54 protein-coding genes (1 of these 54 running past the window's edge) are annotated in these 57671 nt (G+C 42.2%); 28 read left to right on the top strand and 26 right to left on the bottom strand.

The features are described 5' to 3' along the window. Nucleotides 1–750, bottom strand: partial view of a helix-turn-helix transcriptional regulator gene (locus ACM0OX_RS14325; protein ID WP_414515601.1) — the 5' portion only. Its footprint begins 162 nt before the window's first position; only the first 750 of its 912 coding nucleotides appear in the window; the start codon lies at nucleotides 748–750; the stop codon falls past the left edge of the window. Between the two features lie 150 nt (nucleotides 751–900). Beyond that, nucleotides 901–1995, bottom strand: a complete 1095-nt coding sequence (locus ACM0OX_RS14320; RefSeq protein WP_414515600.1) for a phosphotransacetylase family protein — start codon at nucleotides 1993–1995, stop codon at nucleotides 901–903. Nucleotides 1996–2209: 214 nt separating this feature from the next. On the opposite strand from ACM0OX_RS14320, the gene ACM0OX_RS14315 reads away from it, so the two are divergent. Further along, the gene (locus ACM0OX_RS14315; protein ID WP_414515599.1) at nucleotides 2210–2416 is read left to right on the top strand and encodes a pentapeptide repeat-containing protein; all 207 of its coding nucleotides are present in this window, start codon (nucleotides 2210–2212) and stop codon (nucleotides 2414–2416) included. After that, complete coding sequence (locus ACM0OX_RS14310) at nucleotides 2410–2577, top strand: hypothetical protein (protein ID WP_414515598.1); 168 nt, start codon at nucleotides 2410–2412, stop codon at nucleotides 2575–2577. The genes ACM0OX_RS14315 and ACM0OX_RS14310 overlap by 7 nt, the downstream gene beginning before the upstream one ends. Before the next feature lie 79 nt (nucleotides 2578–2656). Here ACM0OX_RS14310 and ACM0OX_RS14305 read toward each other — a convergent pair whose 3' ends face one another. The 5 genes from ACM0OX_RS14305 to ACM0OX_RS14285 form a co-directional block, all read right to left on the bottom strand. Continuing rightward, nucleotides 2657–3034: a response regulator gene (locus ACM0OX_RS14305; RefSeq protein WP_322712093.1), complete on the bottom strand. Its 378-nt coding sequence runs from the start codon at nucleotides 3032–3034 to the stop codon at nucleotides 2657–2659. Between the two features lie 160 nt (nucleotides 3035–3194). After that, complete coding sequence (locus ACM0OX_RS14300) at nucleotides 3195–6566, bottom strand: PAS domain S-box protein (RefSeq protein WP_414515597.1); 3372 nt, start codon at nucleotides 6564–6566, stop codon at nucleotides 3195–3197. Nucleotides 6567–6579: 13 nt separating this feature from the next. Further along, a complete protein-coding gene (locus ACM0OX_RS14295; RefSeq protein WP_414515596.1) occupies nucleotides 6580–8559 on the bottom strand; it encodes a sensor histidine kinase in 1980 nt (659 codons plus the stop codon). Continuing rightward, the gene (locus ACM0OX_RS14290) at nucleotides 8546–8740 is read right to left on the bottom strand and encodes a hypothetical protein (protein WP_414515594.1); all 195 of its coding nucleotides are present in this window, start codon (nucleotides 8738–8740) and stop codon (nucleotides 8546–8548) included. Before ACM0OX_RS14290 ends, ACM0OX_RS14295 begins: the two co-directional genes overlap by 14 nt. Before the next feature lie 382 nt (nucleotides 8741–9122). After that, entirely contained in the window at nucleotides 9123–9623 is a 501-nt protein-coding gene (locus ACM0OX_RS14285) for a fatty acid hydroxylase (RefSeq protein ID WP_414515592.1), read from the bottom strand. A 1024-nt stretch (nucleotides 9624–10647) separates the two neighbouring features. On the opposite strand from ACM0OX_RS14285, the gene ACM0OX_RS14280 reads away from it, so the two are divergent. Then, on the top strand, nucleotides 10648–10794 hold the full coding sequence (locus ACM0OX_RS14280; protein ID WP_094348756.1) for a ribbon-helix-helix protein, CopG family: 147 nt from the start codon (nucleotides 10648–10650) through the stop codon (nucleotides 10792–10794). 564 nt (nucleotides 10795–11358) lie between these two features. On the opposite strand, the gene ACM0OX_RS14275 is transcribed toward ACM0OX_RS14280, so the two are convergent. Continuing rightward, entirely contained in the window at nucleotides 11359–11538 is a 180-nt protein-coding gene (locus ACM0OX_RS14275) for a CopG family transcriptional regulator (RefSeq protein WP_289796777.1), read from the bottom strand. A 561-nt stretch (nucleotides 11539–12099) separates the two neighbouring features. On the opposite strand from ACM0OX_RS14275, the gene ACM0OX_RS14270 reads away from it, so the two are divergent. Continuing rightward, nucleotides 12100–15696, top strand: coding sequence for an NB-ARC domain-containing protein (locus tag ACM0OX_RS14270; RefSeq protein ID WP_414515590.1), 3597 nt, complete (start codon nucleotides 12100–12102; stop codon nucleotides 15694–15696). A 153-nt stretch (nucleotides 15697–15849) separates the two neighbouring features. On the opposite strand, the gene ACM0OX_RS14265 is transcribed toward ACM0OX_RS14270, so the two are convergent. Genes ACM0OX_RS14265 through ACM0OX_RS14245 form a run of 5 tightly spaced genes read right to left on the bottom strand, consistent with a single transcriptional unit; the run spans nucleotide 15850 to nucleotide 20888 of the window. Further along, nucleotides 15850–16605, bottom strand: coding sequence for an SDR family oxidoreductase (locus ACM0OX_RS14265; RefSeq protein WP_414515589.1), 756 nt, complete (start codon nucleotides 16603–16605; stop codon nucleotides 15850–15852). Continuing rightward, entirely contained in the window at nucleotides 16602–17606 is a 1005-nt protein-coding gene (locus tag ACM0OX_RS14260; RefSeq protein WP_414515587.1) for an SGNH/GDSL hydrolase family protein, read from the bottom strand. Before ACM0OX_RS14260 ends, ACM0OX_RS14265 begins: the two co-directional genes overlap by 4 nt. A 40-nt stretch (nucleotides 17607–17646) precedes the next feature. Continuing rightward, entirely contained in the window at nucleotides 17647–18789 is a 1143-nt protein-coding gene (locus ACM0OX_RS14255; protein ID WP_414515585.1) for a 3-oxoacyl-ACP synthase III family protein, read from the bottom strand. Nucleotides 18790–18801: 12 nt separating this feature from the next. Continuing rightward, on the bottom strand, nucleotides 18802–20559 hold the full coding sequence (locus ACM0OX_RS14250; protein ID WP_414515584.1) for a ScyA-related TPP-binding enzyme: 1758 nt from the start codon (nucleotides 20557–20559) through the stop codon (nucleotides 18802–18804). A 41-nt stretch (nucleotides 20560–20600) separates the two neighbouring features. Continuing rightward, nucleotides 20601–20888, bottom strand: a complete 288-nt coding sequence (locus ACM0OX_RS14245) for a hypothetical protein (protein WP_414515583.1) — start codon at nucleotides 20886–20888, stop codon at nucleotides 20601–20603. An 18-nt stretch (nucleotides 20889–20906) separates the two neighbouring features. Between ACM0OX_RS14245 and ACM0OX_RS14240 the strand changes: the two genes are divergently transcribed. Further along, nucleotides 20907–21599 (top strand): haloacid dehalogenase type II, encoded by a 693-nt coding sequence (locus tag ACM0OX_RS14240; RefSeq protein WP_414515581.1) that lies wholly within the window; start codon nucleotides 20907–20909, stop codon nucleotides 21597–21599. A 255-nt stretch (nucleotides 21600–21854) separates the two neighbouring features. After that, on the top strand, nucleotides 21855–22724 hold the full coding sequence (locus ACM0OX_RS14235; RefSeq protein ID WP_414515579.1) for a DUF5895 domain-containing protein: 870 nt from the start codon (nucleotides 21855–21857) through the stop codon (nucleotides 22722–22724). A 78-nt stretch (nucleotides 22725–22802) separates the two neighbouring features. Here the strand turns inward: ACM0OX_RS14235 and ACM0OX_RS14230 are convergent, their stop codons facing one another. Together ACM0OX_RS14230 and ACM0OX_RS14225 are read right to left on the bottom strand one after the other, a co-directional pair. Beyond that, a complete protein-coding gene (locus tag ACM0OX_RS14230) occupies nucleotides 22803–24062 on the bottom strand; it encodes a murein transglycosylase A (protein WP_414515619.1) in 1260 nt (419 codons plus the stop codon). A gap of 3 nt (nucleotides 24063–24065) precedes the next feature. Then, nucleotides 24066–24320 carry a hypothetical protein gene (locus ACM0OX_RS14225; RefSeq protein ID WP_094348386.1) on the bottom strand — a complete coding sequence of 85 codons (255 nt, stop codon included), beginning with the start codon at nucleotides 24318–24320 and terminating at the stop codon, nucleotides 24066–24068. A 358-nt stretch (nucleotides 24321–24678) separates the two neighbouring features. Between ACM0OX_RS14225 and ACM0OX_RS14220 the strand changes: the two genes are divergently transcribed. Further along, nucleotides 24679–25005: a DUF4278 domain-containing protein gene (locus tag ACM0OX_RS14220; RefSeq protein ID WP_414515578.1), complete on the top strand. Its 327-nt coding sequence runs from the start codon at nucleotides 24679–24681 to the stop codon at nucleotides 25003–25005. A gap of 165 nt (nucleotides 25006–25170) precedes the next feature. Continuing rightward, a complete protein-coding gene (locus tag ACM0OX_RS14215) occupies nucleotides 25171–26631 on the top strand; it encodes a protein kinase domain-containing protein (RefSeq protein WP_414515576.1) in 1461 nt (486 codons plus the stop codon). A 48-nt stretch (nucleotides 26632–26679) separates the two neighbouring features. On the opposite strand, the gene ACM0OX_RS14210 is transcribed toward ACM0OX_RS14215, so the two are convergent. Continuing rightward, entirely contained in the window at nucleotides 26680–27588 is a 909-nt protein-coding gene (locus tag ACM0OX_RS14210) for a c-type heme family protein (RefSeq protein WP_414515574.1), read from the bottom strand. Between the two features lie 182 nt (nucleotides 27589–27770). On the opposite strand from ACM0OX_RS14210, the gene ACM0OX_RS14205 reads away from it, so the two are divergent. Beyond that, the gene (locus tag ACM0OX_RS14205) at nucleotides 27771–28631 is read left to right on the top strand and encodes a phosphate/phosphite/phosphonate ABC transporter substrate-binding protein (RefSeq protein WP_414515572.1); all 861 of its coding nucleotides are present in this window, start codon (nucleotides 27771–27773) and stop codon (nucleotides 28629–28631) included. 213 nt (nucleotides 28632–28844) lie between these two features. Here the strand turns inward: ACM0OX_RS14205 and ACM0OX_RS14200 are convergent, their stop codons facing one another. The 3 genes from ACM0OX_RS14200 to ACM0OX_RS14190 all read right to left on the bottom strand — a co-directional run bounded on the left by ACM0OX_RS14200 (nucleotide 28845) and on the right by ACM0OX_RS14190 (nucleotide 34009). Further along, complete coding sequence (locus ACM0OX_RS14200) at nucleotides 28845–29615, bottom strand: hypothetical protein (protein WP_414515570.1); 771 nt, start codon at nucleotides 29613–29615, stop codon at nucleotides 28845–28847. Between the two features lie 628 nt (nucleotides 29616–30243). Further along, nucleotides 30244–32985: a GAF domain-containing protein gene (locus tag ACM0OX_RS14195; protein ID WP_414515569.1), complete on the bottom strand. Its 2742-nt coding sequence runs from the start codon at nucleotides 32983–32985 to the stop codon at nucleotides 30244–30246. A gap of 553 nt (nucleotides 32986–33538) precedes the next feature. Then, nucleotides 33539–34009: an NADAR family protein gene (locus ACM0OX_RS14190; RefSeq protein ID WP_335159472.1), complete on the bottom strand. Its 471-nt coding sequence runs from the start codon at nucleotides 34007–34009 to the stop codon at nucleotides 33539–33541. 367 nt (nucleotides 34010–34376) lie between these two features. Between ACM0OX_RS14190 and ACM0OX_RS14185 the strand changes: the two genes are divergently transcribed. After that, entirely contained in the window at nucleotides 34377–34547 is a 171-nt protein-coding gene (locus ACM0OX_RS14185) for a hypothetical protein (RefSeq protein ID WP_414515568.1), read from the top strand. A 113-nt stretch (nucleotides 34548–34660) separates the two neighbouring features. Here the strand turns inward: ACM0OX_RS14185 and ACM0OX_RS14180 are convergent, their stop codons facing one another. Beyond that, entirely contained in the window at nucleotides 34661–34876 is a 216-nt protein-coding gene (locus ACM0OX_RS14180; RefSeq protein WP_335195003.1) for a chlorophyll a/b-binding protein, read from the bottom strand. 248 nt (nucleotides 34877–35124) lie between these two features. On the opposite strand from ACM0OX_RS14180, the gene thyX reads away from it, so the two are divergent. The 5 genes from thyX to ACM0OX_RS14155 all read left to right on the top strand — a co-directional run bounded on the left by thyX (nucleotide 35125) and on the right by ACM0OX_RS14155 (nucleotide 38432). Then, nucleotides 35125–35847 carry an FAD-dependent thymidylate synthase gene (gene thyX / locus ACM0OX_RS14175; protein ID WP_414515618.1) on the top strand — a complete coding sequence of 241 codons (723 nt, stop codon included), beginning with the start codon at nucleotides 35125–35127 and terminating at the stop codon, nucleotides 35845–35847. A 100-nt stretch (nucleotides 35848–35947) separates the two neighbouring features. Continuing rightward, a complete protein-coding gene (locus ACM0OX_RS14170) occupies nucleotides 35948–36829 on the top strand; it encodes an Rpn family recombination-promoting nuclease/putative transposase (protein WP_414515566.1) in 882 nt (293 codons plus the stop codon). Between the two features lie 83 nt (nucleotides 36830–36912). Beyond that, nucleotides 36913–37167, top strand: a complete 255-nt coding sequence (locus tag ACM0OX_RS14165; RefSeq protein WP_292726485.1) for a DUF433 domain-containing protein — start codon at nucleotides 36913–36915, stop codon at nucleotides 37165–37167. After that, nucleotides 37148–37519 (top strand): DUF5615 family PIN-like protein, encoded by a 372-nt coding sequence (locus ACM0OX_RS14160; RefSeq protein WP_292726487.1) that lies wholly within the window; start codon nucleotides 37148–37150, stop codon nucleotides 37517–37519. The genes ACM0OX_RS14165 and ACM0OX_RS14160 overlap by 20 nt, the downstream gene beginning before the upstream one ends. 214 nt (nucleotides 37520–37733) lie before the next feature. After that, entirely contained in the window at nucleotides 37734–38432 is a 699-nt protein-coding gene (locus tag ACM0OX_RS14155) for a dCTP deaminase domain-containing protein (RefSeq protein WP_414515564.1), read from the top strand. Nucleotides 38433–38444: 12 nt separating this feature from the next. Here the strand turns inward: ACM0OX_RS14155 and dcd are convergent, their stop codons facing one another. Together dcd and ACM0OX_RS14145 are read right to left on the bottom strand one after the other, a co-directional pair. Beyond that, nucleotides 38445–39026 carry a dCTP deaminase gene (dcd, locus tag ACM0OX_RS14150; protein ID WP_196515520.1) on the bottom strand — a complete coding sequence of 194 codons (582 nt, stop codon included), beginning with the start codon at nucleotides 39024–39026 and terminating at the stop codon, nucleotides 38445–38447. A gap of 62 nt (nucleotides 39027–39088) precedes the next feature. Further along, complete coding sequence (locus ACM0OX_RS14145) at nucleotides 39089–39625, bottom strand: P-loop NTPase family protein (RefSeq protein WP_414515617.1); 537 nt, start codon at nucleotides 39623–39625, stop codon at nucleotides 39089–39091. A gap of 449 nt (nucleotides 39626–40074) precedes the next feature. Here ACM0OX_RS14145 and ACM0OX_RS14140 point away from each other — a divergent pair, with 449 nt between their 5' ends. From ACM0OX_RS14140 to rnhA, 8 genes are all read left to right on the top strand, one after another. Then, on the top strand, nucleotides 40075–40698 hold the full coding sequence (locus ACM0OX_RS14140) for a nucleoside monophosphate kinase (protein ID WP_335010443.1): 624 nt from the start codon (nucleotides 40075–40077) through the stop codon (nucleotides 40696–40698). 156 nt (nucleotides 40699–40854) lie between these two features. Further along, complete coding sequence (gene rph, locus ACM0OX_RS14135) at nucleotides 40855–41598, top strand: ribonuclease PH (RefSeq protein ID WP_414515561.1); 744 nt, start codon at nucleotides 40855–40857, stop codon at nucleotides 41596–41598. Between the two features lie 272 nt (nucleotides 41599–41870). Next, a complete protein-coding gene (gene pgl / locus ACM0OX_RS14130) occupies nucleotides 41871–42593 on the top strand; it encodes a 6-phosphogluconolactonase (protein WP_414515560.1) in 723 nt (240 codons plus the stop codon). A 256-nt stretch (nucleotides 42594–42849) separates the two neighbouring features. Next, entirely contained in the window at nucleotides 42850–43731 is an 882-nt protein-coding gene (locus ACM0OX_RS14125; RefSeq protein WP_414515558.1) for an FHA domain-containing protein, read from the top strand. A gap of 237 nt (nucleotides 43732–43968) precedes the next feature. Continuing rightward, nucleotides 43969–44712, top strand: coding sequence for a M50 family metallopeptidase (locus ACM0OX_RS14120; RefSeq protein ID WP_414515556.1), 744 nt, complete (start codon nucleotides 43969–43971; stop codon nucleotides 44710–44712). Next, a complete protein-coding gene (locus ACM0OX_RS14115; protein ID WP_229488400.1) occupies nucleotides 44712–44897 on the top strand; it encodes a hypothetical protein in 186 nt (61 codons plus the stop codon). The genes ACM0OX_RS14120 and ACM0OX_RS14115 overlap by 1 nt, the downstream gene beginning before the upstream one ends. Before the next feature lie 7 nt (nucleotides 44898–44904). Beyond that, a complete protein-coding gene (locus ACM0OX_RS14110) occupies nucleotides 44905–45159 on the top strand; it encodes a hypothetical protein (protein ID WP_292854786.1) in 255 nt (84 codons plus the stop codon). Nucleotides 45160–45275: 116 nt separating this feature from the next. Further along, nucleotides 45276–46184, top strand: coding sequence for a ribonuclease HI (gene rnhA, locus ACM0OX_RS14105; protein WP_414515554.1), 909 nt, complete (start codon nucleotides 45276–45278; stop codon nucleotides 46182–46184). 90 nt (nucleotides 46185–46274) lie between these two features. Here the strand turns inward: rnhA and cruG are convergent, their stop codons facing one another. Beyond that, nucleotides 46275–47483, bottom strand: a complete 1209-nt coding sequence (gene cruG, locus ACM0OX_RS14100) for a 2'-O-glycosyltransferase CruG (protein WP_414515552.1) — start codon at nucleotides 47481–47483, stop codon at nucleotides 46275–46277. A 202-nt stretch (nucleotides 47484–47685) separates the two neighbouring features. Next, a complete protein-coding gene (gene cruF, locus ACM0OX_RS14095; protein ID WP_414515551.1) occupies nucleotides 47686–48594 on the bottom strand; it encodes a gamma-carotene 1'-hydroxylase CruF in 909 nt (302 codons plus the stop codon). 385 nt (nucleotides 48595–48979) lie between these two features. On the opposite strand from cruF, the gene ACM0OX_RS14090 reads away from it, so the two are divergent. Next, nucleotides 48980–49426 carry a hypothetical protein gene (locus ACM0OX_RS14090; protein ID WP_292733172.1) on the top strand — a complete coding sequence of 149 codons (447 nt, stop codon included), beginning with the start codon at nucleotides 48980–48982 and terminating at the stop codon, nucleotides 49424–49426. Between the two features lie 149 nt (nucleotides 49427–49575). Here ACM0OX_RS14090 and ACM0OX_RS14085 read toward each other — a convergent pair whose 3' ends face one another. Further along, a complete protein-coding gene (locus tag ACM0OX_RS14085) occupies nucleotides 49576–50349 on the bottom strand; it encodes an MlaE family ABC transporter permease (protein ID WP_414515548.1) in 774 nt (257 codons plus the stop codon). A gap of 241 nt (nucleotides 50350–50590) precedes the next feature. Between ACM0OX_RS14085 and ACM0OX_RS14080 the strand changes: the two genes are divergently transcribed. The 3 genes from ACM0OX_RS14080 to ACM0OX_RS14070 all read left to right on the top strand — a co-directional run bounded on the left by ACM0OX_RS14080 (nucleotide 50591) and on the right by ACM0OX_RS14070 (nucleotide 53580). Continuing rightward, complete coding sequence (locus ACM0OX_RS14080; protein WP_414515547.1) at nucleotides 50591–50914, top strand: hypothetical protein; 324 nt, start codon at nucleotides 50591–50593, stop codon at nucleotides 50912–50914. Nucleotides 50915–51404: 490 nt separating this feature from the next. Continuing rightward, entirely contained in the window at nucleotides 51405–52832 is a 1428-nt protein-coding gene (locus ACM0OX_RS14075) for a hypothetical protein (RefSeq protein ID WP_414515545.1), read from the top strand. Nucleotides 52833–53046: 214 nt separating this feature from the next. Continuing rightward, nucleotides 53047–53580 carry a DUF4231 domain-containing protein gene (locus ACM0OX_RS14070; protein ID WP_414515543.1) on the top strand — a complete coding sequence of 178 codons (534 nt, stop codon included), beginning with the start codon at nucleotides 53047–53049 and terminating at the stop codon, nucleotides 53578–53580. A 117-nt stretch (nucleotides 53581–53697) separates the two neighbouring features. On the opposite strand, the gene ACM0OX_RS14065 is transcribed toward ACM0OX_RS14070, so the two are convergent. Beyond that, nucleotides 53698–54846, bottom strand: coding sequence for an alanine--glyoxylate aminotransferase family protein (locus ACM0OX_RS14065; protein ID WP_414515541.1), 1149 nt, complete (start codon nucleotides 54844–54846; stop codon nucleotides 53698–53700). 401 nt (nucleotides 54847–55247) lie between these two features. Here ACM0OX_RS14065 and ACM0OX_RS14060 point away from each other — a divergent pair. Further along, nucleotides 55248–57671: DUF4347 domain-containing protein (locus ACM0OX_RS14060; RefSeq protein WP_414515539.1), on the top strand; the 2424-nt coding region annotated here is incomplete at its 3' end.

Here is a 57671-nt window from a genome sequence, read left to right as displayed (position 1 = left end):
CGTAGACAATTTTTTTTGATGGGCTTTTTGGTGATTTTCTAGCTCTGCCAAGATAATTTCCTTAGGAACAATATTGCCAGCAAAAATTTTAACCAGTAAATCATCTTTTATTGGCGTGGGTTCACAAGGTTGAGCAATCCACTCTTTGAGGTGCTGTTCTCCCAAGTCTGTAACGCTGTAGAGCCTTTTATCTGGCCGTCCTGCTTGAAGAATCGACTCGGAACTGATCCAGCCTCGATCTTCTAGCTTCGCCAACTCCTGATAAATCTGCTGGTGACTTGCTGACCAGAAAAAGCCTACAGAGCCATCGAATCGTTTTGCTAAATCATACCCACTACATAGTGCGTCAACCAGAGCCGCTAATATTGCGTGCGCTAATTTGCTACCTTGTATTTTTATCGAGCTTGTACTTTGGTTGGCTTTGTGAAGATAAGAAAAAAGTGTATGGCTTGATGGCAGTTGTTCGTTTAGCTTTGGCTTGAGTGCATAAATCAACTTGGCCTCAAGAGTTTTCAAAATGAAAGGATCTACGCATTGTAGCCAAGCTAACTTGACATTTCCCAAATCAATGAGTTCTTTAAATCTATGATGTGATATCCAACGACGTGCAAGATCAGCAGTTCTGCCTATGTAGAGAATTTCCCCAGAACCAGAAATCGCAAAATAGATGGCTGGACAGTCAGGGAGATCAGTTTTTTTCTCCAATGGAAGCGAGGGTAGTTTCAGGGGATCAATTGCCGTTAAATCCATTTACTCCTAGTTCTAGTGACTTCTATAGCCATCACTAATAAGATTCCACTGAATTCTTACTTCACTAGCTTCAAATCATCCGGGATTCGATCCCGGATGATTTACTCCTTCTGTCTCCTGCCTCCTGCCTCCTTTAATACACTCATGAATCTAAGACAATGCCGCTGCGGGAGTTAAACCTAATTTGGATAACAAGCGGTCAATGTCAAAATGCTCGGACATCAACTGACGAATATACTGAACCTTAATCGGCTCGTGGACACGGACTTGCCCAAAAGTGCGGTCAACAATTCCGACAGTAGTGAGGGTATCTAAGTCAACAGACAAAATGGGGATTTCTAGTTCTTCAGCGCGACTGAGAATGAACGGTGGGGGTGGTAGTTGCCCAGTGAGAATTAAACATTGGGTAGAAGTTTCTAAAGCCGCTTGCTGAATTTCCACCCGATCGCCTCCTGTCACCACTGCCATATTCCGGCGTTTGCGGAAATATTTCACAGCTGAATTGACATTCATCGCTCCAATTGCCAGACTTTCTACCAACAAATCCATGCGATCGTTGCGACAGAGAACATCAGCCTTTAACTGTTTGACTAGTTCGCCAACACTCACACTGCGGAGCAAATCGCTGTTTGGCAGCATTGCTAGCACCGGAATACCCTGCTGTTCCAAAAATGGTAGTATGAGAGTCTCAACCGCTTCTAGTTGGGTGACAGGGATATCATTGATAACAACTCCAATCAAGCGATCGCCTAGACGCTGTTTTGCAGCCAATAGCGCCTCAACCGAAAGCAACGATTTATAGCGGGCTACTAACAGCACACCAGCATCCAATACTTCAGCCATTTGTAGCAAAGACAAGTCAAACAAATTGCCTTCAGACAAATCACCAGGCCCTTCCAGTAACACCAAATCTCCTTGAGACTTATGTAAATATTGCTGTATTAGGGACTGCTGATAATCGGTTTTGTCTTCCCCTCGCAAGCGCTTTTGCACATTTGGTTCATCCAAAGCCAGCATTGTAGGTGCAACGCGGTTTTCCGGCAAATTGAGGCTAAGAGCGATGAACTGGACATCTTCCTCAATTACGGTTCCACCAGACGAATTGAAAGACGTACCGAGTGGTTTACCGTAGGTAATATCCAGACCTTTTTGCTGTAGCTGATGAGACAAACCCAGAACAGTTGCAGATTTACCGCTGTAATTCTCGGTCGATCCAATCAGCAAATATTTAGGGGATTTTGGCACACATGCACTCCTAATTTCAAAAGTCAGAAGAACCCAGCTAGGTGTTTCCTAATTCTAGTTCCTTCTGGCAAAAGCCTCTCGCTCTCACAAATTAAGCTTTCCCAGAATTACCTTCTGAATCAGCAGGGGCAGAAGAAAGGTTTTCTTTCCTTGTGTCGGCTCTGCTAACCTGTACGCCTACTCTTGAAGATTTGTAATTACGGTTTGTGCTAATTTGAGTGGTTCTGAATTTTTCACTGCCATTTTGCGGAAAGGCAATCTCAAGAATGTGGGTTTGAATCATGCCGATTTGGCTGGCGCTGATTTGAGCGGAGCTTCTCTCAACAGGGGCAACCTCACTGATGCTAATTTGGCTGGTGTTAAAAATGCCAACATCAGTGGGGCTTGTTATGTACACCACTACCACTATGCCGGATGGTAGTGTTGTTCGCAGTCGCTAAATTTGTGAATGCAGATCGCAATTCAGATGCGATCGCAGCTACTTTTAATAATTTTAAAAAGTATTTAATTCTATCTAAAAAACTGATGATTAAAAGTCAAAATAGCCTAGTTGCAGAAGCAAGCTACGCCCATTGCGGATGAATTAGCAAAACAAAGAAAATACTGCGATCGTCTACGTTAAATTGGAAGCGATCGCAGGCAAAATCATTCAATAATTTCCTTACAAGCCCAACACCTGCATTGATTTTTCAAGAACTTCTTTGGGACGAAATGGTTTAGTTAGATATAAATCTGCACCAACCTCAATTCCTTTTTGTTTATCAAATTCCTGTCCCTTCGCTGTCAAAATTATAATGTAGATATCAGTCATTTGTAGGTCGTGTTTTACAATATGGCAGACTTGTAGACCATTCATTTTTGGCATCATCACATCAAGAAAAACCAGGTTTGGTTTTTCAGTTTTGATAGTTTCGAGAGCTTCTTCTCCATTTCTAGCAGTTAGAAGTTCAACACCCTCATCTTCTAATGCTTCTAAGGCTTGTTCCATCAAAATTAAGATATTGGGTTCATCATCAACAATTAGAATTTTCTGGTTCATAGGGATTGGGGATTGGGAATTAAGCATTTGTACTGAGCGTAGTCGAAGTAGCGCAGTAGAAGGGAGTCGAAGTATTGGGCATTGGGCATTAAAAAGAGGCGGAGGGGAAAATTCTGCTCCCTTGCTTTTTGCAAAGTTCCCAGTCCCCACTCCCTAGCAATTACTGTTCAGACAACATAATAAAAAATACATTTTCCAACTCCTTCTCAAAGCGTAGGGTTTTCACCAAATCGGCTTCTTGAGAGAATATAGAGTCGATGATGATCATGTCAGGTTTGGCTGACAGGGCTTTATAAATGCATTCTTGCGGATCGGAAGCTTCAATCACGCTGTATCCCTGAGTTTGCAGTACATCTGATAGGGTTTTTAAGGCTGATGCATTTTTATCTACAACCAATACCTTTTTACTAGAAGTGCCTTGGTAAAGCAGTGAGCCAATTTCGTTGAGGAGTTTTTCTGTATCAATGGGCTTGGTAAGATAGCGATCGATGCCAATGTGGTAGCCCCGTTCTTTGTTTTCAATAATTGACAAAATGATGATCGGAATATCTGCGGTCTGAGGATCGTTTTTGAGAACGGCTGCCACATCGAAGCCGTTGATTTGCGGCATCATCACGTCCAAAAGAATCAGATCGGGACGGGCTGTTTTGATTTGATGAATTGCATCCATGCCGTCTTTAGCTTCTCGAACATTGTAGCCTTCGTTTTCCAGTTGTTGACGGAGCAGTTCCCGAATGTTGGCGTCATCATCTACAACCAAAATGGTTTTACAATTTTGGTTCAGCACAGCGTTTTTGGTGATGACGTGTTCTTTGAGTTGTTTGACTAGCGTATCCAAATTCAGATTAGCAGTGGTTTGTCGATCGCTGGCGTAGGTGGGAATGATGAACGAGAATATGCTGCCGTTACCTGGTTGACTCTCAACCCAGATTCTACCGCCGTGATGATCGACGATTTGTTTACAGATGGGCAGTCCTAACCCTGTGCCTTTGGGTTTGTCGGTGAGAGTGTCGCCAACTTGGCGGAATTTCTCGAATACTTTCGGCTGATCTTCAGGTGCAATCCCAATGCCTGTGTCGATGACGCTAATGCAAACACCGTCGTTTCCTTCTTTGACACGGCAGGTGACACAACCAGATTCGGTAAACTTAACGGCATTGGAAATTAGGTTGATTAAAACTTGCAGCAGACGGTTGCGATCGCCTACTATTTGAGGCAGTCCAGGTTCAATCTCGCTGACCAACTGCAAGCCATTGCTTTCAAATAACCCGGCAGTAGAATTGGTTGCCCAATCCAGTAATTCACTGGGATCGATCGGCTGCATGTGCCATTCCACCTTACCCGCTTCCATTTTGGCGATGTCCAGGACATCGTTAATCAAAGACGTGAGCCGTTCTGCTTCCGACACAATAATGTTGAGATTATCAGCCACCCGCTTAATCGTTTTCTGAAGCTTGCGGTCTTCGGTAGAAATCATGGGGAACACATCGGTTTCCAGTTTTTCTTGAATGATGGATGCAAAACCGAGGACAGAAGTCAGTGGCGTCCGTAGCTCATGGGAAACTGTTGAGATAAAGTCGGTTTTCATCTGGTCGATTTCCTTTTCTGCCGTCACATCCCGAATCAGCAATGCCGAACCGAAGCAGGCAGCGGGTTCTGAATCTGTCGTTTTTTTGAAAATGGCGGTTGCCACTGCCTGACCAATGCGTTCCTTGGTCAGTGCAACTTCGGCAGAGAACACCTCACTGGGATGGGACTGAGTTCGTGCAACCAGGTCTGCTAAACCAGATATCGGCAGTTCTCGGTAGTGACCGTTGAGGGCGGTAGCTGTCAATTCATACATAGCTAGAAAGGCAGGATTGAAATGGGTGATTTGTCCTGCGGTGTCTGCCACTAACAAACCATCAGCTAAGTTATCTAAAATGGCATTTAATCCCTGCGCTTCTGCTAAGGTATTTTGCAAGGCAGCCGTCCGCTCGACAACTCTCGCTTCCAGTTCTTGATTCAGTTGCCGCAGAGCAATTTCTGCTTGTTTGCGGGCAGTAATGTCAGTATTGATTTCTAGCATGGCGCAGGGTTGACCGGATAAATCTCGTTGCAAAGTCCAGCGGCTCTGAACGGTGATCGGTCTGCCATCGCGCGTGATGTGTTCCAGTTCTCCTTCCCAAGTGCCCTCCCGTAGAAACTCTGATAGAATTTCTTCTAAAGGTTTTGGAAAGGTTGATTTTAGAAATGCGTGAATGCATTGGTCTTTCACTTCCTCACGCGTCCAACCGTAGAGCCTTTCGGCACCCTGATTCCAGTGAGAGATTGTGTCGCTCATGTCGCGGACGATGATGGCATCGCTGGAATGATTTAACATATCCAATAAACGTTGATTTTCAGCTTCTGCCAGTTTGCGATCGTGGATATCAGTACATGTACCAATCCATTCCCGAATACTGCCGTCTTCTTCCAGGACGGGGGCACCACAGACCCAAAAGTAGCGGTATGTGCCATCTTTACCATGCAGCCGATATTCGGTTTGGTAGATACCTCGATTTGCCACAGCAGCATTCCAAACTTCTGTAGAGTTGGCACGGTCATCGGGGTGAATTGGATCGATCCAGCCCCAACCTTCTACTTCAGCTTCGCTCTGCCCCGTATAGTCCATCCATGTAAGCATTTCACTACTTATTCCCAGCCCTTCCGGGGTAGCTCCCCAGACGATCTGTGAAGTAGCGGTTACTAACGAGCGATATCGTTCTTTAAGACGCTGATTTTCGGCTTCTGCCAGCTTGCGCTCATGAATATCGGTGCAAGTGCCAATCCACTCCCGGACGCTGCCATCTTCTTCTATAACGGGCGCACCCCAGACCCAAAAGTAGCGATAGTTGCCATCTTTGCCACGAATTCGGTATTCAATTTGATACATACTTAGGTTTGCCACGGCAGCACTCCAGACTTCTCCGGTGTAGGCGCGATCGTCAGGATGAACGGCATCAATCCAGCCCCCATTTTCCGCTTCAGCTATACTTTGACCTGTATAGGCTATCCAGCTTGCCAGTTCAAAGCAAATTCCATCTGGTGTGCTTACCCAGACAATTTGTGTATTAGCAGTTACTAGAGAACGGTATCGGGCTTCACTCTGTTTCAAGATTTGTTCAGTATGTTGCCCTTCCTGCTGAACGCGTCGAAGGTTGCTGATATCCTCCACACTAGACCAGATCAGTTGCTCCCCATCTTTATCAATCATCAGTCCAGATAACCTTACCGGAACCAGATGCCCGCCTTTGTGGATGTACTCCTTCTCATAAGGCCCATAGCGACCAGTTCGTTCCAAGTCTTCTAGGCAAGATTGCTCCGTAGCAGCATATTTTTCTGGGGTAATCTGCCAGTAGGTGAGATTCAGGGTTTCTGAAACAGTTCGCCCCAAAATGGCAGCATAGGCGGGATTGATGCTAATTAGCGTCCCATCTGTTCGACATAGTGCTAGCCCAACAGGACATTTTTCAAATAGCTGACTATTGTATTCATCAAGTTGGTTAAACATGGTTGAGGTTTCTTTAATGGCGTATTTGGGTAGGGTTAGAACAACAGAACCAAGACAACAAAGTGGCGTAAAGCCTTAATGAAATTGGGTGGCGTTGGAACATCTGGTAAATTTGATCGGGTGATGCACCTTCCACATTTGGACTATGCTTTGAAAGCCGCTGGATCAGTTGAGTATGGCGGATCAACAAATCCGTCGGTTTGAGCATTGGAGCTGTTGATGGAATGAAGCCGTCGGTATCGGAAGTATGGGATAATTCTGTGGTTCGAGTTGGCGAGGTAGAAGTGTAATTCTGTTCTTCAGTCGCTTCTGCAAATGCACAATTTAACGGAATCTGAATCCAGAATTCTGTCCCTTCACCTGGTTGAGAACGACATTTGAGCATTCCCCCATGTTTGTCTACAACAATCTGGTAGCTGATTGCCATGCCTAACCCAGTTCCCTTACCAATATCTTTCGTAGTGAAGAAGGGATCGTAAATGTGGCGAATTACTTCCTCCTTCATTCCTGTACCGTTGTCAGCAATGCGAATCACAACCCATTGTTGGTCAAGAACTTTGGTACGAATAGTGATTTGGGAATTGGGGATTGATGATTGGGAACTACTCCTGACTCCCGAATTTTCTATACCTTCTTCCAAAGCATCAATGGCATTTGCCAGGATATTCATAAATACCTGATTCAACTGTCCGGGGTAGCATTCAATCAGAGGAAGTGTTGCATAGTCTTTAACGATTTCAATTGCTGGACGATGAACATCTGCTTTCAGGCGATGGTGAAGAATCATTAAGGTTCCATCGATGCCATCGTGGATGTTAACGGCTTTCATTTCTGCTTCGTCATGGCGGGAGAAGTTTTTCAAGGATTGGACAATTTCAACAATGCGACTTGTGCCCAGTTTCATTGAATCTAGCAGTTTGGGGAGATCCTGTATAATAAATTCCAGGTCTATGTTGTCTAACTCTGATTCCAGTTCTGGAGGAGCAACAGGTAGGAATTTCTGATACTTTTCCAACAGATACAACAAGTCTTGAGCATATTCGGCAACATACTTTAAATTGCCGTAAATAAAGTTAACCGGATTGTTGATTTCGTGGGCAACTCCGGCAATAAGTTGCCCTAAACTGGACATTTTTTCGCTTTGGATTAACTTAGTTTGGGCCAATTGCAACTCATGGAGAGCTTGCTGAAGCTTCTGTGTTTGGGCTTTTGCCTGGAGGGCTGCTTGAGTGCTTTGCTCGTAAAGCACAGCTTTGTCAATAGCGATCGCTGTTTGAGAGGCAAAGATACTTACCAGTTTCAGGTGTTCAGCTTTGTATGAGTCAGTTTTAGTCGTTCCAATGGCGATCGCTCCCAGTACCCGCTCTTTGGCTCGTAACGGTACGCAAATCATTGCAGCAACGTTTTTTTGCCCTTCTAATCGAGGATCGGCTTGCACATCATTGACAAGTTCTGCTCGGTTGGATTGCACAATGTTGCCGATAATTCCCTTACCCGGTTCCGGCTGATTATGGTCAAAAAACACTCCAAATTCGGCAATGATTTCAAACGCAGTTGCATCTGGACTCAAAAGCAGAATCATCCCCGCAGATGATTCAATTAATTGACTCAATTCTTGCAGCACAAGTTGGCCGATCTGTCGCGTATCTAAACTTGTTGTCAGTTGAGTCGAGATATCGTCAAACAAATCAATTTCCTGATATCGCTCTAGCAATTCTTTGGCAAGTACTTTCTTTTCAGCTTCCTGCTTTGCCAGAAATGAGAGCAAATTTGCAAGTATAATTGCCTGTTCTTCCCCAACAACCCAACCGATGATTTCTCCTGAAACCTCGATTGGATAACGGTTTTCTACAGTTTGCTCCCCAATGCTAATCAGTTTCGTGCCGTCTACCTGTTCAACATCAATCGCGATGTTGAATTGGTAGACTAAGTTATGAATAAGAGATGGCAACTCTTTTTTGTTGAGCATCTTTCTGAGGCTAACTGCGGGCATGAAACACCTCATCTAGAGCAGGTTGCAAATTTCTAGCAATCAGTGTTGATTTGTTGGCGTAGTGTCTCAAACAGAAACTTACACTGTATTGCAACCTCCTGCCACCTTCATCGTAGCTATCTGTACCCCTTTGTATAAGCAAGCTACGCCTAGCATCTCCCGAAAAGAGAGGAATTGTCATAAAAATCTAGAGATATAATAATTTACTAATTAAGACTAGTTTTCCCAAAAACCTTAGCTATATAACAGCGAAGTCGAGCGTTAGCAAATACCTTTAAACTCTGTACCAGAGGTATTTTTCCGTCCTTGTAACTCGCTTACTGTTCGATCGCTTAGAATAACTATAAATTAAAAAAAAATAATTAGATAAAAGCATAGATATAAATCTATGTTAGATTTATATCTTTTGTTGCTACTCCTCATAAATTAGGAATTAGCTTTTTGAGTATATGGGTGAGCGTATTTCTGAGAGTATAATAATCGCCTTTAGTGTACCAAAAGAAGCTGCGATCGCAGCTTCTTTTGGTAATTTTAAAAAGTATTTAGGTAAGCGCTAGTTTTAGTTAGATCCGAGAATCGCGAAAACGAAGTCTGAGTAATCGCAGCCAGCGCAACCACATTTGTGCAGGTTGTTCAAAGAAGGTGAAAATATCGCCGAAACCTAAATTGGTTTTGTGATGATGCAACCAGTGTCTCTCAGGAGTGGTAATAAATAGAATTTGACATAAGATATTTACAAGCTTTGGAGTTTGCCAACCTAGTACACTTATGTGTCTCCACCATACATGAAACTGACCAAACAGTAATCCAGAGATAACGCCAATGGGAGAGAAAGACCACAAGACTACTGCTACAAGTACATAAGGTAAAGCTCCCAAGATACCATCTAAAAGAACCTGGGGATTAAAAGTCAAAATAGCATAGTGGCGGAAGTCCTTCTTCCAGGAGTGGTGCGTTTTTAAATGAAGGCTACCAAAAACGTGCTCGGGTACGTGATAAAAGAATGTAGATAGAAAATCGCCAACAAACAGTAATAACCAAGCAACAGCAATAGCCTCAAGCATTTGTACTCCTCAAGAATAGTTAAGAAAACTCCACAGAAAATATGCAAATGTCATGCTGTGGGCGTAGACACCTAGTTTTCCGCCACTAAAGCAGCATCTGTGCGTCTTATGTGTCTACGCTCTAGCTAATTTGGCTCAGAGTATATGTAATTGCTTTAGTTGCAGTTTCTATGAATCTCCAATCCTTAATGCAGTAATCAGCAACTCGTAAGAACCTCCAATTTGACTTTTAACTCTGGGTTAATGGTATCAATACATCTAAAACCCGATGGAAATACAGTATTTTGCCATAGTTACTACACAATCTTCTTACTAAGGCATACAGCGTAAGCAAAGGTTGAGTTAAACTTAGTACAAATTTAGGTTAAGGCTTTCTACAATATTGTTAATTCTAAATTAATTGCAATTAATCTTCAATTATGACTAGATTTAGAATGATAGAAATAGATATTCTGCCAATATTAATTGAGTTGTTGCGGTGAATAAAGTAGATTTATAATTTAATTGAAACGCTGTAAAATTTTGAGCGTCTAGAATTAACTAGATGCCAGATATATGTTCTGTAAATCGAGTAATAATATTACTCTCAACCTGCACTTTCAATGATGAATTAACATTGAAAAGACAGGGATAATTTTAGAATTTATCTTTATTTGCCAAGTGCGTTTGGATTCTCTTACTCTAGATCATTAGCTCACTCTTGTTGTAGACACTCACAACTTTATGTGTCATTCTTGTCCTGTAGTTGCTGTTGCGCATAGCTTGCTACGCGCAGCGAACGGGTAGGCATTAGACTACAGCCTAAACTAAAAGGGATAAAAATTAAATGATAGAGTACCAAATATTGATTCTTCCTTTATCATTTATAGACAAGTTAGTAAATTAGTAAAGCACACCTGTAATATTTATTTACAACGTGTCCTATTGAAAGGGTATCTCAGTATATCCAATATTTAGGTTACTTTCCATTTGGAAGGTAAAATCAGGATTTGAAGTTATGATTACACGATTTATCTATTTCAGTATGAACAAAAAATGGGCAGTCAAGCGAATCACTATAAACCTGGCATCAAATGAAGCCAAAAACCTTGAAAAATATTGTGAACAGACAGGCAGACCAGCAACAGATGTAATTAGAGAACTTATTCGAGCCTTGCCACTGACAAAATAAAAGTAGATTTGCGAACAATTTTACCTTGGTTTATTTTCAAGATATAAGCATTAGAATTTGGTTTAATTGGAGGTCTTAAAGTAAGAGGTAGTAATTTTTTATAATGATTGAGAGGAACATAAAAATTTAGTTTATGGCGTGCTGCGCTTATTTACGGTGGGCGCGCCGAAAAGAAGATGACACGATCGCTATTATTGAGTTGCATAATGAGGAGTGAGAGAATATTTTTTTGGTTCGGTGACTATCCTTATTCTGTCGTAATCTTCGTTAGAAAATAATCTCTAACCCATGTTGTTTAAAATTTTTGCAACAAACAACAGCATTGAAGTAGCAAATATACAGTCGTGAGGATCTAATTTATAGACATCTCCAGAAATTAGGTTTTCACCTAGACAGGATAAGGATTTGAGATTCTTTTTCGGAGATGTCTTATGATTACTGCTCTTGCAATTACTCACGTCAGAATCAAATTGGAAACCTTTGTCCAAATCTGCAACACCTTCTACTTCAGCTAGAACTCTTCTGGACTGGCGCTTTTCAGACTTGGCATCAACGTTCAGTAGGTCAAGGCAAAGCTTGAATGAGTTCTCGAATCACGTCTATTGCTAGTTTGCCTGCCTGTTCACAATACTTTTCAAGGTTTTGGGCTTCATCTGATGTCAAATTGATAGTGATTCGCTTAATCGCTCTTTTTTGACTGGAGGTTGTCAAACGGGGAAATTTAAGTGCAGCAGTTTTATTCATTGATTGATAAGCTAGATATACACAAACTTTCCTTATCAAGATTGCCAATTCTGAGCTGTCTTTACCAGTGAAAATCGAGATTTTGAGATTGAACTTAAGCTTTACGCCCCAAAAATATTACGGAGAATACGAAGTATTAAATAACTAATGCATACGGAATAGTTCTCCCGTTAGCAAGTGCAATAAAAAAACTTTCGGCTGAAGAAATGATGTTAGCAATGCCCTAGAGTCTAGATAGTCTGTTGAGCAAGCGGCGTTGAATTACCGAGATGAGTGGATGCCAAAGGTAGCTTTTATCACTAGACCTCTGGCAAAAGTGCTTTTTGCAAGAGAGGGGAAAAGGGTAAAGGTTAAAGGGGAAGGGGACAATACAGAACCTTTTTCGCTTCCCCTTTTCCCGACTTATGCAAGAAGTCTACTGAATATTTTGGTAATATACCTGTTTTAAATCCTCTGCAACATGAGATTACTCGTTTGTTATGGCTATTACCCCATATCTATAGCAACCTAGTAGATTATTCCTTTTAATAAAAAGTGATTAAACGAACAGTGAGTTAGTACATGACTTTACAGAATTGGAGACGTAAGCGTGGCGTTACACTTACTACCAAGGGTTTACAAAAAATTAAAGAAGCAAAGCATCAATCAGAAGCAAAAGAAAATTTTGGAAATCGGTATACTCTTGAAGAAATGAGTGTACGTTCTGGTTTATATTCCGCTACCATCTCGAAAGTATTGAATCGGGAAGGAGGAGTTGACAAACAGACTATTGAGAAGCTTTTTTCAGTTTTTAACTTAAAAATAGATAAAAATGACTATTCAAGCTCAAATACCCGTCTAGATTGGGGAGAAGCTATCTTTAATTCCGCTTTTTATGGGCGTGTAGAAGAACTTATTACACTAGAGCAATGGATTCTCAATGAGCACTGCCAATTGGTTGCACTATTGGGAATAGGAGGTATTGGCAAAACAGCACTGTCTGTAAAGTTTGCTCAAAAAATTCAGGACAACTTTGAGTATGCGATCTGGCGATCGCTACGAGAAGCACCGCCTGTTAAAATTATTCTAGGTAACTTAATCCAATTTCTATCTGACGAACAGGAAACAGAAAGTAACTTACCAGAAAGTTTTAGCGATCGCGTATCGCGACTACTCTATTATTTACAAAATTATCGCTGTTTAGTGATCCTTGATAATGCAGAATCAATTCTCCGCAGTGGTAGCCGCGCTGGACTTTATCGAGAAGGATATGAGGAATATGGTGAGCTTTTAAGACGGGTGGGAGAAGCAACTCACCAAAGCTGCTTAGTGTTGACTAGTCGTGAAAAACCTAGAGAAATAGCATTTTTGGAAGGACAAGCACTACCTGTTCGCTCATTGCCACTGAGTGGATTGAAGGTGGCGGAAGGGCAAGAAATTTTAAAACTCAAGGGACTATCAGCGGCAGAGGATGAATGGAAAGTAATGATTGAACGTTACGCAGGCAATCCATTAGCCTTAAAGATAGTTGCCACGACCATTCAAGATGTTTTTGATGGTAATATGACTGACTTTTTGCAACAAGACACGGCTGTTTTTGGAGACATTCGCGATATCTTAGAGCAGCAGTTTGAGCGCTTGTCAGATTTAGAAAAGGAAATAATGTATTGGCTAGCGATTAATCGAGAGTCGATCGCACTATCAGAATTGCGAGGTGATATTATATCACAAGTACCGCAAGCAAAATTACTAGAAGCTCTGGAATCTTTAGGAAGGCGATCGCTAATCGAGAAGGCTTCTTTACGAGAGGCTGCGCGTAGCTTGCTTCCTCGTAGGGGTACGCTAATGCCAACGCCTACGCTGATTGAAAAAAGTGAAGCACTATTCACACTTCAGCCTGTGGTCATGGAGTATATGACTAGTAGATTGATAGAACAGGTCTGTGAAGAGATTGTCACTCAGAATATTGATTTATTTAGGCGTCATACTTTAATAAAGGCGACTGGTAAAGACTATGTTAAAGATATTCAGATTCGCCTTATCCTTAAACCAGTTATAGATGGGTTACTTAACCACTTAAGAAGCAAAAAAAATATTGAAAGTCGGTTAACTCAAATTCTTGCAACACTGCGAGAAGAATCTCCGCTAGAACCAGGGTATACGGCTGGTAATATTCTCAATCTGCTTTGTTATTTAGAGACGGATCTAAGTGGCTATGATTTTTCTTATCTGACTGTTTGGCAAGCAGACCTACGCAACGTAAATTTTCACAATGTAAATTTTGCTCATGCCAATCTAAGTAAATGTGTTTTTGCTGAAACCATAGGGGGGATTCACTCAGTGGCATTCAGCCCTGATGGAAAACTTTTAGCGACAGGAGATACTAATAATGAGATTCGCCTGTATCAGGTTGTGGATGGAAAACAACTGCTTACCTGCAAGGGGCACAAGGGTTGGATTTGGCCAGTTACCTTTAGTCCTGATGGTCGTGTTCTCGCTAGTGGCAGTGATGACCAAACAGTCAAGCTATGGGATATTAGCAGTGGGCAATGCCTCGCAACCTTAGAGGGTCATAGCGGTGGAATATGGTCTGTTTCCTTCAGTTCGGATGGTAATATACTGGCAAGTGGTAGTGAAGACACAACGGTGAGGTTGTGGGATGTTAGCAGCGGTCAATGCATTAAGATTCTACAGGTATCCAGTCGGGTATGGGCAGTCGCATTTAGTCCTGATAGTACAATTCTTGCGAGTGGAAATGACGATCGCACGGTGAGACTGTGGGATATCAGCATCGGTAAATGTATCAAAATCTTACTGGGACACACCCATAGGGTGCAGTCTGTTGCCTTTAGCTTGCATGGTTCGCTAGCTAGTGGTTGTCATGACCAAACATTAAGGTTGTGGGATATCAGCAGTGGTCAATGTCTTCAAATTCTGCAAGGTCATACTGACTTAATAAATTCAGTTGCTTTTAGTTTAGATGGTCTTAAGTTGGCAAGTGGGAGTGATGACCAAACAGTTAAGCTGTGGGATGTGAGTACAGGTGGATGCATCAAAACTCTAAAAGGACATGGTAGCAAGGTGTGGTCAGTTGCCTTTAATCCTAATGGTACAACGCTGGCCAGTGGTAGTGATGACCAAACCGTTAAGCTGTGGGATGTGAGTACAGGTGGATGCCTCAAGACCTTCCAAGGTTACTGTAATGGGATATGGTCAGTTACCTTCAATCCTCAAGGCACCATGCTTGCTAGTGGTAGTGGCGACCAAACGGTGAGGTTATGGGATGCCAGCACTGGTCAATGCCTCAAGACGTTGCGGGGGCATAGTAATCGGGTTACATCAGTTTCTCTTAACCCAGACGGTAGCATGCTTGCTAGTGGTAGTGAGGATCTAACGGTGAAACTATGGGATATTAACACCAGTAAATGTCTCAAAACTTTGCACGGACATAGTAATAGAATATTATCAGTCGCCTTTAGTCCCAATGGCACGATGCTGGCCAGTGGTAGTGAAGACCAAACAATAAGACTGTGGGATGTTAGCACTGGGCAATGTTTGCGGATTCTGGAGGGACAAACTCATCGGGTATGGTCAGTCGCTTTCAGCCCAGACGGTCATACATTAGTTTGCGGTTGTCACGATCAAACAGTAAGGCTGTGGGATGTTAGCACTGGGCAATGTTTGCGGATTCTGCAAGGTCATACTGACTGGATCTGGTCAGTTTCCTTTAGTCCTGATGGTACGACATTGGTAAGCAGCAGCGGTGACCAAACAGTGAAACTATGGAATGTTAGCACCGGATTGTGCCTCAAAACTTTGTATGGGCATACCAATTGCGTATATTCCGCTGCCTTTAGTATGGATGGTTGCACATTAGCAAGTGGTAGCGGAGACCAAACTGTGAAGCTGTGGGATGTCAGCACAAACAATTGCGAGAAAACTTTATCAGCACACAGTAAGTTAACCTGGTCAGTTGCTTTTAATCCTAAAGGTAATACTTTAGCTAGTAGCAGTGAAGATGGGACGATTAAGCTTTGGGATATTTTGACAGGTGAATGCCTGAAAATTCTTTTTAGCTCTAGACCTTATGAAGCCATGAACGTTACTGCTATTACGGGTGTAACTTTAGCGACTATTGCCACTCTAAAAGCTTTGGGAGCGGTTGAGCATCAAGATTAGCAGTACTTTAGTACTACTACAGTGATTCCTCATTTGTTCTTCATTCAATATCTTGAGATGCTTTGAAATCCTACACTTGCCGTTGACACAATAGATGTTTCTGAAGCAAGTAGAAATTGCGAACCTGTAAACTTCACCTTCATCTACCCTGCCTTACTGTGCAGTATATCCTCCATCAATTATCATATTATGCCCCGTGATGAAGGAAGTCGCATCTGAGCACAACCAAACCACCGTTTTTGCAATCTCCTCAGGCTTGGCAATACGTCCTATTGGATGCGCTGCTGGAAGTTGAGCAATTAAATCTACGGGAAGACTAGCTAGCATATCAGTTTCCGTAGCACCCGGACTCACGACATTGACTCGGATACCAGATTTAGCATATTCGATTGCTGCTGTTCTAGTTAGGGTAATGACTGCGCCCTTTGTGGCAGAGTAAATGGCATAACCAGGTACACCAACGACAGCACCGACAGAAGCCACATTTACGATCGCTCCGCTGTTCTGTTTGAGCATCGCCCTGATTTCGTACTTCAGGCAGAGCCACGTTCCTTTAAAATTTACGTTAACCAGACGATCCCACTCTTCTTCTGACATATCATCGGTGATTAAGCCGGGATTGCCCCCAATCCCAGCATTATTGCAAGCGCAGTCTAAACGACCATAAGTTTTTACAGTTTTATTTACCAGTGCTTCCACTTCAGCAGCATTTGAAACGTCGGTCTTGACAAAAATAGCTTCACCTCCTGTCTCTTTTATCAGGTGTACAGTCTCCTCACTTTCGACGAGCCGACGACTAGCAACCACAACTTTTGCTCCAGCGCTGGCAAATGCGATCGCACTCGCCCGACCAATACCTGATGAGGCCCCTGTAACCAGCGCGACTTTCCCATCTAATTGACCTGTCATAGGTGTGTTCCTTCTCTTTTGATTGCTTTGTTTTGCACCAACTGATAGCTCGATACTGCACCTACACCAAAAGCTAAGACTCCTAACACCGCAGAAGGTTCAGGGACAGGCACTGGCTCAAGCGCTGAAAATGCTAATTTTCCGATTAGCTTATGAGTAGCAGTCGTTGGATGGACTTCATCCCAGAACAAAAACTTGTCTGGAATACACATAACTGGCTGTGTAATAACTTCAATAGGCACGACTGGTGAATCTCCGATGCATGAGTCAGTTGCATTCGTGAGATTGAATTCCTCCGGATCTGCAATAATCCGATTAAAAAGAGAATTAACATCAAGAGGAATAATGTTGATATTAGGGTTTAGTTCTTGACTCAAAAGTTTGAGCTTTGTGGCCAAGCTGGAATTATGTTTACTGGTAAAAGTGCTAAATAAGCTAGAAATTTGACTATTGCCACCTGTAACTGGAAACTTTCCTAAATCCGGCAGATTCAATACCATGATATCTCTAGCTCCAACAGCAGCAAGCGATTTTACCGCCGTTGATAAATTTGTAACACTCTGGGTAGGATTAGGAGTACCTTGGAAAAAGTAATCTAAATAATCATTAGTCCCTGCCCACAAGATGTAAAGGGAGTTTGGATCGGCAGACGGATTTGCTGTTGTAAAGCTGTTGATTTGTTGTTGTAATCCTGGTAAATTGTTAACTCCTATATTCTTCAATCCTGTAGTTGCGCCACCGAAGGCAAAGTTGGTATTTGGATTGAAAGTTAACCCGAGATCGGCAGCGAGATATTCCACCCAAACCGAACCATTAGAAAAACGTTCATTAAAGTAAAGTGGATTTGAGGGAACGATTCCGTTAGTTGCATTAAATACATTACCCGTATCGGAAAAGCTATCTCCAAAAACATAAATCTCGTCATAATCCTTTGCCGAGACTTTGAGTGGAAATATCAAAGATAACAGGTAAAAGCCCGCCACCAGAATTTCTTTTTGCACGATTAACTACTGAGTATGATTTAAATGTTGATAGATAACTTTAACAAGGAGCAAAGCTACAATCTAAGGAACTTTTCAGTGCTGATTCAGGTTCCCCCTGATGGGGAAAAAGACCTAGCGCTACGTTACCCCAACGCATCACACTTGCAGAGGCGACTCCTGCTGCACCAAAGCCATAAACGAGAACCAAATCATTTTCACGAATTTTACCCATCTGTGCAGCGTGATAAAGATTGGCCGCGGTAAGTACTGGCCCAATATTAGCGTACAGAGGATAGAGGTTAAGGGTGCGCTCTGAGTCAATACCAAGTACACGTACACAGAAGCTTGAAAACCAAGCTGTGGCTGTATTGAAAAGAAAAAAGTCAATCCGATCGAGAGTTAAATCGGCTGCCAAAATAGCACCTTCGCAACAGGTGCGTAAAAGCTGCGCCGATTCTTCACTGAGCGCATTTTTTGCGTCCTTGTTCAACTGCATACGAATTCGTGGATTGCCTTGCTTGTTTTCTGTAATATTTAAGGTTAATAAGTCACAGAAACAACTTGTATTAACAGTTTTTGTACTGAGTATTCCTTGGTTAGGTTTGACTGAAGCGATAACAAAGGCTCCAGCACCATCGCCAAGAAACCAAGAAACGGTATCGTCCTCATCGACAAAGCGAGAGTAAGTGCACGAAATTACTACCAGTACATTGCGGTACTCACCTGCTCGTACTAAAGCACAAGCAGTTTGCAATGCTACTGGGGTAACACCACAAGCTCCATCAAGATTCCATGCAGCACCTTGCAGTCCCAGTTTTCGGGCAAGGAAGGCAGCATTACCAAATCCGATTTGTTCGGGCCAAATCGAGGCTACAAGCATGAGATCGACTTCTTCAGGATTAAGTTTTGCCGCGTTGAGAGCATCACGAGCTGCACGCTCTTCCAGCATCAGCGATGATTCACCTGGAGCAAGTACCCGCTGTTCGACAGTACCACGAAAAGGATCTGACAGATATGGCAACATCTCCAAGTCAAACTCGTTGCTGGGGGTAGAGCCAGTAAGGGAAAACAGCCTTCCCAAGCTTTTTTGCTCGATTTGAGCAACTATATCTGGGTATTTCTCTTTGTAGTAATCCTTTGTACGCCTGACGCTGGGAAAGTTAACTGCGATCGCGCGAATACCTACTGGGTGATGCACCATGAAAATCTCCTCTTAGTAATTCGTAGCACCTTGTGAAATCAAATTGTCAATATGACTCTTAATTGGTGCAAGCCGGGTTGGGTCGATTACTACGTCAACAACATACGGACAGGTCGAGGCCATCGCTTTCTCCAAAGCTGCTTGGATTTCAGGTTCTGTTTCAACACGGATGCCGTCAGCTCCCATTCCACAAGCTATCTTGACAAAATCCGCCTGCGGAATCTCTACATCTACATCTTTGAACCCTAGCAAAGCCATTCCCTGGTCGCACATACTATAGCGCCCATCGTTTAGTACAATCCAAACGGCAGCAACTTGGTATCTTACAGCCGTGCTTACCTCATTGTTCATTAGCATGGCACCATCTCCAACTATGGCGACGGTCTTACCATTGCGTGCCAGCGCAGCACCCACGACGCCTGTGACGAAATGACCCATAGATGCAAACCTGGTACTGACTCGAAAACGACCTGGTTTGGCAAATCGCAGTAGGTTAATTGCCCAAGCTAGCGAGTTTCCTCCTTCAGCCATGACAACCGCATCGCTTTCTTCAACTATTTGCCGTTGAATTGCATCCATAAGTACTTCCGGTCGCACTGGGCCCTCTGCACGTGGATTAAGTATTACAGGCTTAGAACAAGGCAGCAACATTTCTGTTAACTGATTTGGGTGTTGTGGAAAGTACTTTAGCAGTGCCTTTACAAACATTCCCACATCGGACTGGATGGCAAACGTTTCGGCAGATGGATATGCACTTCCTGGAACCTCTGGGTCGATATCGACATGCACGAACCCTCGTTTTGGAATCATCGCGGAATTCCAGAACGAAGTCCACTCACTGAGGCGCGTTCCTAGCACCAACACTCGTAAAGGTCGTTGTTCTTGCATATACGTTAAAACTGACGTATGTCCGGCAAAACCTGTAACACCAACAAATTGAGGATGGTTTTCGGGAAAAATGCCCTTGCCTCTAGGTGAACACATCACCGCCGCTCCCGTTGCTTCTGCAAGCTGACGAATTTCTGCTGCTGCACCCCGCGCACCAAAGCCAACCCAAATGGCAAATGGCCCTTCTGAAAGCAACCGCGTACATTCTATAATCGTTTCCTCATTTACGCCTGCGAAAGCAAAAGAAAAAGCCACTCGTGGCAATGATGTCTTAACTAAACTAGTTTGGATGTTAGTGGAGATATTCAAGTGTGCTACAAAACCATCTGGTCGGGCTATACCAAGTGTCAACCGTCGATGAACTTTTGACAGTTCATCACTGCATTCGAGAGTCGTTGCATAATGAAACAGTGGTTCTGAGGTAAACAGTCCCCCATTAGGCATGGTGTAAGTGCTGGTTTCTTGAAATGCCCACCGTCCACGCTGTGGTGCTGAGGTTGAAGGCGACAAAAAAATTACTTTAGCACCCTCCCAACGTGCAGCAAATAACCCGGTTAATGCATTCGTAATTCCTGGGCCTATTGTGGTAAACACTACGACGGGTCGATCGCTAGCAAAATACGCCTCAATGGCTGCAAAAGCGGCTCCAGCTTCATGGCGAAAGTGCAACACCTGGATAGAACTTTGATGTAATGCAGCCCACACTGGCGCGATCGCACCTCCCGAAACACCAAAGGCATACTGTACTCCCATATCTTCCAGGATTTCTACCACTGCTTCTGCTACCGAAAAAGTTTCGGATGGCTTGCTATTAGATAGCTGTTTACTTGAGTTTAATTGTTTAGTGGTATTCGCTTGTGTATCCTGAAATTTCACATCCATACAAACTATACTTAGGAATAATTTCCTTTCTGGAATAACTATTATCCCACACCTAAAGTTAGTAATCTTGTAATATCAATGTAATATGAATTTGTTTGGATAACGCCCATACAACTTCGGTGAGTACTGCTCTCTAACGCAGGTATAACAGTAAAACTACCTTGGCGGTTAACTTGCCAATCTTTAAGCAACCTATAAGTTCCGTATTGCCCTGATAAAAAATGTTTAGAGACTTCACAGTGGATGTGGCGATGCTTGCGGCGGGCTGCGCCAACGCAGATGGGTTCACCCGTCTTTTTAGTTTGTGAAAACTGAACACTATTAATCAAGCTTTGGAGTATAAAAAGGTGATTGAATTAAATCAGTACAATGCTTTAACTTTCGATTGTTACGGAACCCTAATTGATTGGGAAAATGGCATCTTAAGGGTGCTAAAGCCACTTCTGCTGACACACAACACTAATTTAGATAACGATCAAATTCTTGATATTTTTGCTGAATTTGAAGCAGAACTGGAAAAAGGAGAATATATCAAATATCGAGAAGTTTTGAAAAGAGTAGTTCAGAAATTTGGTGAACGATTTGGCTTTAAGCCAACTGCTGACGAACTAAATTCACTTGCCGATTCGATTCAGCATTGGCTGCCTTTCTCCGATACAGTTGAGGCACTTAGAACTTTAAAGCAAAAGTTTAAGTTGGTAATTATCTCAAATGTAGATGACGATCTCTTTGCTTTCTCAGCAAAGCACTTGGAGGTGGAATTTGACGAGATAATCACAGCAGAACAGGCAAAAAGCTACAAACCTTCCTTCAACAACTTCAGACTGGCTATTGAGAGAATTGATTTGCCGCTAGAGCAGATATTACACGTTGCGGCTAGTGTATATCATGATATCGTGACAGCCAAATCTCTAGGATTATCAACAGTCTGGGTAAATCGCCGAGCAGAGCAAGGGGTTAGCGCGAGTTTACCAGCAGTCACTCAACCTGATTTAGAAGTGCCTGATTTGAAGACTCTCGCTGCTTTAAGTTCACAGTAATTTGCTGATTTGAATTTAACCACGAGAGGAACAAAAAGTAGATCGTATTTAGATAGAGAGATGCCAAAGAAAGAATTTGTTGTTAAAAAACTAAACAGGGATTGCAAGATAGATTGATTCTGCCTTACTCTAGAAAAAATACTACGTCAGTTTAATTTTCTTAAACTTTGGAAACCACAGCATATAACTGGCTTTCCTTTCCTGTGCGCCCTGCCGATAACCTTGTTCAATAAAACACTTTGATAGCCTAAAACGATGAAAGCATCTGCTAATTTTGACTTTGAAGACGAGAAATTTAATGCACCGCCTTCTCAAGTCCTTCCCTGGTGTCAGATGATTAATCCTCGGTATGGCACAGATGGGATACAATCTCACGGTTTGGCGATTAAGCTGGATAATGCCAATGCTGTCGGCTTTGTGCCAGATGATAATTGGCAGCAAGTTGAGCATGAATTTAGCTCTGGAGTAGAAACAGTCTTTATTACTGCTACTCCACGCTTGGTTATAGTGCGTCGGGGGCCATTGTCTGTTAAAGACCGGGAAAGTGGTCTCAAACTGGGTACACTCAAAGATAATTATGATGCTTTTTTAGCCGACAAACTTAAATTTAAAACCTTTACTCGCTATCTAATTTTTCTAGTGGGTGAGAATAAAAAGTTTTTACATGAATCACCACTACAACTAACTCTCAATGGTGCAGCCGGAGCGAGTTTTAGCAAAACCTATTGCGAATATCAACAAGGCAGAGTAGTTAGCGGATTCGTTGCTGAACTAGAAAAAGCTTATGCTATCTACCGCAAGCAACCTTTGACATCAAAAGGGCCTTTGTTCCACGCTCACGGGATTTTTTGTCCCATCATTGAGTGTGAAGAAAGAGGTATTGAACCAAATACAGTTTTGGTAGCTTCAACTGTGGATTATAAACATCCCACCGTAGGGACTTTAACGCAATATCTAATTGCTTCCGATGCTCTGGAGTCTGCAATGATTTGTAAGACTTTTGAAGAATACAAAGATTTTGGCAAGGAACCTATAAAATCAGAAACCCCTAAATTGGCAATGGCAGGAGTTTCCAACTCTTACGTTTATGCTGATGAAGATGATTTTGCTTATCCGCCGTATTAAGGCGAGTGAGGAGTTAGGAGTGAGGAGTGATGAGTTTTGAATTAATAACTCCTAACTTCTAACTTCTAACTTCTAACTTTATTCTTTGAGCAGCAAATAATATAATGAACCATTACCGCCTGTGACACCAGCGCGATCGCCCGCTAGTTTACCAGACCCCATAAAATAATCCACCCGGCCCGGCCCTTTGATGGCGCTTCCTGTATCCTGGTCAAGCACAAAGCGGCTGACAGTACGCCTCTCTAATTTGCCACCACTGGCAGGATAGGGAAATGAGTTGTAAATCAGGGCTAACGCTCCCGGTGGCATGAGAGACTTATCTGTAGCAATGGAACGTTCTGCTGTTACTGGCACATGAATACTACCAGTAGCACCTCTACCGCTTGTTTCTTGGAAGAAAATAAATCGTTCCCAACGGGGCAGATAATTGTTCAACTCTTGGGGCTTTTGTCGGAAATAACTAATCAGACGTGGCATTGTCAATCCATTTAGTGGAAGTTTGCCATCTTTGGCTAGTTCTTTGCCGATACTAGTCCAAGGGTAATCAGTTCCACCAGCATAGCCAATTGATGTTGTCTTGCCATTAGTTAATTTAATTTGGGCAGAACCTTGGATATGTACCATGTATGCGTCTAGGCGATCGCGAAACCAAAGCAGTTCTAAACCGCGTAACTTGCTCTTATTCCCTTGTAAACCATCCTTTCCTTCCAAATCAATTCGTTTTGGGTGGGGTTTCGGCCATTGGCTAAAATCAGGTGGTAGCCGATAGAGGGGATACTTATAGATTGCAGTTCTGACACGGCTAGCGGTGTAAACAGGTTCGTAGTAAGCAGTGAACTTAACAGTACCCTTGCCATCGTTGCCCACGGACTGGTAGAAGACAAACTCCCTGCGGACAGCGGCTTGTAATTGCGCTGGTGACTTAGAACTGACAACCAGTTGGCGGAAACGTAGCAAACTCCGGCGGACGCGATCGAGAGTGATTTCCTTGATAGGATAATTTTGATATGCTGCGATCGCGTCACCCTTTGTTAGGTAAAGCAGACTGTTATCAATGGAAGCCAACAGCGCTTTGCGATCGCCTGTTTTACCTCTTTGACCCCAAATTTGCTCATCCCAACCCAAGCAAGTCGGCCGGACTGTACAATCGCTTCCGATGGTGATTGGTTTTAGCGGCGGCGCGATCGCAGGAGCGATCGGTATTGGTATAGGTGGAAGATCGGGAGTAGTCGGTAGTGGCAACGGCAGTAAGTTAGGAACCTGAGCAACAGCCGACCAGAGAGGGTTTACGAGAGCAATTCCTAGACTCAAGGAAAGCAAAGCAAGGGTTTTTCTCATCATTTAGTTGAATCTTTCAACACTGGAACTAAAAATCGGTTCTACCCGGATTGCCACAATCCGAGAAGGGCGTACTACCATATATTCCCCTTGAATATTTTTGATCGGCACGCTAATAAAGTCATTAGAAGCAGATTTTGGCACAAGTTCGCCGCTATACCATTTCTGAAACTCTTGAATAGTAGGAAAACGTACTTCTTCTCGGTGGCCGCTTTCCAGTAGGATGTATACGGCATATTCATTTGCAGTTCTAGCCATAAAGTTGAATCATTTAAAAAACATTCAACCTATTGTTAACCACGTAACCCCCGAATGAAAAGGGTAAGCATACGGGAGGTTGGAAGCAAGGGAGAAGTTGCAGTAAGTTTTTCTCCTCTGCCCTTCGGTCACTGAGCGTAGCCATTCGCGCAGTGTCTCGTACAGAAGTGCTGCTCCTTTGCAACTCTGCCTCCCCTGCTTAATGCCCTATGCCCAATGACTCTTCACTCTAGACGCCTAATCCTTTAAGCAGTTCCTTAAAAAGTGTAATTTTACATTAGCTCTTGCATAACTCTCTAATCAACCTCTGATAAGTCATTGGCATTGTTAAAAAACAGTTATTCAGGAGGCGAAAATTATGAAACTTTACTATCGTGGTCTAAGCTACGAATACGACTCAAGCAAAGTTGACAGCAAAAAAACAGAACAGCCGTTTCAACCAGTTCCTCAAATTGGGCCAGCTTATAATTTGATGTACCGTGGCGTTAACTATCGTGTCGATCCAAATTCCAAATCGGCGGAAGCTCCTCTAGTACCAATAACCTATAAATTGAGCTTTCGGGGAATCACCTATTTTGTAAATAAAACTCAATTCGGAAAAGTTACCGTAGTCTCTCAACCAACAACTACTTCAAAAGCTGAGGTACTGGCGATTTCTGAGGAATTATTAAAGCTTCAACAATAATATGCCTGTAAGTCGATCTGGAGTCTAGTTAGTCATAAACTTGTAATACAATCCTCAAAAAATCTTGCTTGAAATTTTAGCACTACCTACTTTCTGTCTGAACAAACCTTACCAAAGCTGGTAGTTGTGTCAAGATTAATTTGAGGAATTAAGGCTTGTGACACAATGTTAGGACAATTATTAGACGGACGTTACCAAGTCCTCCAGATATTAGGTGGAGGTGGATTCGGTCAAACCTACATAGCCCAAGATACGCATCGGCCAGGTTTCCCAAAATGCGTTGTCAAACACCTTAAGCCCGTCACTCGTAGCCCTGAATTTCTCAAAACTGCCAGACGGCTATTTACCAGTGAGGCAGAAACACTAGAACAACTGGGCTACTATGACCAGATTCCTCGGCTTTTAGCCTATTTTGAAGAAAACCAAGAGTTCTTCTTGGTGCAAGAATTCATTGAAGGACATACCCTGAAAGTGGAACTATTCCCCAATCAACGTTGGACAGAAGATCGAGTTATTCAACTACTCCAACAGGTTCTGGGTATTCTACAATTTATTCACAGCCACAACGTTATTCATCGAGATATCAAACCGGACAATATAATTAGGCGGCAACAAGACGGTAAGTTAGTACTGATTGACTTTGGCGCTGTTAAACAAGTCCAAACTCAACTGCTCACAATTGCAGGGCACACGGGGGCTACTATTATCATTGGTACTCCCGGATATATGTCTACAGAGCAGGGACAAGGTAAGCCCCGCCCCAACAGTGATATTTATTCCTTGGGCATTATTGGTATACAATCCCTGACAGGGTTACATCCGATAAACTTTGAAGAAGACCCAGATACAGGAGAAATTTCTTGGCAGCATCAAGCTAACGTCAGTTCTGAGTTGGCATCTGTGCTATCTAAGATGGTGCTACATCACTTTAAACAGCGCTATCAGTCTGCGGCTGAAGTTTTACAGGTGCTTAAGCATCTCAATACTAGAGGAGAAGCGCGATCGCTTCAACTACCATCTTTGACACCCAAAGAGCAAGAATATTATCGTAAAGATTACCAGGTAGAAGCGCAATCATTTCAAGTACCAGATTTTACACAACCGCCTCAAGCTTCGCTTTCTCAACAAAACTCAATTGGGTATCCGACTGCTTCTATTCTGTCTGGGGAAAGTTACAACCGCTTAGAAAAAATTCTTTTAGAATTTGTCGGCCCCATCGCCTCAAGATTACTACGACAAGTTGCGGCATCAGCGTCCAATTTGGAAGAATTAATTAGTCAATTAGCCCTTCATCTTCGAGAAAATCAACAAATTGATTTTAAGAAGAAAACGATCTTTTTACTAGAGAAACCTACTCTCTTACAAGAACTTACTATAAAATCCGACCAATCTAGTATTAACTCAAATAATTTACCAAACCAAGAATCTCAAGTCATCAGTGAAAAATTTCTGGAAGAGTGCGAACGTGAGTTGGCTGATTTAATTGGCCCGATAGCTAAGTTTCTAGTGCAAAAAGCTATGAAATCTGCTGGACAAATCTCTCGTGCAGAATTTGTGAAAATTTTAGCATCACAAATCCCTGAACCTCAAAAAGCTTTGCAATTTGAGCAACGCTTACTTTCTTGATTTTCTCGAAATTGCATTTTTCTCTCTGTGAATTACGGATTATTAGCTTTAATTATTCAACATGTCCAAAGCTATTTTCAAGCTAGCTTTCATCCGATTAAATGCTTCTGCTAACCCGCCAATTTCATCATGAGAACTTTCTTCAAAATCAGCGCTCATATCACCAATACTAACTTTTTGAGCTATTTTCTCCATTCTTCTGATGCGCTGAATCACATATTTTGTAATTAAGAAGTTAATTAAGAAAACTACGATCGCAAAGATCGCAATTAAAAGTCCCATTATCAATATCCAAGTCTGCTTGGCATTGGCAAAAATATCTTGAGAAGGAACAGAGATTATTTGAGCAGAAACAATCTGATTTAGTTGCCAGCCAAAACCATTTTCCGAGCCATAATTTAGCAACTGACTTTTAGGAGCCCGATCTGGTGTAGAATGGCATCGCAAACATTTGGCTTGTGTAATCTTTAGTGGTTGTGCAATGTAAAATACTTCGCCTTCTGACAATTTACGAAAGCCTGTGATTTCTAGAGTATTAGGTTCGTTGCGAAAACGCTCGACAAGTTGAGTTTCAAAATTATCAGCTTTATCCGCTAAATTGGTTGGATTAAGTGTTGCATCCTTATGAAAAAAGTTTTTAAATTCAGGCTTTTTACGAAAATTTTCAAAAACCTCTTTAGAGGAAAAAGTTGGTATTACTTCAGGTGTGAATGTTGGGTTAGTATCTAATCTAGGTTCTAATAGAGGAGCAATACGATTTTGTGTATAATCTCTAACTGCATTCACCATTTGGATGAGAATCTCCGCTTGAGAACTTACTTCATTTTGTGCTCTCCCTTGAAGTACACTGGATAAGGCAACACCACTTCCCAAAATACTGATGATGAAAACTAATATTAAAAGCAAGTTAAATTTAACACCTATTTTTAAGTTTTTTAACGTAATGTTGTTTAACATAACCTAAGCAACGAAGGTAGCCTGTGAGTTTGTCTAATATTTATTTATACCTGTTAGAAAGCATCTCAACAATATTTAAATAAATATTAATTTTTTGCTGCAATATAACCCCTTTAGGTAGCAGTTAAATTTATCTAAATTAGTCCTGAAAGCCAAATATATTTCCTTAACCATAATTAGTGATGTTTGTGCGATTTCCCCGTCGTTTATTTCTGTTTCATTTACTAGGTTTTACATTTGCTGCCTGCAAACCACAAAATGGAGATGGGGTTGAGGGCACGTTAACTATTGGTGTAATCAACTATGGTGGAGGCGAACAGATAATTAATCAATACGCTAAATTTAATAGTTACTTAGGTGAAAAAACAAACTCATATATTCAGCTAGAGCCTGTTTTTAATGAAAATAGAGCGGTTGAGCGCCTTAATGCTCGTGCTTGGTCATTAGTATTTGCTCCACCGGGTTTAGCGGCTATTGCGATCGCACGTCACCAATATGTTCCCCTATTTCCTTTAATAGGTATTAGTAATTTACGTTCAATCTTCGTTGTTCGTAAAGATAATCCGATCGCTGACTTGAAACAATTGCAAGGCAAAACAGTGGCTTTAGGACAGTTGGGTTCAGCAACAGGATATTATTTTCCTCTTTACAATCTTTATGGTACAACGCTGGCTGAGATACTGTTTGCACCCACACCCAAAGCAGCACTGGAATTGGTCGCTCAAGGAAAAGCGATCGCCTGTGCAGTCTCAGAAGCGGAATTAAGTCTCTACAGTTCACAGTTGGCGCCAACCGAATTTCGCATACTATTTAAAGACCCTCACTATGTACCATTAGGTGTGGTTTTGATTGGGCCAAATGTAGAACGTAACCGTCAAGAATTTATCCGCAAAGTGATGAGTGATTCGCCTTCAGGTTTAGCTCAAGAAGTAGGATATGTACCCAATGGACAAGTACCAGATTACAAATACATGATTTCCGTGGTCGATCGGGTAAGTTCAATTAGTTCCAAGCTGCAAAATAAACCTGTTCGTTTATTCTAATTAAAGCAATAACAATACTTTCAGGCTTTGCTTTCTTTAAAAAAAAGCCCTCCTGTTAAAAAGTGGTACTCAGCTTTTCTACACGGTTATTCTTCAACTTTTTGCTTTCCTTAAAAAAAGCCCTGCTGTTAAAAAGAGCATTGTTATTGCTAAATTTTGTAAAGTATAAACTGAGAAGAAAAAACAGCCAGCAAGTCTGACTGGAAAATAAGGTCAAAAAAACAATTTGAATCGTGCTAGCTGGTTTTTAATCGTCTCTGTCAGGATTTTGTCCAGTTCTGTAGTGTCTTGAAATTGTAAAATTTGCTGTGTCGGTAAGTCGAAGGGAAATTCACCTTCAAAATCTGGGCGTTGCATTTGCGCTAGTAGAATCTGTTCAGATCGCTTACTTTGGATGGCATAGCCAATCTCAATACAGACATTGGGACTGGGAATCAATTGGGAGGCTTCTTTCCCATCAATACTAGCAATGGCCGTGGTGTCAGCTATAAATAACAAACTCTTACGGATTTTCCGCATGATTGTACGGTTAATTCGGAAAGTAGCACCGCTAGGACGAGAAGATTCTATTAATGTTAGGGGAAGACGCGATCGCAAGTTTAAATTGTCTAAACTTTTTCGCAGTTCTTCCTTGAGAATATTCGTCGCTGCGCCATACTCAGTTTGATAGGATAAAAAAATCGTTGGTTCTAACTGAGCCAACACCGCCTGCTTGGTGAAATAAATTTCATGACTAATTAAGTCAATGTTAGAGACGCAATAGCCACCACTACCTTCAATATAAAATTCAATATTTTCCCCTTCCAAATAGCGCCCAAACCAAGTTGATTTCTTAACTTCGTCACTGTCTTCCAAAAAGTCTGCTCGCAATGCTGATTTCAGCAGACTTTTTTTGCTTAAGCGAATGTCTGGCGGACGTTTTTCCAGTTCTGGAATCGGCTCATAATCCTGTAGATACCACGCTCTGAGCGCAATTATTGACATAAGGCGCTATTTTAAATGTTTCTCACTATTCAACTTCGTATAATCTTACACCCAGAGGAGTCCCTATTTCAGACTTCTCTTTAAACACAACAACACCCAAGCCTCTACTCCCTGAACTATCTCCTCTCTTTGTCGATCGTAGTTAGGGATGTACTAACTTCCATTGCTTTTGTAAACAAGTAATGAAAATCAGTTACAGTGCCCCCTAATCTTCTAGATTTGAGGAAACAGCAGTTTTCGCGTTGGGTGTTGCTGTATTTTGACGAGACAGATGTAAGTTAAACAGCGTCTTATACCTCTTACTAACATTTCAAATGCAGCTGTTATATCTGCCACGGGAAGCTTGTTTATTAGCTTCAACTATTAAATTATCACTTGTAGCTGGGAGGAATTTATTTTGCAACTAAACTTTACTTTAAAATGATTTTTAATCAAATTCAATATATTGCACACCCTGGATCGCTGATAGCTATTTATTTAGCTTATATGTTAAGAAAATTATCATCTATCTTGTGGATGAATTTAAAAATTGCTCAGTTAATTTTTAAGTTTTGAAACTAACAATTGAGCATTGGTCAACTACCAATAGTGATTCTTCGCCTGCTTCCTCATCTCCCACTTTCTATTGCTAGTTAACTATTTTGGCTGGAGGCTTGACGGGAATTTCAATCCAGAACTCTGTACCTTTGCCAGGTTCTGAAATGCACTCCATTATTCCCCCATGTTTTTCGACAATAATCTGATAGCTGATTGCTAGTCCCAATCCTGTACCTTTGCCCACAGGCTTGGTAGTGTAAAACGGGTCAAAAATTCGCTTTTTCACGTCTTCATTCATTCCGGGCCCATTGTCAGTAATCCGAATTAAAAGGCGAGAGTTGTCCGCTGAGACTTTAGTGGAAATCTGGATAGTTGGAATTGAGCATGAGTTATTCTCCTTATCACCCCGATCCCGCCACTCCCGACGCCCTACTTCCAGAGCATCTATGGCATTACTGAAAATATTCATGAATACTTGATTCATTTGACCGGCATAGCATTCCACCCGTGGGATGTTGCCATAATCTTTAATTATCTCAATGCGTGGAAATTCAGCATTTCCTTTCAGCCGATGTTGCAAAATTAATAAGGTGTTGTCAATGCCTTCATGCAGGTCAACGCGCTTGTTTTCAGACTCATCCAAGCGAGAAAAATTGCGTAACGACAACACTATTGAGCGAATGCGTTCGGTTCCTACTTGCATTGAGGTCATGATTTTTGGCAAGTCTTCTACCAAAAATTCAAAATCGATCGCTTCGATCGCGGCTTTAATTTCATTATGGGGATGGGGATAGTGTAGCTGGTAGAGACGTAAAATTTCTAGCAGTTGTTCAGTGTAATCACTGGCATGGCACAGATTACCGTAAATAAAGTTAACGGGGTTGTTGATTTCGTGGGCGACACCTGCCACCAACTGTCCTAAGCCGGACATTTTTTCGGTCTGAATCAACCTTGTCTGTGTTTCTTGGAGTTCATGTAGGGTCTGCTCTAACTGAATAGCTTGATTTCTGGCTTCAGTTTCGGCTTCAGAGGTTTGTTCGTAGAGTTGTGCTTGTTGAATAGCGATCGCAGCCTGATCTGCCAGCTGCTGCAATAAATTAATTTCTGTATCCTGCCAATTTCTAGGAGCCTCACACTCATGGGCAATTAGTAAACCCCATAGTTCCATACCCATATTAATTGGAACTATTAAGTTTGCTTCCACTTGCAGACTTTGCAAAAATTCTCGATGACAATCACTTAAAGAAGCCGTTGAAACGTTGTTAATTGCCCGTACCCTACCCTGACAATATAGACGAGTATAATCATCAGGAAAGCATTCTGGTGGTGCATTCACTCCCAAAACTGACTGCCAACTGCCATTAATCTCTTCCACAATCACCGATTGAGTCTTCAGGTAGAAAATCAACACTCGGTCTGAATTTAGCAGGGGACGGACTTCCCGAACGATGGATTGCAGGGTTGCTTGCAAGTCCAATGTGCGGCGAATATGCTCTGTGACTTGCTTGATGACTTTGGTAAACATTAATGATTTTTCGAGTTCAGCGGTTTGCTCTTGCACCCGCAGTTCTAGGTTGGCATTCAGAGATTGCACCTGTTTATACATTTGCTGCTGCTGAATTGCCATTGAGAAATGATCGTATAAGGCTTGTGCCAAAAAGATGTCTTCCAACTTCCACTCAGGTGCTTGCCCTTTTTTCTGCTCTCGCCAAACCTCAAAGGAAAGCCGGGGTAAAAGTTGTCGCCGATTTTGTTCGCATCGTCCCGCCCACAAGATTTCTGTTTCAAATTCAGAGCGAAAAATACTTAACACCCCGATAAATTTTTCGCGGTAATGTAGGGGAATCACCATGAGTCCGCGAATTTGAGTAGAACGGAATGCTAAAGCCAAAACTCGCAAACGTGGTTCTTTATAGAGGTCAGTAGTTGCCCAAATATTACCTTGTTGAAACTCAGCCATCCAGTTTTGCCAGATGGGATGCTGTTCGATAATAGTGTTATCTAACTCGTAGGGGAGTGTCGGTTGGTCGCCCCAAGTGTATAGTTCTCGATTCTCTACAATGTAAAGCCTGCCACCGACTCCACAGAAGGCAGTAATAACTTCTTCTAGGGCTCCTTGTAATTGGATTGTCGGCAGTTTATGCAATAGTGTGGTGACTCGATTAATAGTAGCTTCTCGCTTTTGCTTGGCGCGGGCTTCAGTGAGTAGATTACTTTGAGCGATCGCGATCGCTACCTGGTCAGCAACTTGCTGCAATACTTTTAGTTGCCGCTTCAAAATCTTTTGCGGTTCACTGTGGTGAGCTACCAACAATCCCCACAATTTAGGCTTTGCTGATTGTTCTTGTGGGTCGCAATCTAAAATGGGTACTACCAACGAAGACTGCACGCCCATTGCTTTTAGGTATTGAATATGGCACTGGTCTACCTGCCGATAGTAGATATTAGTTTCTAGACGTTTGCCAGTTTCTTTTGACTGTAGAGGCGATAGCCCGATCTTCCCATTTGCCACATCGACAATCGAACGTTGCCCCACTAACAAAAACATTTCTTTGACGGCTTCTGGAATATCATCAGATGGGAAGCGTTGACCTAATAAGGATGGCAGACGTTGCTCGTGAATAGATTCTGCAATGACTTCACCACTACCATCAGCATCAAAGCGATACATTTTCACCCGATCTGCACCCAAAAATAAACGCACTTCGCTAACAGTTGTCGTTAATATATCTTGAAGGTCAAGCGATCGCCTGATCTGTTTTGTCATCCGGTGCAGTAAATTTCCTTGGTCAAAGCTTTGCTGCAACTCGTTTGGTTTATCCCTACGTGTCATTGCTTATATACACCATGACTGAAGTATAATTTTTTATATATTTGTCCCTGATCGAAATTTTCAACTTAAAATACTTTGACGATCATCCTATTTCAATAAATTCTTGCTACTAATGCGTTTCTCAGGGCATACATGTATTACAAATGTTTTTGGAAATGGATTAGAGGATGTTTGAAAAGTAACAGATATTTTGCTTGTTCCCTGTAGCCCTTGTAAAGTGGATTTAGGGAGATATAAAAACGCTGTATCATTCAATACTTTTCAACTATCATTTCAAGTCTAAAGTTAATAAATTTTTTATCATTGACATTTACTAATTTTATATTCTCAATCATTAAACTATTCCAGTAATTTTACTTAATTTAGAACTGGAATAATTTCTTGAAATTAAAAATATTTTTTTAACATTTTTGCCCATTAATTCAATTAATTAAAATTTCTTCAAAGCAATAACTCAATTATTAGTAATTTTTTAAAATATTTTTGGCTGGGGAATTTGACTATTCCCCGTTTAATTGCTGACTTTATGTTGAATGTAACTATTTTGATTAAATTATTCGTAAATTACCGTTAAAGATAGTAAATTACGAATTTCTTCACGCACACTCATAAGAGTTTTACCGAGATGGTTTTGACCGCTTTTATTAGCACCACAGCCCCAAAAAGAATCGGTTGGGGAGTTTTCAACCAAAATCTCATCACCTGTCTTTAGGAGAACTTCTCGAATATCAGTATGAGTGAGAAACTTTTTGAGTACAGCTTCTCGCATAATTTGAGTTTTAACCAAATCCCAGTCTCGTCGGAGTTGGCGAGTGCTACATCTTCCCAAGATGGCAGCTTCTTCCGGGGTGGTGGCAGCATGGATAAGAGGTATAATTGCCGCATCTGTGCTGCCTACAAACTTTTGCGCTTGATAATAATGCTCAACCGTTGGCCAGTAAGCACCCTCTATGTGGATTCCGTGGAGAGAAAAGTTAGAAAAACAGCCATAAGGCTGCCAAACCTTATAAAAGTAAATGGTCATTTGAAAATTGCTCTTTTATATATCAATTTCAGGGTAACTGAAACTTTAGGGTTCAAAACCCTTCATTTGGATGAAGGGTTTTAACATCAGGTCACGGGAATCACTTTACACAATTCTTGGAACAGTAGATTAACTACCTTGCTCATCAGCTTTCCATGCTAACCATCCCCAAAGGGGCGGTAGCAATCTAGTCTGACATTGGTAGATGAATTTATTAGCGATGCCTGCGGTGAGCTACGCTAACGTACTCAAAGATGCCGCGTTCGCTTTTGAATTAGCCCCCGAACTGCTTCCTGCTTCCTTGAGCGCGTTAGTGTTGAACATGCGTTAGCTCATATTTCTCAGTGGTAAGGAGATCAAGCCCATTATGAAACATAATTCTGATGTGCCGGGACAGTTAACACTGTTGACTGTTGCACCAATTGAAAAGAAAATTACGGTTCACGATCTTTACTGGGATGAAATACTTGCGCCCCAACAAGCAGAGGATAATCACTGGAAGGAAGCCGACTTTGGGGAAGTGCCCGCCACAAGTTAGACGGCAACGGTCAGCTGACAATTTCACTCTAACACTAAGTTTTCCATAAATTAAGAGACGGTAAATTTACCGTCTCTTACATTTTTTGAGATTTATTTTAAATAAATTAGTTTTTACAGACTTGCCAAAACACCAACAATACCGTGTCCTGTGAATACTTCTAATGCTATGAGAGAGACAAAACCAATCATTGCTAACCGACCGTTAAGCATTTCTGCATAGGGAGTGAAACCAGTGCGATCGCCTTGGTCATCTATATATACTTTTGGCTCGATCGCAAAGTTGTTCAGTTTGCCTTGGTCGTCAATGATAGCAGTACTTGTACGCATGGATTTTTCCCTGTCTTCTCTTTATGTAAACAACTGTAACAAAGTTATTAATATTTGTAAAGTATCTTAATCTAATCAAGTAGTAGTCCAAGCAAGCCAGAGAAAAGATATGATGATGAATCGAGTTCAAAGCCATGTCTAAGCAACAGGCTCCGCTCCTTGTGCGTAAGCACTTTCAATCACGGTAGTTTCTCATGGGGGAAACCCCCAAGACCGAACTACCTCACAAATCCATTCCCCAACAGCTAATGCATCGATTTCGAGTAGAGGTTATTGCCAAAACACCAAACCCGCAGCAGGTGATTTATGCCGCGATGCACCAGGATTATACTGATGGGTTTGTGTTTGATGAGCGCGACTCCTGGCCTTCTGAGTCACAAAGCGGCGAAGTTATTGTTAAGCGGCTTTTAGCGGGTGAGAGGGGACACTATGGGCCTTTAGAGCATCCCCAGATTGTTTTCAATTGTGGCTACTTTCCTCACAGTGTGATGCAGCAGGCGCGGACTCATCGCGTTTCTGTATCATTTGATGTGCAATCTTTTAGATATACAGGCAACCAATTTATTGATGTAGTAGAAGGTAAGAAAGACATAGAAGATGTTTTTTACCTACGTCCCGTTGGTTATTACACTGATAGACAAGGCAAAAAGTATCACTATTCACCAGAACAACGAACAGCAGATTTGGAGTGGTGTTTAGAAGCAGCTAAACGATATAAAGCTGATTTTGAAGCGGGAATGTCTGAAGAACATGCTAGAGGCAAAGTGCCTTTTGATTATCGGCAGCATTTTGTAGTTAGTTTTAATTTAAGGTCTTTCTTGCATTTTTGTGACCTGAGAAATAAGAAAGATGCTCAACTGGAAATTCAAAAGTTGTGTGAAATGATGTGGCCTCATTTTGAAGATTGGGCACCTGCGATCGCACAATGGTATGAAAAGCAGCGTCTAGGTAAAGCCAGGTTAGCACCTTAGATAATGGCTGAAAGTTGACACAATTTACGATAGGATAAGCCGAAGCGATTATCCTCGGAGTTATTGGGTTTTATTTAGGGCGATCGCATCTATTTTTTTGATGAACAAAGCTGTCGATATTAGCACTAAAAAATTAATCAGCCTTGCACCAAATAATTGGGCAAAATGGGTGACAGGAATTCCCGACATTGTTACAGGCGAAATCTTAAATACAGAATTCCAATGGATTAGCCGACAAAGCGATGTTGTAATTCAGGCTGAAAGTCCTCAATACGGGAAATTTCTCATCCTCAATGAGTTACAATTACGCCACACATCAGAAATGCCGCGTCGGATGCGTGCTTATGCGGCTCTTGCAGAAGAGAAATATAAACTACAAACGTACCCTGTACTGATTAACATTCTCAAAATCAGCAACAGTGAAATACCTACAAGCTTTGCATCAAATTTTATCGGTTTAAGAGCAATTCAAGATTACCGCGTAATCAATCTCTGGGAAGTTGACGTAAATATTGCTTTTGAAACACCGTTACCGTCGCTGCTTCCCTTTGTACCGATTCTCAAAGGCGGAGAAAACGAGTCTACAATTAGGGAAGCATTGCGAATGCTGCGTGCTGACGAGCAATTAAATCAACTTGAGACAGTTCTGGCATTTTTTGCAACCTTTGTATTAGAAAGTACTTTAGTTCAGGAAATCATGAGGTGGGATATGACAGTCTTAAGAGAGTCACCTTGGTATCAAGAAATTTTACGTGAGGGGCAAGCACGAGGAGAAGCAGAAGGAGAAGCACGAGGAGAAGCACGAGGAGAAGTACGTGGAATAATCTCTAGCATCGAAACAAGTTTAGAAGCGAAATTTGGTAGCGATGGATTGGAGTTGATGTCGCAAATTTCGCAAATTTCTGACTTAGAGCAATTGAAAGAGATTTTACGCAGGATTGTTGTAGCCAATACAATTCAAGATTTACGGAATGTTTTGTAGGATAAAACGATCGCTCCAAATCCTGCTTTAGAGCTAGAATGAAATGAAGGTTTTGACTATCTCATATAGACTTTTGTAGGACGATGGATATTCAAAAAGTTCTACGCGATCGACGAATTATTTCCTCCGATCCAGATATTATGAGTGGAACTCCTGTGTTTGTTGGAACACGGGTTCCATTGCAGACTTTTTTCGACTATCTAAAAGGTGAATCAGGTTTAACCGAATTCTTAGAAGATTTTCCACATTTGCAAACTCAGGTGTTGCAAATTTTGGAGGTGATTGCAAAAGCAATGCTGAATCAGGAGCAAATTATTTATGCTGATTCTGCTGGATGAAAATCTCCTGAGTAAGAAGTTGAAGAAGCCGTTTATAGATGCAGGACATTCAGTGCAAAATGTAGAAGATATGGGTTGGCGTGGTGTCAAAGATAAGGAACTTTTGGCTTTAGCAGATAGACATCCTTTTGATGTGTTTGTTACCTCAGACAAGAACTTACCATATCAGCAAAATTTTCGAGTTATTACACTCCGAGTTTTAGTGTTGGATACACTTAGTACGCGTCCAGACTATTTGGTGCCGTTGATAATTCAAGTTAGTGGATTACTGGAATCTTTAGCACCTAGTTCTGTAACGTTAATAAACGATGAGGGAGAAGTACAACCCTTTAATCTTGATAGTGGCAAGTGATGATATTACATTGAGCTTGTAGGAATCCTCATCAGACAAAAAGGTTGCTCTTTTGCTGCGATCGCACTCTAATTTTTGGGTATGATTTGGAGCGATCGCACAATGGTATAAAAAGCAGCATCTAGGTAAGGTAAAATTAGTACCTTAAATAATTGAGTATCTAGGAAAGGGGATAGAGTATAATAAATTACACTATTTCATAAGCAGCAAAACAATGAGTGTTATCCCATTTATATTGGATGGTAGTAATAGAACAGTAGTAGAGACCAGGGAAGAGTACGAGAGAGCTGGTGGTCTTGAAGGAGATGTAATTTTTATACAGAATCTCAATATCAAACAAATTCATAATACGAAGTCTAGCAATGCCAGCTATGATTTAAGAGTTGGTAATGAATACAGAGATCATAGAGACTCCGGTAAAACTGATCTGTTGGAGAATGGCACAATATCTCTTCAACCAGGTTCTGCCGTCATTATTGAGACAGTTGAATCAGTTCAATTTCCCAAATCTAGATTTGGCCATGTAGTTCCAAAAGTATCTCTTCTGCAAGATGGGTTATCTAACACCTCATCAAAGATAGACCCTGGATATGAAGGAAAACTTTCTATCACAGTTTTCAATTTAGGCAAAAGAACAGTTCAGCTTAAGAAAGGACAAGATTTTTGTACGCTCTATGTACTTGATGTCAGGGAAGGAGTTATTCCTTATACAAAAGACGCTAAAAAAATTGCCGGAAACTCTAGAAAGGATTTATTAAGTAGAGTTAGAGATTTTATTGAGACAAATCAGACGTATTTTACTATTATCTTAACTATTGCAACCATAGTTTTAACTATAGTTCAAATTGTGCAGCCTTTAGGTAAACAGGAAATACAGACACTTCCTAAAGAAAGCAGAGAGAAAATTAAATAATTCTTTTGACGCTTAAACCTTAGCTAGAGTTACACCCTTTAGCTGGTCTTGATACTTACCCTGGCGTGCTTCATAATTTACAGCACATGGTTCTCCTTCCAAAAACATCAACTGTACTATTCCTTCACTGGCGTAAATGCGGCAATCAGCGCTAGAAGCGTTGGATAACTCTAGTGTCAAATAACCGCGCCAAGCAGCTTCGGCTGGAGTTACATTTGCAATTATTCCACAACGAGCATAAGTACTTTTACCTATACAAATTACTGTAATATTATCTGGTATTTCCAGCCTTTCAAGGGCAACCCCAAGCCCATAGGAGTGGGCAGGCAGAATGAAGTATTTGCCATTAACATCTGTATGGAGTTCTGTTCGCTCCAAGTTTTCAGGATTAAAATTCTTAGGATCTACTACAGTGCCTGGAATATGCCTAAAAATGCGAAAATCATCTGGTGATAGCCTGATGTCATAGCCAAAGCTGCTAAGACCAAATGAAATTACAGGTAAATTCTCAAGGTGACGTATTAGGCTCGGCTCAAAGGGCGAAATCAAACCCTGTTGAGCCATTTCAGTAATCCAGATATCGTTCTTAATCACAAGTTCGCTGCTAACGTTAATTCCAACCGACTCGATATATTAGCACGAACTGAGTATTTTGTTTAAGGTCGATAACTCCGGCGGATTTCTGTAATTTGATCTGCTACATCAAGAAGAGATTTTGGCATCTCTGGCCCTGTGAGAATAATATCAACGTGGGGAGGGCGTTTTGCCAGAAACGCTAAAACTTCCGTTTCAGGAATTAAACCAAAGTTAATCGCTAAACTTAACTCATCTAACACCACGAGAGAATACTTACTCTCACACACAACTTGTTGTGTATACTGCCACAGCTTTTGTAAGGCTTGATTTTCTGTATCGTCTAAATGTGGTGTATCGATACAACGAGGCAAATCACAGCGAATCCAATCTAAATTTTGTCCTAATTGTATAGGTCGATCTTGCCCTTGGCGAATACCTCCTTTAAGAAACTGTACTATTAATACTGGCGTTCCTTGTCCAGCTATTCTCAGTGATTGAGCCATCACGCCCGTAAAAAAGTTACGATGCGAGCTAGTGAAAACTTGCACTAGACCTTCAACTGGATATGGTAGGGTTAGGGTTGAATTGATACTTTGAGTTTCTAGCTGGGCAACCATAAAGTTAAGTTCAAAAAATACAATAAGTAAGGGGTTATTACTGACGGTGAAATTGATAAATTTGCCTGTATAATCAATCTGTTTTTCACAGGTGTGGTGGATTTGGCAAATTGCATTCTTAGTCAAACACTAGGTTTGTATTGAAGTCAAGAGTCCTGTTTGATTTACAGCAGATTTCAAGCAAATGAAGTACATAGACAAAACCCGAAAGCCTGTAGAGACTTTGCATGTAACGTCTCTAGATATAGTGTATAAAACCGCTAACTGCTGTAAATTTTCGTCTTTTCTCTGTAATGAGTTGTAAAAATGAAAACATAAAATTTTTAGTTCCAATTATTCAAAAAAGCTAGGCACAACGCTTAAAAATCGCTAAATGTTAGATTTGTCGGTTGTTTGGGCAAAACAGACTTAGCTAGTAGTGAATTTGACAGGATGAGGAGTAAATCGTTGTGAGATTGGTGATTCTGGGAGGTTCAGGATCGGGGAAAAGCACTCAAGCACAAAGGCTTTGCAGATACTTTGATATTCCTCTGATTTCCACAGGTGAGATTTTACGAGAAGCAATATCTGGCAATCAGCCCCTGCCGGAATTTCGATGGTTGGAAGCCGATCCTCGGACTTCTCTTTCTGTTTACGCTAGCTTGAGTGAACTAGGCTACCACGCACGGCCCTACATGCAAAAAGGGGAGTTAGTTCCAGACGAAATGATCGTTGAATTGATCCGAATACGCCTCAGACAACCAGATATTAACTGCGATTGGGTGTTAGAAGGCTATCCCCGTACTGCCTTTCAAGCTGAAGAATTAGATTTTTTATTGGATGATTTAGGGCAAAAGCTAGATTGGGCAATTTATCTCCAAGTCCCGGAAGCAGTTATGGTTAGTCGATCCTTGGGGCGATCGCTACCAGATGACCAACCAGAAATCGTGCAGCGCCGTGTAGAATTATTCTACGATCGCACCATTCCCATCCTAGAATATTACGATCGTCGTCGCTGTTTATTGACCATCAACGGCGACCAATCACCAGAAATGGTACAGCAAAATATTTTAACACTGCTTTCAGTTCCTTAGAAGAGAAGCAGGGAGCAGGGGAGCAGAGGAGAAGTTCAGTAAGTTTTTCCCCTCTGCCCCCCCGCATCTCTGCCTCTTGTGCCCAATGCCCAAAACAGATGATTTACAACACTAAGGTAATCTTAAGGCAGTATTGTAAAACTTGAGGCAATTCCAATGGCTTGGCAGCGTCCTGACGGTCGGATTTCCTACGAACTACGTCCGATTAGCTTTCACCCCAGTTTCACCCGCTTTGCCCCCGGTTCTGTTCTTGCAAGATGCGGTGATACTCAGGTACTTTGTACTGTTAGCGTTAATAAGGGAGTTCCGAAGTTTCTCGAAGGAACTGGTAAAGGCTGGTTAACTGCTGAGTACCGAATGTTACCATCTGCTACCCAAAAACGCCAAGAAAGGGAATTATTGAAATTATCTGGACGGACGCAAGAAATTCAACGTCTAATTGGACGTAGCTTACGCGCAGCAGTGGATTTTGAGGCACTGGGAGAACGCACGCTGACTGTGGATACTGATGTACTGCAAGCAGATGCCGGAACTCGGACAACAGCAATCACAGGCTCGTTTGTGGCGTTGGCTCATGCGATTTCTAAATTATTGCAAGAGGGCGTGTTGGAGCGATCGCCTTTGTGTGGACAGGTAGCAGCAGTTTCCGTAGGATTACTGGAGGGAGAGCCATTTTTGGATCTAAATTATATCGAAGATGTGGCTGCAACAGTAGATTTTAATGTGGTGATGAATCAACATCTGGGAATCATTGAAGTCCAAGGAACAGCCGAAGAAGGCTGCTTTAGCCGTACTCAGTTGGATCAACTGCTAGATGTTGCCCAAAAAGGAATTCAAGAATTGTTAATTGCCCAACGTGAAGCGATCCCTAATTGGGAAGGGTTGTTTGCGATCGATTAATTTTATTAATTTTTAATAAGAATTAATAAACGTATCCTTTATGGCGTTAATCAACAAAGTATCAAGTAACTGGATGTAAATAAAAATAATCATCAAAGTGGTTAGTAGTTAGTACGACACACTACTGACAACTTACGGTAAAAGGTGATAGGGAGGGTCTATATTTTCCAGTCTACTTAATCCACGATGTTAAATGTTTCAAAAGTTAAAAAGGGAGATTGTAATAAGTTCGGTATTGTATTGCTGGAAGCCAGCAATATGATGATGAAGCCATGAACAAAACCGTTGAAGTTCTACCGGATCAGCCGGCGCTGGTTGCACGAGCGCTAGAATTAATTCTGTCTAAGTTAAAAACTGCCATTGAGCAGCGGGGGCGGTTTACTATCGCTTTATCGGGCGGCAGTACACCTAAACCGTTATACGAAGCGATTGCTACTCAAAAACTGCCTTGGGATAAAATTCATATATTCTGGGGAGATGAGCGTTACGTACCACCAGATCACCCCGATAGCAATGAACTGATGACGCGTCGAGCGTGGCTAGATCGCGTTGACATCCCAGCGGCTAACATTCACCCCGTACCAACTTTAGAAGCCAATCCAGAACTGGCTGCTGCCAAGTATGAACAACATCTCCAAGAATTTTTCAATTCTTCTGGGGTCGAGTTTCCTCCCTTGGATGTAGTATTACTAGGAATGGGTGATGATGCACACACCGCATCTTTGTTTCCCCACACAGAGGCTCTTAAAGTACGCGATCGCCTCGTGACAGTGGGTAACAAAGACGGAAACCCCCGAATAAGTTTCACATACCCCTTCATCAACTCTGCTCGTAGCGTGATTTTTCTGGTTGCTGGTGCTAATAAACGACCAGCTTTAGCGCAAGTCTTTGCACCTGTAGCCGATGAGTTCACTTACCCATCCCGTTTAATTAAGCCCCAAGGAGAACTTTGGTGGCTGCTGGATGCGGCAGCAGGTTTGGAACTTCAACATTGAACAATCGGGAGTGCTGAGTGCTGAGTTAGGAGTTAGGAGTTAGGAGTTAGGAGTTACTATTCATTTCCCCTGCCCCTCTGCTCCTCTGCCCCTCTCGGTCACTGAGCGTAACCGAAGTGCTGCTCCCCTTCCCCATGTAAGAGTGTCCAATTCATTGTTCCATTAGCAGTAATTGCTAGAATCTAAAGCTAGGGCCGCCCTCTGCTTGCCAGTCCTACCTATATTTATGATGATCTTGAACAAAGGCTAAATATCGATGATCGTCTGCCCTAATTGCAATCATCCCAACCCTGACGGCGCTGTTCAGTGTGAAGCTTGTTATACACCGTTACCTGCGACTACTAATTGTCCCAGTTGTGGGGCAACTGTGCAGGCAGATGCTGCATTCTGCGGTCAGTGTGGCTATAACCTTCACTCCGCAGGAGTTCCACACGTTCATCCCGCAGTAGCTACAACAGTCACTCCCGATATTCCCGTGGAAGTGCCAGCGTTAGTTCCACCCGATCCATTGTTAGAACTTTTACAACCAGATGCTTTGGGAATGAGCGGTTCTACTAACTCCCATCCTCCCGAATCATCTTTACCACCAACAGAGATGGCAGTTCCCCCAGAACCTACGCCACAGATGCCTGTTGCAGAAAGCAGCCCTCCAGAACCTGTGTCAACCGTTGTAGCTCAACCCGTAGTCTCTGGACAAAGTAGTATTCCGACTCCACCACCTGTGGAACCAGTACCAGCTTCTGAAGCCGAAGCACCCTCGCCAGCAGCACCAGCACCAACTGCAACTGCTGCCAGAACGCAATTGCAGCAGGTTACAGCGCGGTTACTCCACGTTCAAAGCGATCGCTTAATTGAATTGCCGCAAAATTTCTCTGTGATTCATATTGGCAAGCCCAATGACCGGATTCCTCCAGATATAGATGTTTCAGGATTTCCTAATTCCGAAATTGTCTCGCGGATTCATGCAGATATTCGCGTCGAGGGAGATGCCCATTATGTAGAGGATGTGGGAAGTTCTAATGGCACTTATGTTAATAATTTGCCACTTTTACCAGGGAACCGTCATCGCTTGCGACCAGGCGATCGCATCAGCTTGGGTAAAGGAGACTTGATGACATTCCTCTTTCAACTTGCTTAACTGATTCTCAATCAATTGTGACATCAGTCTAAGTATTTTCTGCCCATCCTCCGACATCCATTTTGGAGGAGCAACAAATGAACTGCATCAGACAAGCGACGGATAACTATGTTGTTATTGATAGCGCCATAGTTGACAGCCGTCGCTTCGATGTGCAAATTATTACATAGCCCAGCAACTCCATTACCTTAATAATTACACTAGGATGGATGGAAATACACTGCCAATTAGTGACCTATGAGGGAACCAAGTAAAAATTTTGAAAGCTTGCTCGCTAAAGAAGCCCCGCCAGTTGTTGAACGTATGGGGCTTACCTGGCTAGTTGCAGCAGCGATCGCAACTGCTTTATTGTGGCAAGTACCAGGAGGGGATTATATCTTATACCCATTTACAATTCTGGCAACTTGGTTTCATGAAATGGGTCACGGCTTAATGGCACTGCTATTAGGGGGACAGTTTCAGAAGTTGCAGATTTTTAGCAATGGTTCCGGTGTCGCAACTTATGGACTCCGGTCGTCATTGGGGCCAATTGGCCCGGCAATAATCGCCGCAGCTGGGCCAATGGGGCCGCCTCTTGCTGGTGCAGCTTTGATTCTGGCTTCCCGCAGTTTTACAGCAGCTTCTCTAAGTTTAAAAATTTTAGGAAGTTTTTTGCTGTTGTCCGCATTAATTTGGGTGCGTTCCTGGTTTGGATTGGTGGCAATTCCCTTACTAGGTTTAATAATCTTAGGTATTTCCCTGAAAGCACCTCGCTGGGCGCAAGGGTTTGTCATTCAATTTCTGGGTGTACAAGCTTGTGTAAGTACGTACCATCAACTCGATTATCTATTTAGTAGTTCTGCTGGTTCCCTTGGAATTTCTGATACAGCACAAATGCAGCGATATTTGCTTTTACCTTACTGGTTTTGGGGCGGGTTAATGGCGATCGCATCTCTGGTGATTTTAATCCAAAGTCTCCGCGTTGCTTATCGTTCGGAGTAATGAGTAAGAAGCACCATCAAAAGGCGATTGAATCTTTAGCTCAAAGAATTACCGAACATCAAGAAAAGATTAGACTGGAATCAGAGAAGAGTTTTCCTGACGAAGGTTTAATTAAGCATTGGGAAAAAGAGATTCGTGCTTTTGACAAGGCAATCCAACAAGCGCGTAAAAGATTGGGACAATAAATAAAATATGCAAATTAGCGATCGCCCTCTTGCAGTCACCAATTCAACCCTCAGTACCTTGATTGCTGAATTAGGTACAGAATGCCTGAAAGTACAAGCCTTAATTAACCAGTTACAGTTAACTAGTTTAACTGCTAACCAACAAGCTGAAATTCTAGCAGAACTCCTAGCTGCTGCGGTTCATCTGTATAATCATTGTGACGAAGATTTTCAGACGCTAATTACTGAAGAAATGGAAAATTTGCCTGATGATGAGGATTAAAGAAGAATTCCGAAGTCAGGAGTCAGAATTAAGAGTTTTTATCAGTATAATAGCCTGGATATTGTTAAAAAATTCGCCGCTAATAACTCTTGCCTTCGCGGTTCGATACCCTAAACATGTCCACCCAACCCACAATTCAAAGCATATACACCGATGGTGCTTGCATCAAGAATCCTGGCCCTGGCGGTTGGGGTGTAGTCGTCTACTTTAGCGACGGCTCAATCCACGAAATGGGCGATGCATCCCCTCATACCACTAATAATAAAATGGAGATGCAAGCTGCGATCGCCGCCCTTCAATTTCTGCAAACATCTCAACAAGCCCAACCAATCACCCTTCATACCGATAGCGAATACCTAATTAACTGCGTTACCAAATGGGTGAAAGGCTGGAAAAATAAAGGCTGGAAAAAGTCAGATGGTAAACCCGTCCAAAACCAAGACCTTTTAGAGATTTTAGATGAACTCAATACCCAACAAGTAAAATGGCAACACGTCCGAGGACATTCTGGTAACATAGGTAACGAACGTTGTGATGCGATCGCTCGCACATATGCTAGTGGCAAAACCCCTTCCCTACAACAATTATCTTCCACAGATTTTTATAAATCTTTACCTTCTACAAATGAACTAAATGTAGCAAAAGTAGCTGATTATGAAAAAAACTCTAGAATAACTAACCAAAGTCCGCAAAAAATCAGTACTTCTGCACCAGAAATAACCGTTATGGAACCATCAACCGGGCCAACTGCGGCCGTAACCGATGAAAAACCGCCAGAAATGAGGGTTTCGCAACTCCGCAGCTTGGTCGAAACTTTGCGTATAGCTGACGAAATTTCTGAAAAAGGCTACTTAATCACCAGTTCTGAGTTAGCAGACTTGATGGATGTCCACGCCAGCGCTGTCACCAGTCGTGGAGATCAATGGCGCTGGCGAAACTGGATAGTGTCACGGGTACGCCGTGAAGGAAATCAAATTCTTTGGGAATTAGAACGTGGGGATCAAGTAGGAGGGGAAGAGGAGTGAGGGAGTAGGGAGTAGGGAGTGAGGAGTTAGGAGTTAAGAGTGAGGAGTTGAAAATTCATAACTCATAACTCATAACTCATAACTCATAACTCATAACTCAGCACTATACTTGCGTCCTCGCCACTCGTGCGGGGTATGGAATGCAGATAAGAAGATTCGTAGCACAGCTAAGGGATCGGCCAAAGGGGAAAGCCAGAATAACCAGCTGCCTTTAGCGTTTGTGCGATCGTAGGAAGGTGCGATCGCTATTAGCATGGCAAAGCGAATCACCAACAGGAATAAATTCAGTCCCAGCAGCAGGAGTGGGGGAGTGGGCGAATATGAGAGTGGGGGAGACATCAACAAAAAAGTCAAGACAATTAAAAGGGGTAGACCTTGAACAGATGTGAGTAGCCATAAATCTCCCCACAACTGAGAGCGAGAAGTTGCATCTTTGAGATCGAGACTCCGCCCCCATTCTTTCCACGTCTCCATCGCCCCTTCATACATCCGTACCTTCAACACTTTTGCGCCATCTAAAAAGCCCACCTTATACCCTTGAACAGCAATATTCCGTGCCAAGGTGACATCATCACAAAAAGAACTCTTCGCACTGCTATAACCACCTACAGCAGCTAAAACGGAGCGACGACACAGAAAACACTGCCCATTTGCCATTACTCGTTCTGGTTGCTCTGTATTGATCCCCGCTGGGTCAAATCGGTAAAGCAAAGTCATTAACAAAGCTGGTTGTAGCCAGCACTCCCCAGGATATTTGAGGATGAATTGGGGTGAAAGAGAAACCAAATCGTAACCTTGTGCTTCGGCTGTCTTCACCAAACCGACAACTAAACCAGGATGCGGTTGGATATCAGCATCCAGCCCCAGAAACCACTGACTAGCCTCGGAGCTATATAGAAAACCGTTATGCAATGCCCAAGGACGCCCCACCCAACCAGAGGGTAAGGGATCATCTGTCATCAGGCGAAAACGCGGATCTTTCTGCTGTGAGGCTTTGACTAAATCGGGGGTTCCATCACTCGATTTACTGTCTACAACCATAATTTCTCGAACTTCATAGCTTTGCTGACTTAAACCAGCCAACAGAGGGCTAATGCGAAGCGCTTCGTTCAGTGTGGGAACAACAATGCTAACCCTACCCAAAAGCTCAGGTGTCGGCTGTTGGGGTTCTATCGGAGGATGGCGTCTTGGCCCCTTTAACAGGCGCGAAAACAGAATCGCCGTTGCTGGTACTTGGATAAGTAGCAATAAAAAAGAAATGGCGCTTTCCACTATCAAAGCGTTGTCTACTGTTGTCAAAATACTTAACAATTAAAATTGCGACTATACAACATAAATGGGCATGGGACATAGGGCATAGGGCATTGAGTATTGGTTTATTCCCTTCTCCCCTCCCAATCCTAAGTCCCCAGCGATGCACTGACTTGTACTGAGCGCAGTCGAAGTAGCTTGTTGTTGGCGCAGCCTCTCGTAGAGAAGTGTCCCCAGTCCCCAAATAGGCTTATTTCAAGGCAACTTCAACCTTGGCTACTGATACTTCTTTGGTTACTGGTTCAACAGTAACTTGAGCAGATGTAGTTGAACTCCTTGACCACAGCGCTACAGCCGGAATCACACCTAGCAATAAACCGAGTAATACAGGAATGGAGAATCCAGCGGCCAAGCTGAGTCCGGCGGCGAAGGCAAAGTTAGTTAAATAAACGACTAAGGGCAGATTGAGTTGCGATCGCTCTAATTTAATCGAGGTATTTCTCCACAATAATCCTGCCACACTCATAAACAGAGCGCTAGTACCAAACCAACCTATATAGTTCTGGTAAGGTGTTCCAAAGAAAGCTCCTGGTTGTTCCCAATACCAGAAGGGCAGAGAAGTTTGACTCATAGCCGGTTCAAGGGCAAAGTCCCAGCAAGTGAAAAGCAAAGCACCAAAGGCTATCGCAGCAATATGGCGACCCCAACTGGGTTTTTGAGCCACTTTCAAACCAGTTCTCGCAATTAAATAAGACGACAGCCCAACATAAAACCAAGATAAAGGAATTGTGAAAGGAACTAGCCCCCCAATTTTATAACCCAAGCCACTCAAGTAGCTATAATCACCAAATGGAAACCCTGTACTAGTTCCCAGTAGTTCACTCCCCAAAGAGATAAACATAGCTGGTAGCATAAATGCTAGCCAAGTTCCTAATCCCAAAGTCCGGTAGGCATAAATAGAGACAGCTACTGTCCCTAAGATGATATCAACTACACCGCCGCCAGCCATGCTTAACTGTACGGCAGTTTCTCCTACCTGCGATAAGTTGAAAATTATTTCAGCATTAGGTACTACCAGTAGCATCCCTACCAGTCCAAAGGCTTTTGACGCGATATGACCAATGAGGCATACGCGTTCAGCAATAACAAGTTGTCTCATGATAATTCCTTAACAAGATGTGACACGCGGCTACTCGGCTGCTAACAGTTTACAAATCTTTAACTACTTTGTACCGCAATTTTCGACAAACTTGTTTAGCTTTCTTGGGAACAGCATAAAAGTCTATTGATTGAAGCTATAAAAATATGATGCTAAACTTACTAGTCTAAGCGATATATTCAAAATCTACATAATTTTATCTGTAAGAACTTCTGGTTTCTTGTCTCATTTCCTTCCATCTCGTAAAAAACTCCTTTGATACTGGGATATCGTTAAGGGAGAATGACCATCATAACTGAGCAAGTCCTCAAGCAAAATAAAGTCTTGAGTTACTACACTTAATTTATGCGATAAGACCTTAACCCCATACTAGAAATATAAACCCATGTCAATTTTGAAAAGAGTTCCTTGGGTGTCCCTGGCACTAGTACTGCTGAGTTACAGTACTTTGGGCTGGGTAATATCAGAAACACGTGCTCCTATATTTGTGTGGGTGGCAACTGTAATTGCTATCTTGCTTTTAATCATAACGTTGACCGCTCCTTGGCCGAAGATGACGTATTACTACAGTCTTTTTCTGCAATCAAATACCAGAGCTTTCGGCGTTGCCGTCTTAGCAGCTTTCTTATTCTTTATTATGATTGCCTGGTTTCGGGTATTTCTTGATACTTTACTTATCATTTCAGCGACTATATTAGTCAGGATAGACTTTCAAAGAGCGGGTCTTAGGGAAGGGTTAGCTTTTTCGACTGCCTCTATCTTTTCATTGGGAGGTTTAGCTTTGGGTGCGCTAATCTACAAGTTCATATACTCCCAAATTCCGTTAACGTGATGAAGTATACCCGAAAAAGTAAGCGATGCCTGGGTTGGGTTACGTCAATCTTTTAGAAGCAGTATTATTTACCTACAATTTCCTTTGTAACTGAAATTCCCAACTTATTAAAAAGTCGGGAATTTTGTTTTTTCAATACTTTTTTTGGTTCAAAATGCAGGCTGTTCAAACAGCAGTAGAGATAGGAAAAAATCCATAACAAAAATTGATACCCAACTAGTAACAACTGCTTTTGTTGCCGATTCTCCTACTTCCTTTGCTCCCCCTCTCGTAGTTAAACCCCAACTACAGCCAATGACAGCAACCAGCACTCCAAAAATAAACCCTTTTAGCAAAATAATAAACAAATCTGACGGTTCTAAAAAATTTCTGACTGATTCTAAAAATGTTTCGGGAATAATTTGGTAGAACTTTGATGCGGCAAAAACTCCGCCAATGATGCCTGTAACTAAAGCCAAAATCGTCATCAAAGGCACCATCAAACAACAAGCAATTACTCTAGGAAGTACTAGATAATCAATTGGATCGGTTTTGAGCATATAAAGTGCATCAATTTGCTCGGTGACTCGCATTGCACCTATTTCCGCTGCAAAAGCAGAACCGACTTGTCCCGCCATAATACTAGCGGTCAAAATTGGAGCTAATTCTCTACAAAAAGCTAAGGCAAAAGCACCTCCCACTGCATCAACAGCGCCAAATCGCACTAATTCTCTCGCCGTTTGAATAGTAAAAATCATTCCTGCAAAACTGCTGACAAGGAGAACTGGAGAGATAGAACCTGGCCCAGCGGTAACAAGATGTTGCAAAATCTTGCGATAGTAGGTTTTCCCTTGGAGTAAATGTAGCCACACTTGGCCAAAGAGCAGTATTGCTGCAAAACAGCGTGTAATCCCAGATTGCTCAAAATTTGTTTTTGGTTGCAATTTTATCGTCCTTACGACTGACTTTTTTTGCACATTTGTTGTTAAATCAATTTTCTAAAATAAGACTACAGATACAAATGGTGGGAACCCAGCCAGATGTAATCTGACTTTCTCAATTAACTCATGCTTTGTGTGATATGGGGTTGTAATCTCTCGTCCGTCAAACTAGGAAAAGTAATTGAATCAACTCAAAAGGTTGAAAAATCTAATAATATTTCCAAATAATGTTAAACAATTTTTTATGAGCAGGATTAAATACATAATATTTCTGTTGCTATTAATACTACCTTTATCCGTGGTACATCCGGCTTTTGCATCTGTATGCCGCAATTACACTGTCTACGACGGTCTACGCCACCAGATTTGCATTCTCAGTATCAGCCGAAGTGCCAAAAATTATTGGGAATACAAGGCAATTGTTAGCGTAGATGGCATAAAAAGACCTACAGAGGTTTACAATTGTCGCGAACGAGTCAAGGTTCAACAAGCTGGAACTATTTTGCCCTTTGAGCAAAAAGGCCCTGGTGAGATGATATGCAGCTTTTTTAATTCTTCTCGGCGGTAAACACGCGCCAGATAATGAAGACGGTAAAACCTAGATAGGTGAATACTGTTAGCCATTCTTGCCAGCTACCAAATGCATTGTTCATCAGCAAAAGCCGGAAAATTAATATTTATCAATCCTACACGCTGATGTTACCAGTAGGTTGCTGTATTTTAGGAGATCAAAGAAGACTAGTCAAAAATTCTTAGCTAATTTTCCGGAATGGGTAACAATGGCGTGGTAGTAAATATCAGAGCATCGATATTATACTGAACCTCTATAACTAACCTTCGGGGAATATATCCCCATTGTTTTCCCTCAAAAACCCGGTCATGAAAAACCGGGTTTTTGGTGTTTATAACAAGTTACAGTCGAGAAAGTCAGTGACAGAGGGATGCCTACGCCAACGCAGCACTTATTTAAACTGTCTAGGTATCAAATAAAACTATTGTCAAGAAACTTTTAAGAGATTTTATTGGTCTGGTTCTCCAAATTCTGCAAAAATCAACCAATGTCATCTTCTGCTCAAGGTATTCCCGGATTACCCGATTTGACGCATCCAGTTGAGCTTGTTCAATTTGGAACCCAGGCGCTCAAAGCTTCACTGTTCTTAGTATTTTTGGTCGTAGCTTTAGGAGTTGCGATCGCACTTATCAGTTTTTCTCTGCGTCGCAGCCAGCCGGAACAATTTATATTCATTGGCGAATGGGCTGTTCGTTATTCCCAACTGCTGCGGGGATTACAGCATTTAACTCTAGTATTAGTCCTGTTAGTTCCGGGATTTTTTCTCTGTTCAACTTTGAGCAATCGCTATCACTACTGGGAACAAACAAAGGTGGCTCAAGTGGCTGAAAGTGTCGCAGGTGAAAAGCTCGAACAATCTGCCCCGCAAGTCCGCTACTCGATTCAAGAGCCATACTCCTATAACACCCAAGTCAATGGCAAAATAGTCAAGGTAAATGAAACACGAGAGATCGCCCGCTTCATGACGTTGGCTGGTTCGCAAATTCAAGTCAAGCTTGACCAAAGCGTAGATGTTCCAGGTCGTAGCTCAATTTATCGGGCAAATTATACTGCCGATTATAAAGTAGTTAATCAACTTAAGGATATTAATAATTTTTTCTTTGAAGCACCGCCACCCAACGGCTCCATACTGCTTAAGAGCTACAAAATCGAGCGTGACGGGACTAGGTTACAACAAACCAATCCGGGAGACTATGGTTTTCCCTTCCGGCTGCAACCAGGGGAAGAAACCACCTTTCGAGTTACCTATGAGGCTAGAGGTGGGCCTCGCTGGGTTTATAGTTCAGCGGGACAGTTGCTTTCTAACTTCCGCCTCATAGCAATTGCTAACTTTGCTCCGGCTAATTTTGCCAGTGGTATTGAACCTGATGAGATTAAATCTGACGGACGCAGTACGCAATTTACTTGGCAATTTGACGATAATGTTTCAGTCAAAAATCCATTTGGAGTTTTTACCAACACCGAACCTATTCGTCATACGGGGGTTATTCCGCGTCTTTTATTACTCGCACCAGCAATATTTTTGTGGTGGATATTGTTGTTATATTTGTCACTGCCAATGAGTTTCAGAAATATTGCGATCGCTGGTAGTATTTTCTTTGCTTGTCTGTTGACTTTGACCTATCTAGCTCGCGTTATCAATGCTCAGTTGGCTTGGACTTTAATTTCCATCATTTTACTAATTTTAACATGGGGATTGGGAGCTAGCCGCAGTGCTTCCTTGGCTGCGATCGTCGCCACTATTGCTGGAGCAGTGCTACCTATTTTTGGATTATTAATACCGTTTAGCGGACTAACCCTTAGTTTGGCGGGTTTGCTTTCAGCGGTTTGGCTAGCAGTTCGTCACTGGTATGGCTGGTACAGTCTGCACCCAGAAGATCAAAGATTGCAGACTCAGAAAAATGGTAAAGATTAGATGATTCCGCTATGATTAGCGAAGTTTTAGCGAATACCATTTATGGATAACGATTTACTCGCTTTTTTTGCTGCTGCTGGGTTACTCATTCTCTATCTTATCTTCTCAGCATTAACTGAAATGGGGACTAAATTACCTTGGAAGAAATAAGCTGATGGGTTAAAACTGATGAAACTCAAAATGTGCAATTTGATATTTACTATTAGCAAAAAAAATGCCAGAAGAAAGTCAGATAGTTAACCTCAACAAACAGGATAGTGAGAAAGACTTAACAGATATATTCCCACGAGCTTTATCACAAAAACAGAAGGAATCCATCGAGGAATGCGAACGCCTGATCCAGCATTTTAAAAAGGAAGCTCTTGAACAAAAACGTTGGTTTCAGGGACTCAAATATTCAAGTATTTTTCTTGCTGCAACTGTAACTATTCTTTCTGCGATCGCTGCAAGTAAAAAGATTGAGCAATTAAATTGGGCTGTTCCAATTATTAGTGGGCTTGCTACCCTCTCTACCACATTGTTAACTCAAACAGCCTCTCAGAAAGTCTGGGTACACTCACGAGGGGTAGAACAAAAGCTACAAGTAGAAAAGTTTTTATATTTACAAGCTGCTGGTGTTTATTCACAAATAACAAATGAAGAGGAAAAAATTTGTCAATTTTCCAATCGAATAATGGAGATATGGTCACAAGGTCATGAGACTTGGGAGAACAATGTGGCTGATGGAATAAATAGAAAAAGTAATTAACAGCAAATACAACTGTAGCGTATCAGCTTTTCTTCAATTCTCAAACAATGCTATAGCGCGATCGCCTTTTGTATCAGGTGCGTTAAGCTACCGTTAACGCACCAAATTGCATCAAAACTACTTAGGTAAAACCTGCCGTAGTGCTGCTAAAAGTTGGTCAACGCTTTCCTTTCGACTATTAAAGCCCATCAATCCGACGCGCCACACTTTACCAGCGAGTTCGCCAAGACCACCGCCAATTTCAATATTATGTTCATTGAGTAACTGCCGAGCGATCGCTTTACCATCTACTCCGGCTGGAATGCGGACAGTGGTAAGGGTTGGCAGCCTATACTCTTGCTCAACGTGCATACTCAGTCCTAAATTCTCTAAACCTTCCCAGAGATATTCTACGTTCTTTTGATGCCGTTGCCAGGAATTTGCTAATCCCTCTTCTGCAAGCAAACGTAGTGCTTCCCGCAATGCATAGTATAAATTAATGGGTGCTGTGTGGTGATAGGTGCGTTCAGCACCCCAATATTTGCCCAGCAACAACATATCTAAATACCAGTTTGCAACTTTCGTTTGCCGCTGTTGCAATTTCTCAACTGCACGCGCACTCATTGTAAAAGGAGAAGCACCAGGCGGGCAACCTAACCCTTTTTGGCTACAACTATAGGCTAAGTCAACTCCCCAAGCATCCAAAAACAAAGGGACACCGCCCAAACTTGTCACCGTATCCACTAATAACAAAGTGCCAAATTCACTACACAAATCAGCGACCCCTTCCAAGGGTTGACGTGCGCCGGTGGAAGTTTCGGCATGAACTAGAGCCAAGATAGCTGGACGATGAGTTTTTAAGGCGGTTTGGAGTTCATCTAAGTTGAAAACTTGTCCCCAAGGTTTGGTAATGGTTCGCACATCAGCGCCATAACGTCCAGCCATATCCACAAGGCGATTACCAAAGTAACCAGCTACACCAATTAAAACTACATCACCGGGTTCTACAGCATTGGCAATGGTTGCTTCCATTGCAGCTGTCCCTGTACCGCTGACTGCAATGGTAAGTGAGTTTTCTGTTTGCCATACGTACCGTAGCAACGACTGAATTTCATCCATGAGTGCGAGAAAAGCTGGGTCAAGATGCCCAACGGGTGAAGTATTCATCGCTTGGAGAACTGTGGGATGGGCATTAGATGGCCCTGGCCCCAACAGCAGACGGGATGGGATTTCTAGCGGCGTGAGTTGCAAGCGCCCAGAGTCGTTAATTGAAATTGTTTGCGTCATAAATCTCTCTTCATTTAGACGATACTTACCGGATCATATAGGAATCCGATTTGATTCCTGAACTTACTTGTGTAGGGAGGGAACAGGAAATCTGGGAATAGGGCATTGCAGAACAGTGGTATGAATTGAGGCAAGCAAGGGAAACTGGGGGAAATTTTTGGACGTTGCTAAATCATCCCGCAAATATGCAACTCGGATATAAATGTGTACTGAGTTTTTTTATCAAAAGTTTCAGCTACTTTCTATCCCCAAAATTTCTAAATCTTCATTAATTAAACTGGTGGATTTACCGAGGGAAAGGATTTATTTTATTCCTACATTGAAAGTGAAAGCAACTACAAGAAATGATCGGCAAAAAGTTTCATTTTTGCTGAATATCAGGGATTTACTCTTGGACAATTATGATAAAGCATAGTATCAATAAAAACTTTACTATACACAAAATATCTAACAGCATTAATATTAAACCAACTTTAGACTTGTATCCTAATCGTCTAGTTTTTATTGACCCACAAGTTGATGACTACCAAAGTTTGGTAATGGGTGTATTACCAGATACCTCAGTTGTAGTCTTAGATGCCAACCAAGATGGCATTGAGCAAATTAGTCAAGTGCTGGAGTCTCATCAGGGAGTCAATAGTCTGCACATTGTTTCCCACGGCGCACCTGGGTGCATCTATTTGGGAAACAGTCAACTCAACAACGAAACACTCAATCATTACGCAGCCCAACTTATGGGTTGGGCAAATGCTTTGGGTGAAGATGCACAACTACTGCTGTATGGTTGCAAAGTCGCTCAAAACGAGTCAGGTGTATTGTTTATACGCTGTCTGAGCGAATTGACAGGTGCAGTAGTAGCGGCCTCTAACGACTTAACAGGGAGTGCTGCATTAGGTGGTGATTGGGAACTGGAGGTTTCTACAGCGCCTATTGTTCCTCGTTTAGCGTTTGGGCAAGAAGTAATAACAGCCTACGCTTCAATTCTACCTGTAGTTCTTGATGACAGCTTTGATAGTGATGGCAAAGTCACTACTGATATTGGTACTAATACCACTGACATAGCCTACAGCATTGCCCTGCAAGACGATGGCAAGATTCTGGTAGCAGGAGTGAGTACTAGTAACTTTGCTGTGGTACGTTATAACAGCAATGGTAGTCTCGATACCAGCTTTGGTACTGCTGGCAAGGTCACTACTAACTTGGGCAGTACTGACATAGCCTACAGCATTGCCCTGCAAGACGATGGCAAGATGCTGGTAGCGGGAGTGAGTAGTAGTAACTTTGCTGTGGTACGTTACAACAGCGATGGTAGTCTCGACACCAGCTTTGGTACTGCTGGCAAGGTTATTAATAACTTGGGCAGTAGTGACATAGCCTACAGCGTTGCCCTGCAAGACGATGGCAAGATTCTGTTAGCGGGAGTGAGTAATAGTAACTTTGCTGTTTTACGTTACAACAGCAATGGTAGTCTCGACACCGGCTTTGGTACTGCTGGCAAGGTCATTACTAACTTGGGCAGTACTGACATTGCTAGAAGCATTGCTCTGCAAGACGATGGCAAAATTCTGGTAGCGGGAGTGAGTAATAATAACTTTGCTGTGGTACGTTATAACAGCAATGGTAGTCTCGACACCAGCTTTGGTACTGCTGGCACGGTTATTAATAACTTGGGCAGTACTGACATAGCCTACAGCATTGCCCTACAAGACGATGGCAAGATTCTGTTAGTAGGAGTGAGTAATAATAACTTTGCTGTGGTACGTTACGACAGCAATGGTAGTCTCGACACCAGCTTTGGTACTGCTGGCAAGGTCATTACTAACTTGGGCGGTACTGACATAGCCTATAGCGTTAGCGTGCAAGCTAATGGCAAAATTATTGTGGCGGGTTCGAGTAAAAATAACTTTGCTGTTTTACGTTACAACAGCAATGGTAGTCTCGACACCAGCTTTGGTACTGCTGGCATTATCACTACTGATATCGGCATAAATACTACTGATAATGCTTATGCTCTTACCCAACACGATGGTACGATAATAGTCGCGGGAGTAAGCGCCAATAACTTTGCTGTGGCACGCTACAGGGTTAACCAAAATCCAGTGCTAGTGAAGGAAATCGCAGACAAAGAGATTCCAGAAGACATAAATTTCAACTTCACAATCTCAGATAGCTTCCAAGATCCAGATCCTGAAGACATTCTCACCTACACTGCCACTCTCGAAAACGGTGACTCTCTACCGAGTTGGTTAAGCTTCAATGCTGCTACTCAAACATTCAGTGGCACTCCCTTAAATGAGAATGTGGGTAGCTTGAACATTAAAGTTACTACTACGGATACTTATCTGGCTCAAATCAGTGATGTGTTTACACTCACCGTTAACAACGTCAACGATCCACCAGAGGTGGCGAATGAAATTGTTAATCAACAAGCAACAGAAGACACGATTTTCAATTTCACTATCCCAGGCAACACCTTTATTGATGTCGATGCTGGCGACATTCTCACTTATACTGCGACTCTCGAAAATGGTGAGTCTCTACCGAGTTGGTTAAGCTTCAATGATGCTACCAAAACCTTTAGTGGCACTCCCTTAAATGAGAATGTAGGTAGTCTCAACATTAAAGTTACTGCTACGGATACTGCTTTTGCTAAAGTCAGTGATATTTTTGTACTCACCGTTAACAACGTCAACGATCCGCCAGAGGTATTTCAAGCGATCGCAGACAAAGAAGCAACAGAAGACACAGTTTTCAATTTCACTATCCCAGACAACACCTTTATTGATGTCGATGCTGGCGACATTCTCACTTATACTGCGACTCTC

It is taken from the genome of Nostoc sp. PCC 9305 (genome assembly GCF_963920915.1).
Classification (GTDB): Bacteria; Cyanobacteriota; Cyanobacteriia; order Cyanobacteriales; family Nostocaceae; genus Nostoc.
The sequence above is the reverse complement of the archived record's forward strand: the minus strand, read 5'-3'. Positions and strand labels throughout refer to the sequence as shown.

What these genes read in the sequence shown, in the direction of transcription:
- ACM0OX_RS14310 (WP_414515598.1), top strand. Translation starts at nt 2,410, where the DNA reads ATGGTAGTGTTGTTCGCAGTCGCTAAATTTGTGAATGCAGATCGCAAT.
- ACM0OX_RS14305 (WP_322712093.1), bottom strand. Translation starts at nt 3,034, where the DNA reads ATGAACCAGAAAATTCTAATTGTTGATGATGAACCCAATATCTTAATT.
- ACM0OX_RS14300 (WP_414515597.1), bottom strand. Translation starts at nt 6,566, where the DNA reads ATGTTTAACCAACTTGATGAATACAATAGTCAGCTATTTGAAAAATGT.
- ACM0OX_RS14295 (WP_414515596.1), bottom strand. Translation starts at nt 8,559, where the DNA reads ATGCCCGCAGTTAGCCTCAGAAAGATGCTCAACAAAAAAGAGTTGCCA.
- ACM0OX_RS14290 (WP_414515594.1), bottom strand. Translation starts at nt 8,740, where the DNA reads ATGACAATTCCTCTCTTTTCGGGAGATGCTAGGCGTAGCTTGCTTATA.
- ACM0OX_RS14285 (WP_414515592.1), bottom strand. Translation starts at nt 9,623, where the DNA reads ATGCTTGAGGCTATTGCTGTTGCTTGGTTATTACTGTTTGTTGGCGAT.
- ACM0OX_RS14280 (WP_094348756.1), top strand. Translation starts at nt 10,648, where the DNA reads ATGAACAAAAAATGGGCAGTCAAGCGAATCACTATAAACCTGGCATCA.
- ACM0OX_RS14275 (WP_289796777.1), bottom strand. Translation starts at nt 11,538, where the DNA reads ATGAATAAAACTGCTGCACTTAAATTTCCCCGTTTGACAACCTCCAGT.
- ACM0OX_RS14270 (WP_414515590.1), top strand. Translation starts at nt 12,100, where the DNA reads ATGACTTTACAGAATTGGAGACGTAAGCGTGGCGTTACACTTACTACC.
- ACM0OX_RS14265 (WP_414515589.1), bottom strand. Translation starts at nt 16,605, where the DNA reads ATGACAGGTCAATTAGATGGGAAAGTCGCGCTGGTTACAGGGGCCTCA.
- ACM0OX_RS14255 (WP_414515585.1), bottom strand. Translation starts at nt 18,789, where the DNA reads ATGGTGCATCACCCAGTAGGTATTCGCGCGATCGCAGTTAACTTTCCC.
- ACM0OX_RS14250 (WP_414515584.1), bottom strand. Translation starts at nt 20,559, where the DNA reads ATGGATGTGAAATTTCAGGATACACAAGCGAATACCACTAAACAATTA.
- ACM0OX_RS14235 (WP_414515579.1), top strand. Translation starts at nt 21,855, where the DNA reads ATGAAAGCATCTGCTAATTTTGACTTTGAAGACGAGAAATTTAATGCA.
- ACM0OX_RS14230 (WP_414515619.1), bottom strand. Translation starts at nt 24,062, where the DNA reads ATGAGAAAAACCCTTGCTTTGCTTTCCTTGAGTCTAGGAATTGCTCTC.
- ACM0OX_RS14225 (WP_094348386.1), bottom strand. Translation starts at nt 24,320, where the DNA reads ATGGCTAGAACTGCAAATGAATATGCCGTATACATCCTACTGGAAAGC.
- ACM0OX_RS14220 (WP_414515578.1), top strand. Translation starts at nt 24,679, where the DNA reads ATGAAACTTTACTATCGTGGTCTAAGCTACGAATACGACTCAAGCAAA.
- ACM0OX_RS14215 (WP_414515576.1), top strand. Translation starts at nt 25,171, where the DNA reads ATGTTAGGACAATTATTAGACGGACGTTACCAAGTCCTCCAGATATTA.
- ACM0OX_RS14210 (WP_414515574.1), bottom strand. Translation starts at nt 27,588, where the DNA reads ATGTTAAACAACATTACGTTAAAAAACTTAAAAATAGGTGTTAAATTT.
- ACM0OX_RS14205 (WP_414515572.1), top strand. Translation starts at nt 27,771, where the DNA reads ATGTTTGTGCGATTTCCCCGTCGTTTATTTCTGTTTCATTTACTAGGT.
- ACM0OX_RS14200 (WP_414515570.1), bottom strand. Translation starts at nt 29,615, where the DNA reads ATGTCAATAATTGCGCTCAGAGCGTGGTATCTACAGGATTATGAGCCG.
- ACM0OX_RS14195 (WP_414515569.1), bottom strand. Translation starts at nt 32,985, where the DNA reads ATGACACGTAGGGATAAACCAAACGAGTTGCAGCAAAGCTTTGACCAA.
- ACM0OX_RS14190 (WP_335159472.1), bottom strand. Translation starts at nt 34,009, where the DNA reads ATGACCATTTACTTTTATAAGGTTTGGCAGCCTTATGGCTGTTTTTCT.
- ACM0OX_RS14185 (WP_414515568.1), top strand. Translation starts at nt 34,377, where the DNA reads ATGAAACATAATTCTGATGTGCCGGGACAGTTAACACTGTTGACTGTT.
- ACM0OX_RS14180 (WP_335195003.1), bottom strand. Translation starts at nt 34,876, where the DNA reads ATGCGTACAAGTACTGCTATCATTGACGACCAAGGCAAACTGAACAAC.
- thyX (WP_414515618.1), top strand. Translation starts at nt 35,125, where the DNA reads ATGCATCGATTTCGAGTAGAGGTTATTGCCAAAACACCAAACCCGCAG.
- ACM0OX_RS14170 (WP_414515566.1), top strand. Translation starts at nt 35,948, where the DNA reads ATGAACAAAGCTGTCGATATTAGCACTAAAAAATTAATCAGCCTTGCA.
- ACM0OX_RS14165 (WP_292726485.1), top strand. Translation starts at nt 36,913, where the DNA reads ATGGATATTCAAAAAGTTCTACGCGATCGACGAATTATTTCCTCCGAT.
- ACM0OX_RS14160 (WP_292726487.1), top strand. Translation starts at nt 37,148, where the DNA reads ATGCTGATTCTGCTGGATGAAAATCTCCTGAGTAAGAAGTTGAAGAAG.
- ACM0OX_RS14155 (WP_414515564.1), top strand. Translation starts at nt 37,734, where the DNA reads ATGAGTGTTATCCCATTTATATTGGATGGTAGTAATAGAACAGTAGTA.
- ACM0OX_RS14145 (WP_414515617.1), bottom strand. Translation starts at nt 39,625, where the DNA reads ATGGTTGCCCAGCTAGAAACTCAAAGTATCAATTCAACCCTAACCCTA.
- rph (WP_414515561.1), top strand. Translation starts at nt 40,855, where the DNA reads ATGGCTTGGCAGCGTCCTGACGGTCGGATTTCCTACGAACTACGTCCG.
- pgl (WP_414515560.1), top strand. Translation starts at nt 41,871, where the DNA reads ATGAACAAAACCGTTGAAGTTCTACCGGATCAGCCGGCGCTGGTTGCA.
- ACM0OX_RS14125 (WP_414515558.1), top strand. Translation starts at nt 42,850, where the DNA reads ATGATCGTCTGCCCTAATTGCAATCATCCCAACCCTGACGGCGCTGTT.
- ACM0OX_RS14120 (WP_414515556.1), top strand. Translation starts at nt 43,969, where the DNA reads ATGAGGGAACCAAGTAAAAATTTTGAAAGCTTGCTCGCTAAAGAAGCC.
- ACM0OX_RS14115 (WP_229488400.1), top strand. Translation starts at nt 44,712, where the DNA reads ATGAGTAAGAAGCACCATCAAAAGGCGATTGAATCTTTAGCTCAAAGA.
- ACM0OX_RS14110 (WP_292854786.1), top strand. Translation starts at nt 44,905, where the DNA reads ATGCAAATTAGCGATCGCCCTCTTGCAGTCACCAATTCAACCCTCAGT.
- rnhA (WP_414515554.1), top strand. Translation starts at nt 45,276, where the DNA reads ATGTCCACCCAACCCACAATTCAAAGCATATACACCGATGGTGCTTGC.
- cruF (WP_414515551.1), bottom strand. Translation starts at nt 48,594, where the DNA reads ATGAGACAACTTGTTATTGCTGAACGCGTATGCCTCATTGGTCATATC.
- ACM0OX_RS14090 (WP_292733172.1), top strand. Translation starts at nt 48,980, where the DNA reads ATGTCAATTTTGAAAAGAGTTCCTTGGGTGTCCCTGGCACTAGTACTG.
- ACM0OX_RS14080 (WP_414515547.1), top strand. Translation starts at nt 50,591, where the DNA reads ATGAGCAGGATTAAATACATAATATTTCTGTTGCTATTAATACTACCT.
- ACM0OX_RS14075 (WP_414515545.1), top strand. Translation starts at nt 51,405, where the DNA reads ATGTCATCTTCTGCTCAAGGTATTCCCGGATTACCCGATTTGACGCAT.
- ACM0OX_RS14070 (WP_414515543.1), top strand. Translation starts at nt 53,047, where the DNA reads ATGCCAGAAGAAAGTCAGATAGTTAACCTCAACAAACAGGATAGTGAG.
- ACM0OX_RS14065 (WP_414515541.1), bottom strand. Translation starts at nt 54,846, where the DNA reads ATGACGCAAACAATTTCAATTAACGACTCTGGGCGCTTGCAACTCACG.